The organism is Micromonospora sp. DT68 (assembly GCF_049847245.1).
Lineage (GTDB): Bacteria > Actinomycetota > Actinomycetes > Mycobacteriales > Micromonosporaceae > Micromonospora > Micromonospora profundi.
In genome coordinates, this window is record NZ_JBNCNZ010000007.1 from 369,827 (window position 1) to 420,569 (window position 50,743).

Annotated in this window: 44 protein-coding genes, 2 pseudogenes and 2 riboswitches (1 of these 48 only partly in view); of the genes and pseudogenes, 21 read left to right on the top strand and 25 right to left on the bottom strand. The window is 71.5% G+C overall.

Annotated elements, in window-relative coordinates:
• Window positions 1–835 carry the 3' portion of a Na+/H+ antiporter gene (locus ACPXB1_RS16285; RefSeq protein ID WP_355595466.1) on the top strand. It extends 743 nt beyond the left edge of the window, so the window shows 835 of its 1,578 coding nt (coding positions 744–1,578); its start codon lies off the left edge, out of view; it ends in the stop codon at window positions 833–835.
• 9 nt (window positions 836–844) lie between these two features.
• On the opposite strand, the gene ACPXB1_RS16290 is transcribed toward ACPXB1_RS16285, so the two are convergent.
• The 4 genes from ACPXB1_RS16290 to ACPXB1_RS16305 form a co-directional block, all read right to left on the bottom strand.
• Window positions 845–1,582: an amino acid ABC transporter ATP-binding protein gene (locus ACPXB1_RS16290; protein WP_355595528.1), complete on the bottom strand. Its 738-nt coding sequence runs from the start codon at window positions 1,580–1,582 to the stop codon at window positions 845–847.
• Between the two features lie 2 nt (window positions 1,583–1,584).
• Entirely contained in the window at window positions 1,585–2,361 is a 777-nt protein-coding gene (locus ACPXB1_RS16295; protein WP_355595464.1) for an amino acid ABC transporter permease, read from the bottom strand.
• A gap of 45 nt (window positions 2,362–2,406) precedes the next feature.
• Window positions 2,407–3,279 carry an ABC transporter substrate-binding protein gene (locus tag ACPXB1_RS16300; RefSeq protein ID WP_355595462.1) on the bottom strand — a complete coding sequence of 291 codons (873 nt, stop codon included), beginning with the start codon at window positions 3,277–3,279 and terminating at the stop codon, window positions 2,407–2,409.
• 281 nt (window positions 3,280–3,560) lie between these two features.
• Window positions 3,561–3,672: riboswitch (SAM riboswitch) on the bottom strand.
• Window positions 3,673–3,743: 71 nt separating this feature from the next.
• Window positions 3,744–5,693, bottom strand: coding sequence for an amino acid transporter (locus tag ACPXB1_RS16305; protein ID WP_355595460.1), 1,950 nt, complete (start codon window positions 5,691–5,693; stop codon window positions 3,744–3,746).
• Window positions 5,694–5,894: 201 nt separating this feature from the next.
• On the opposite strand from ACPXB1_RS16305, the gene corA reads away from it, so the two are divergent.
• On the top strand, window positions 5,895–7,016 hold the full coding sequence (corA, locus tag ACPXB1_RS16310) for a magnesium/cobalt transporter CorA (RefSeq protein ID WP_355595458.1): 1,122 nt from the start codon (window positions 5,895–5,897) through the stop codon (window positions 7,014–7,016).
• A gap of 15 nt (window positions 7,017–7,031) precedes the next feature.
• Here corA and ACPXB1_RS16315 read toward each other — a convergent pair whose 3' ends face one another.
• Window positions 7,032–7,223 carry a hypothetical protein gene (locus tag ACPXB1_RS16315; RefSeq protein ID WP_355595456.1) on the bottom strand — a complete coding sequence of 64 codons (192 nt, stop codon included), beginning with the start codon at window positions 7,221–7,223 and terminating at the stop codon, window positions 7,032–7,034.
• A gap of 297 nt (window positions 7,224–7,520) precedes the next feature.
• Here ACPXB1_RS16315 and ACPXB1_RS16320 point away from each other — a divergent pair, with 297 nt between their 5' ends.
• A complete protein-coding gene (locus ACPXB1_RS16320; RefSeq protein WP_355595454.1) occupies window positions 7,521–8,030 on the top strand; it encodes a mycothiol transferase in 510 nt (169 codons plus the stop codon).
• A 15-nt stretch (window positions 8,031–8,045) separates the two neighbouring features.
• Here ACPXB1_RS16320 and ACPXB1_RS16325 read toward each other — a convergent pair whose 3' ends face one another.
• Window positions 8,046–9,092 (bottom strand): NAD(P)-dependent alcohol dehydrogenase, encoded by a 1,047-nt coding sequence (locus ACPXB1_RS16325; RefSeq protein WP_355595452.1) that lies wholly within the window; start codon window positions 9,090–9,092, stop codon window positions 8,046–8,048.
• 317 nt (window positions 9,093–9,409) lie between these two features.
• On the opposite strand from ACPXB1_RS16325, the pseudogene ACPXB1_RS16330 reads away from it, so the two are divergent.
• Window positions 9,410–10,252, top strand: a pseudogene (locus tag ACPXB1_RS16330) (amylo-alpha-1,6-glucosidase); the annotation flags it as partial.
• A gap of 91 nt (window positions 10,253–10,343) precedes the next feature.
• On the opposite strand, the gene ACPXB1_RS16335 reads toward ACPXB1_RS16330, so the two are convergent.
• Both ACPXB1_RS16335 and ACPXB1_RS16340 read right to left on the bottom strand, forming a co-directional pair.
• A complete protein-coding gene (locus ACPXB1_RS16335; RefSeq protein WP_355627970.1) occupies window positions 10,344–10,565 on the bottom strand; it encodes a hypothetical protein in 222 nt (73 codons plus the stop codon).
• 57 nt (window positions 10,566–10,622) lie between these two features.
• Window positions 10,623–11,123 (bottom strand): DinB family protein, encoded by a 501-nt coding sequence (locus tag ACPXB1_RS16340; protein ID WP_355595449.1) that lies wholly within the window; start codon window positions 11,121–11,123, stop codon window positions 10,623–10,625.
• A 135-nt stretch (window positions 11,124–11,258) separates the two neighbouring features.
• On the opposite strand from ACPXB1_RS16340, the gene ACPXB1_RS16345 reads away from it, so the two are divergent.
• Window positions 11,259–12,182, top strand: coding sequence for a DUF72 domain-containing protein (locus ACPXB1_RS16345; protein ID WP_355595448.1), 924 nt, complete (start codon window positions 11,259–11,261; stop codon window positions 12,180–12,182).
• A 78-nt stretch (window positions 12,183–12,260) separates the two neighbouring features.
• On the opposite strand, the gene ACPXB1_RS16350 is transcribed toward ACPXB1_RS16345, so the two are convergent.
• Window positions 12,261–12,632 (bottom strand): hypothetical protein, encoded by a 372-nt coding sequence (locus tag ACPXB1_RS16350; protein ID WP_355595446.1) that lies wholly within the window; start codon window positions 12,630–12,632, stop codon window positions 12,261–12,263.
• Between the two features lie 97 nt (window positions 12,633–12,729).
• Window positions 12,730–13,356, bottom strand: a complete 627-nt coding sequence (locus ACPXB1_RS16355) for a hypothetical protein (RefSeq protein WP_355595445.1) — start codon at window positions 13,354–13,356, stop codon at window positions 12,730–12,732.
• Window positions 13,357–13,542: 186 nt separating this feature from the next.
• On the opposite strand from ACPXB1_RS16355, the gene ACPXB1_RS16360 reads away from it, so the two are divergent.
• Entirely contained in the window at window positions 13,543–13,713 is a 171-nt protein-coding gene (locus ACPXB1_RS16360; protein ID WP_355595443.1) for a hypothetical protein, read from the top strand.
• Between the two features lie 25 nt (window positions 13,714–13,738).
• Here the strand turns inward: ACPXB1_RS16360 and ACPXB1_RS16365 are convergent, their stop codons facing one another.
• Window positions 13,739–14,602, bottom strand: a complete 864-nt coding sequence (locus ACPXB1_RS16365; protein ID WP_355595441.1) for an alpha/beta hydrolase family protein — start codon at window positions 14,600–14,602, stop codon at window positions 13,739–13,741.
• Between the two features lie 79 nt (window positions 14,603–14,681).
• Window positions 14,682–15,965, bottom strand: a complete 1,284-nt coding sequence (locus tag ACPXB1_RS16370) for a hypothetical protein (protein ID WP_425735478.1) — start codon at window positions 15,963–15,965, stop codon at window positions 14,682–14,684.
• Window positions 15,966–16,284: 319 nt separating this feature from the next.
• Here ACPXB1_RS16370 and ACPXB1_RS16375 point away from each other — a divergent pair, with 319 nt between their 5' ends.
• Both ACPXB1_RS16375 and ACPXB1_RS16380 read left to right on the top strand, forming a co-directional pair.
• The gene (locus tag ACPXB1_RS16375; RefSeq protein ID WP_355627961.1) at window positions 16,285–18,342 is read left to right on the top strand and encodes a DNA gyrase/topoisomerase IV subunit B; all 2,058 of its coding nucleotides are present in this window, start codon (window positions 16,285–16,287) and stop codon (window positions 18,340–18,342) included.
• 32 nt (window positions 18,343–18,374) lie between these two features.
• Window positions 18,375–20,858, top strand: a complete 2,484-nt coding sequence (locus ACPXB1_RS16380; RefSeq protein WP_425735479.1) for a DNA gyrase/topoisomerase IV subunit A — start codon at window positions 18,375–18,377, stop codon at window positions 20,856–20,858.
• A gap of 71 nt (window positions 20,859–20,929) precedes the next feature.
• Here the strand turns inward: ACPXB1_RS16380 and ACPXB1_RS16385 are convergent, their stop codons facing one another.
• Together ACPXB1_RS16385 and ACPXB1_RS16390 are read right to left on the bottom strand one after the other, a co-directional pair.
• Window positions 20,930–21,565, bottom strand: a complete 636-nt coding sequence (locus tag ACPXB1_RS16385) for an alpha-ketoglutarate-dependent dioxygenase AlkB (protein WP_355595433.1) — start codon at window positions 21,563–21,565, stop codon at window positions 20,930–20,932.
• A gap of 113 nt (window positions 21,566–21,678) precedes the next feature.
• A pseudogene (locus ACPXB1_RS16390) lies at window positions 21,679–22,233 on the bottom strand (spore coat protein); the annotation flags it as partial.
• A gap of 183 nt (window positions 22,234–22,416) precedes the next feature.
• Between ACPXB1_RS16390 and ACPXB1_RS16395 the strand changes: the two are divergent.
• The 4 genes from ACPXB1_RS16395 (at window position 22,417) to ACPXB1_RS16410 (ending at window position 26,931) form a co-directional block, all read left to right on the top strand.
• Complete coding sequence (locus tag ACPXB1_RS16395) at window positions 22,417–23,601, top strand: acyltransferase family protein (protein ID WP_355595431.1); 1,185 nt, start codon at window positions 22,417–22,419, stop codon at window positions 23,599–23,601.
• Window positions 23,602–23,744: 143 nt separating this feature from the next.
• The gene (locus tag ACPXB1_RS16400; RefSeq protein WP_355595429.1) at window positions 23,745–24,524 is read left to right on the top strand and encodes a hypothetical protein; all 780 of its coding nucleotides are present in this window, start codon (window positions 23,745–23,747) and stop codon (window positions 24,522–24,524) included.
• 287 nt (window positions 24,525–24,811) lie between these two features.
• Window positions 24,812–24,953: riboswitch (cyclic di-AMP (ydaO/yuaA leader) on the top strand.
• Window positions 24,954–25,197: 244 nt separating this feature from the next.
• Complete coding sequence (locus ACPXB1_RS16405; protein WP_355595427.1) at window positions 25,198–26,049, top strand: C39 family peptidase; 852 nt, start codon at window positions 25,198–25,200, stop codon at window positions 26,047–26,049.
• Between the two features lie 135 nt (window positions 26,050–26,184).
• A complete protein-coding gene (locus tag ACPXB1_RS16410) occupies window positions 26,185–26,931 on the top strand; it encodes an alpha/beta fold hydrolase (RefSeq protein WP_355595425.1) in 747 nt (248 codons plus the stop codon).
• Between the two features lie 17 nt (window positions 26,932–26,948).
• Here the strand turns inward: ACPXB1_RS16410 and ACPXB1_RS16415 are convergent, their stop codons facing one another.
• From ACPXB1_RS16415 to ACPXB1_RS16430, 4 genes are all read right to left on the bottom strand, one after another.
• A complete protein-coding gene (locus ACPXB1_RS16415) occupies window positions 26,949–28,634 on the bottom strand; it encodes a CDP-glycerol glycerophosphotransferase family protein (protein WP_355595423.1) in 1,686 nt (561 codons plus the stop codon).
• A 39-nt stretch (window positions 28,635–28,673) separates the two neighbouring features.
• The gene (locus tag ACPXB1_RS16420; protein WP_355627959.1) at window positions 28,674–30,194 is read right to left on the bottom strand and encodes a bifunctional cytidylyltransferase/SDR family oxidoreductase; all 1,521 of its coding nucleotides are present in this window, start codon (window positions 30,192–30,194) and stop codon (window positions 28,674–28,676) included.
• A gap of 141 nt (window positions 30,195–30,335) precedes the next feature.
• On the bottom strand, window positions 30,336–31,145 hold the full coding sequence (locus ACPXB1_RS16425) for an ABC transporter ATP-binding protein (protein ID WP_157552259.1): 810 nt from the start codon (window positions 31,143–31,145) through the stop codon (window positions 30,336–30,338).
• 4 nt (window positions 31,146–31,149) lie between these two features.
• Window positions 31,150–32,046, bottom strand: coding sequence for an ABC transporter permease (locus ACPXB1_RS16430; RefSeq protein ID WP_355595419.1), 897 nt, complete (start codon window positions 32,044–32,046; stop codon window positions 31,150–31,152).
• 218 nt (window positions 32,047–32,264) lie between these two features.
• Here ACPXB1_RS16430 and ACPXB1_RS16435 point away from each other — a divergent pair, with 218 nt between their 5' ends.
• The 3 genes from ACPXB1_RS16435 (at window position 32,265) to ACPXB1_RS16445 (ending at window position 37,141) form a co-directional block, all read left to right on the top strand.
• Window positions 32,265–32,864: a TetR/AcrR family transcriptional regulator gene (locus ACPXB1_RS16435; RefSeq protein WP_425735494.1), complete on the top strand. Its 600-nt coding sequence runs from the start codon at window positions 32,265–32,267 to the stop codon at window positions 32,862–32,864.
• Window positions 32,865–32,992: 128 nt separating this feature from the next.
• Window positions 32,993–35,104 carry a DUF6077 domain-containing protein gene (locus tag ACPXB1_RS16440; protein ID WP_355627957.1) on the top strand — a complete coding sequence of 704 codons (2,112 nt, stop codon included), beginning with the start codon at window positions 32,993–32,995 and terminating at the stop codon, window positions 35,102–35,104.
• Window positions 35,105–35,377: 273 nt separating this feature from the next.
• Window positions 35,378–37,141 (top strand): CDP-glycerol glycerophosphotransferase family protein, encoded by a 1,764-nt coding sequence (locus ACPXB1_RS16445; protein WP_425735480.1) that lies wholly within the window; start codon window positions 35,378–35,380, stop codon window positions 37,139–37,141.
• A gap of 53 nt (window positions 37,142–37,194) precedes the next feature.
• Here the strand turns inward: ACPXB1_RS16445 and ACPXB1_RS16450 are convergent, their stop codons facing one another.
• Window positions 37,195–37,533, bottom strand: a complete 339-nt coding sequence (locus ACPXB1_RS16450; RefSeq protein WP_425735481.1) for a DUF952 domain-containing protein — start codon at window positions 37,531–37,533, stop codon at window positions 37,195–37,197.
• A 103-nt stretch (window positions 37,534–37,636) separates the two neighbouring features.
• Between ACPXB1_RS16450 and ACPXB1_RS16455 the strand changes: the two genes are divergently transcribed.
• The 3 genes from ACPXB1_RS16455 (at window position 37,637) to ACPXB1_RS16465 (ending at window position 40,139) form a co-directional block, all read left to right on the top strand.
• The gene (locus ACPXB1_RS16455; protein WP_167945101.1) at window positions 37,637–37,948 is read left to right on the top strand and encodes a hypothetical protein; all 312 of its coding nucleotides are present in this window, start codon (window positions 37,637–37,639) and stop codon (window positions 37,946–37,948) included.
• A gap of 88 nt (window positions 37,949–38,036) precedes the next feature.
• The gene (locus ACPXB1_RS16460) at window positions 38,037–38,693 is read left to right on the top strand and encodes a response regulator transcription factor (protein ID WP_053652713.1); all 657 of its coding nucleotides are present in this window, start codon (window positions 38,037–38,039) and stop codon (window positions 38,691–38,693) included.
• 9 nt (window positions 38,694–38,702) lie between these two features.
• Window positions 38,703–40,139, top strand: coding sequence for a sensor histidine kinase (locus ACPXB1_RS16465; protein ID WP_306272162.1), 1,437 nt, complete (start codon window positions 38,703–38,705; stop codon window positions 40,137–40,139).
• A gap of 4 nt (window positions 40,140–40,143) precedes the next feature.
• On the opposite strand, the gene ACPXB1_RS16470 is transcribed toward ACPXB1_RS16465, so the two are convergent.
• From ACPXB1_RS16470 to ACPXB1_RS16485, 4 genes are all read right to left on the bottom strand, one after another.
• A complete protein-coding gene (locus ACPXB1_RS16470) occupies window positions 40,144–41,100 on the bottom strand; it encodes a TAXI family TRAP transporter solute-binding subunit (protein WP_053652711.1) in 957 nt (318 codons plus the stop codon).
• An 82-nt stretch (window positions 41,101–41,182) separates the two neighbouring features.
• On the bottom strand, window positions 41,183–41,875 hold the full coding sequence (locus ACPXB1_RS16475) for a hypothetical protein (RefSeq protein ID WP_167945099.1): 693 nt from the start codon (window positions 41,873–41,875) through the stop codon (window positions 41,183–41,185).
• 103 nt (window positions 41,876–41,978) lie between these two features.
• Complete coding sequence (gene yaaA / locus ACPXB1_RS16480) at window positions 41,979–42,776, bottom strand: peroxide stress protein YaaA (RefSeq protein ID WP_053652709.1); 798 nt, start codon at window positions 42,774–42,776, stop codon at window positions 41,979–41,981.
• A gap of 64 nt (window positions 42,777–42,840) precedes the next feature.
• Window positions 42,841–44,466 (bottom strand): ArnT family glycosyltransferase, encoded by a 1,626-nt coding sequence (locus ACPXB1_RS16485; protein WP_425735482.1) that lies wholly within the window; start codon window positions 44,464–44,466, stop codon window positions 42,841–42,843.
• A gap of 115 nt (window positions 44,467–44,581) precedes the next feature.
• Between ACPXB1_RS16485 and ACPXB1_RS16490 the strand changes: the two genes are divergently transcribed.
• Window positions 44,582–45,622 carry an App1 family protein gene (locus tag ACPXB1_RS16490; protein ID WP_167945096.1) on the top strand — a complete coding sequence of 347 codons (1,041 nt, stop codon included), beginning with the start codon at window positions 44,582–44,584 and terminating at the stop codon, window positions 45,620–45,622.
• Window positions 45,623–45,629: 7 nt separating this feature from the next.
• On the opposite strand, the gene glgB is transcribed toward ACPXB1_RS16490, so the two are convergent.
• Complete coding sequence (gene glgB, locus ACPXB1_RS16495) at window positions 45,630–47,732, bottom strand: 1,4-alpha-glucan branching protein GlgB (protein ID WP_425735483.1); 2,103 nt, start codon at window positions 47,730–47,732, stop codon at window positions 45,630–45,632.
• A complete protein-coding gene (locus tag ACPXB1_RS16500) occupies window positions 47,720–49,819 on the bottom strand; it encodes a maltotransferase domain-containing protein (RefSeq protein WP_425735484.1) in 2,100 nt (699 codons plus the stop codon). Before ACPXB1_RS16500 ends, glgB begins: the two co-directional genes overlap by 13 nt.
• Window positions 49,820–50,051: 232 nt before the next feature.
• Between ACPXB1_RS16500 and ACPXB1_RS16505 the strand changes: the two genes are divergently transcribed.
• Window positions 50,052–50,204, top strand: coding sequence for a hypothetical protein (locus ACPXB1_RS16505; RefSeq protein WP_355595392.1), 153 nt, complete (start codon window positions 50,052–50,054; stop codon window positions 50,202–50,204).
• A 47-nt stretch (window positions 50,205–50,251) separates the two neighbouring features.
• A complete protein-coding gene (locus ACPXB1_RS16510) occupies window positions 50,252–50,587 on the top strand; it encodes a type II toxin-antitoxin system VapC family toxin (RefSeq protein WP_355595390.1) in 336 nt (111 codons plus the stop codon).
• Window positions 50,588–50,743: the final 156 nt, after the last annotated feature.

Below are 50,743 nucleotides of genomic sequence, written 5' to 3' on the forward strand. Positions count from 1 at the left end.
ACGGGTGATCCGCGCCCGTTCCCGCGTGCTTGCCTACGCGTTCTGGGACCTGTCCACGTTCCTCATCAACGGCGGCCTGTTCGTCCTGCTCGGCACCCAGATCCCCCGGGCCGTCCGGGGCATCACCAGCACCTCGCCGCAACGGGCCCTGATGATCGTGGTGGTGGTCACCTCGGTCGTGATCGCCACGCGGCTGCTGTTCGTCTACCTGACGAGCGAGTCGGCGATGCTGTTGCGCCGCCGGGCACCGACCGACAGCAACGGCGGGGCGTCCCGATGGCGGGTCGGCACCGTCGCCGGCTGGGCCGGGTTCCGGGGCGCCGTCTCGCTGGCCGCGGCGCTTGCCGTCCCGACGATGACGGTCGCCGGCCGTCCGGTGGTCGAACGCGACCTGATCATCTTCGTCACCGCGTTGGTCATCGTGTTGATCATGCTGGTGCAGGGCACCACACTGCCGCTTGTGGTGCGCTGGGCGGGGCTGGGCGGCGACCCCGGGCGCGACGAGGAGGTGCGGCAGGCGCGGCTACGCGCCACCGAGGCCGGCCTGGCCGCGTTACCCCAGGTCGCCGCGGACATCGGTGCCGGGGAGGACGCGGTTCGCCGGTTGCAGGCCGAGTACCAGCGGCACCTGGCGGACGTGAACGAGGGCGGCGGGGACACCGCCGAGGAACGTGACCTGGAACGTCAACTGCGCCTCGGAATTCTCGCCCACAAACGGCGCGAGGTCACCCGCCTGCGCGACAGGCGGGAGATCGACGACCTCGTGCTGCTGGAGTTGCAGGCCGCGCTCGACAACGAGGAGATCCGGTTGCTGGGGCGCGGCCCCGAGGACTGATGTCGCGGCTCAGAGCACCTGATCGAGGAAGCGGCGCAGCCGTGGGTGCTCGGCCCCCTCGAAGATCCTCTCCGGAGGGCCGGCCTCCAGCACCACGCCCCGGTCCATGAAGGCGACGGTGTCGGCTACCTGCCGGGCGAAGCCCATCTCATGGGTGACCACCACCATCGTCATCCCGCCGGAGGAGAGGTCGGCCATCACCCCGAGCACGCCCTTCACCAGTTCGGGGTCGAGCGCCGAGGTGGCCTCGTCGAAGAGCATCACCTCGGGTCGCAGGGCCAGCGCCCGGGCGATCGCGACGCGCTGCTGCTGGCCGCCGGAGAGTTGCGTCGGCCGGGCGTCGGCCTTGCCTGCCAACCCGACCAGCTCCAACTGGGCGCGGGCGACAGCTACCGCCTCGTCCTCGCTGAGCTTGCGCAGCCGGCGCAGCGCCAGGGTGATGTTGCGCAGCACGCTCATGTGCGGAAAGAGGTTGAACTGCTGGAAGACCATGCCCACCCGCTGCCGCAGCGCGTCCGGGTCGTCGCCCAACACGCTGCGCCCGTCCAGCAGCACGTCGCCGCGGTCGGGCTCGATGAGCCGGTTGAGGGTACGCAGCAGAGTGGACTTGCCCGACCCGGAAGGCCCGATCACGCAGGCCGTCGCACCGCGCGGCACTGTCAGGTCGACGCCGCGCAGCACCCGGTTGGGCCCGAAGGCGAGGTGTACGTCCCGCGCGTCGAGGCTGACCGAGGTGGTCGTCGCGATGCTCATCGGCGGTCTCCTTCCGGGATGCCGGCAAGCGCCGGCTCGTCCTCGTCGTCGTCCGGTGGCGCGGTGGCCGGCCGGCCGAGGCGCAGCCGCCGGTCGATCCAGTTGACGATGTGCGTCAGCGGGACTGTCAACGCCAGGTAGAAGAGCCCGGCCAGCAGCAGCGCGGACTGGTTGCCGGTGTTTGCCGCATAGTCCTGCCCGATCCGGAACAGCTCGCGCTGGCTGGCCACCAGCCCGAGGAAGTAGACCAGGCTGGAATCCTTGATCAGCGCGATGAGCTGGTTGACCCAGGCGGGCAGCACCCGCCGGATGCCCTGCGGAATGATCACCAGCCGCATCGAGTCGGCCCAGGAGAAGCCGAGCGCGCGGGCGCCCTCCAACTGGGCGGCCTCCACCGACTGGATGCCCGAGCGGAAGATCTCACCGATGTACGCCGACGCGATGAGCGACAGCGCCAGAATGCCCAGCGGGTACGGGTCGGGCCCCCAGACCTCCATGCCGAGCGGGGCGAGCCCGACGCCGATCAGCAGGATCGTGGCCGCCGCAGGCAACCCCCGGAAGATGTCGGTGTAGACGCGCGCCGGCCAGCGCAGCCATCGGCTGCGGGAGATGCCGGCGACGGCGAGCAGCAGGCCCAGCACCGAGCCGAGCAGGGCGGCGGAGACCGCCAGGATCAGGGTGTTGGGCAGCCCGACGGTAAGCATGTCGGGCAGTGCCTCGCGCATCGACCTCCAGTCGAAGAAGGTCTCCCAGAGGGTGCTCAACGGATCCATCGGTCGCCTCTCCTACCGCCCTGCTCGCTCGTCACTGGTACGCCGTCAGGACGCGGCGGACGCGGACGCAGCCGCCGACGGCACTGCCACCGTGCCGCTGCCCGGCTTGAAGTCCTCCGGAACCGGCCGGCCCGGGTAGTACTGCGCCTGCAACCGGCTCCACGTGCCGTCCGCGATGACCTCGTCGAGGCCCTTGTTCAGCGCCTCGCGCAGCTTGTCGTTGCCCTTTGCCACCGCGTACGCGGTCGGGGTGGGGCTGAGCTGCTTGGCCGCCACGGTGATCTTGCCGTTGCTGTCGGCGGCCAGCTTGTCGCCGATCTCGGCCGGGGCGATCCACGCGTCGGCGGTGCCCGCCTTGAGCTGGTTGATCGCGCTGTTGTAGTCCGGCACGCGGACCGGGTCGAGCTTCTGCCCGGTGGCGTAGTCGTCCTGGACGGTGCCCTGCACCACGACGACCCGCTTGCCGGCGAGCTGGTCGAAGCCGGTGATCGGCGAGCCGGCCGGAACGTCCAGGCCGAAGTAGCCGAAGTCGTAGCCGTTGCCGAAGTCGACTGTCTTCTTCCGCGCCTCGGTGATCGTGATCGAGGAACTGCCGACGTCGAACTTGCGGTTGTTGACCTGGGACAGCAGCGCGGAGAAGTCGGTGCCGACGAACTCGACCTTCAGGCCGAGCTTGTCGGCGACCGCCGTGAGCAGGTCGTTGTCGAAGCCAGTGAACTTGCCGTCCTTGAGGAACACGTTCGGCGGCGCGTCGGAGAGCGTGCCGGCCCGCAGCACGCCGGGCTGCGCCAGGTTGTACGGGTTGCCGGTGGCCTCGGACGAAGCGTCGTCGGAGCCGCAGGCGGTGAGCGCGGTCGCGGCGAGGATCGCGGCGGCACCGACAGCGGCGGCACGGGTCAGAGCAGGAAGGAATCGCACGAGTGTCTCCGAAAGGTCGCGTCTGGGGCGGGCGTGGACGTGCGCCGCCCACGGTGCGCCCGATGAGGGCGTACCGCTTGGGTGGTTCTTGGAAAGGGGAAGTGCGCTAGTGCGCTGCGCGGCCGCGACAGGCGGCGCTGCACACCCGCATCATGTCCACGTGCCGCCGCCGGATCAGTACCGGCGCGCCCTGACCTGCGCGGAAGTCCGCGCCGTCGGCTTGTGGATCGGTGTTGAGGATGCGCATAGAGGTCTCCCGGGTCTGTGCTGACCTGGGTGCCAGGCCACGCTTGCACCGGCGTCCTGCCGGTGCCTGGTCTTCACCCGGGGCACCCCACCGCGGAGGAGGGTTGCCGGCCAGCAAGCCGGGGCTTCGCGCTGGCACTCATGACCTGCGCCGAGGCTAGCAGCAGACCCCGGTCCATCGTCCAGCCGATATGACCACGCTCACCGTCCGTCCCTGGTCAGCCGGCATGCACGTGTGGCCGGCGCGTCGGGTCGGGTTCCTGGCGGCGCAGGATCTCCCGGGTGACCGAGGCGATCTCGCCCTGCCCGAACGCCAGGTAACGCAGCACGTTGCGGGCCGGGCCGCCCTCGGTCCACTCGAAGTAGATGTGGGGACGTCGCCCGCTGCGGTCGCGGATCTCCAGCAGCAGGGCGGCCAGCGCGTTGGGCACCGACGAACTGGCCAGGCTGAGCACCGGGAAGCGGTCGTGCGCCACGCTGCCGCGCACCAGCAGCCCGGTCTCGAAGTCCGACGGATCGGTGACGCGGACCTCGACGAAGACGACGTCGCTGTCGTCGGGGAAGTCGTTGTCGGCCATTGTCTGCGCGAGCTTGTCGCGGTACTCGGCCAGGTCGCGTCGCTCCGGCTCGTGGGCGATGAGGCGGATCCGACGCCCGGCACGCTCGGCGACGAACGCCGTCGCGAGCGGGTCCAACTCGACCCGGTCGACACGCAGTTCGAAGGCCCGCAGCACCCGCGACAGCGCCGACACCAGGATCATCGCGCCGATGAAGCAGGCGGCGATCTTGACGCCGTCGGGGCGTTGCACCACGTTCGCCGCCGTCGTGTAGACGAACACCACGGCGATGATCCCGAAGGCGATCATGCGCCCGCGCTGCCCGCGCCGCCGTGCCGCGAGGGTCACCGCCGTCGACGCCGAGGTGATCAATACCAGAACGCCTGTGGCGTACGCGCCGCCCTGCGCGTCGACGCTGGCCCTGAAGATGATCGTGATCAGGAAGGCCACCCCGGTGAACACCAGCACCAGCGGCCGGACCGCCCGCGCCCAGGCCGGCGCCATGCCGTACCGGGGCAGATAGCGGGGCACCAGGTTGAGCAGGCCGGCCATCGCCGAGGCGCCCGCGAACCAGAGGATCCCGATCGTCGACAGGTCGTACGCCGTGCCGAACACCTGGCCGAGATTCTCGTGCGCCAGATAGGACAGGGCCCGTCCGTTCGCCGGGCCACCCGGCTGGAACGCCTCGGGCGGAATCAGCACGGTGGTGGTCACGCTGCTGGTGATCAGGAAGACGCTCATTGTGGCGGCGGCGGTGGTGAGCAGGCGGCGCGCGCCGCGGATCCGGCCCAGTGGACGGTCCTCCGAGTCCTGCCGGTCCCCCCGGATGTGCGGCATCACCGCCACACCCGTCTCGAAGCCCGACAGGCCCAGCGCCAGCTTCGGAAACACCAACAGGGACAACGCGACGACCATCAGCGGGTCGCCGTGCCCGGTGGTCAGCGCGGTGGTCCAGTCCCCGACCGCGCTCGGATGGGTCACCACCTGCCACAGCGCGTCGACGATCACCACGGCGTTCAACGTCAGGTAGACAGCGACCAGGACGACGGCGATCCCGACGGCCTCACCGAAGCCCTTGAGGAACACCGCGCCGAGCAGCGCCACGAGCAGCAGCGTGAGCAGCACCTCGTGACCCTTGAGGCCACTGGGCCAGAACGGGTTCTCGTCGAGGTGGGCGGTGGCGTCGGCGGCGGACAGGGTGATGGTGATGATGAAGTCGGTGGCCGCGAAACCGAGCAGCACCAGCACGAACAGCTTGCCCGGCCAGTAGCTCAGCAGGCGTACCAGCATCGCGATGGAACCTTCACCGTGCGGGCTGTCCACCGCCACCCGCCGGTAGACCGGCAGCGCGCCCAACAACGTCACAAGCACCAGCACAAGGGTCGCCACCGGCGAGAGCGCCCCGGCGGCAAGCGCCGCGATGCCCGGCTGGTAGCCGAGCGTCGAGAAGTAGTCGACGCCGGTCAGGCACATCACCTTCCACCACGGGTGGTTCCGTTGCGCCGGTGGGCGGGCGTGCAGGCCCTGCGGCACGGGCCGCTCCGACGCGTCGGCGAGCAGCCAGCGTCGCACCCGGTCGGTCCGCCGGCCGGCGCGCCTGTCAACCTCCATCGGCGCTACCCCCGTCCCGCCCATGGTCACCGCGAGTATCCGTCGGCGCACCGGCGCCCGTCCGCCGGTGCGGGGAAACCGTCGATCGCGGGCGTCTGGCGGGCGGCGCGCCGACGGGTTTCGGGCTGCGGGCCCGGGGGAAAGCAGCGCGTCCCGGTGGGGAGGCCGCCGGACGGGCGGCACCGGAAAAGGGAGCGGGTCATGGTCGGCGGCCGTCGGTTCCGCCCGGGTGGTGGCTTCGGCCGTCAGCTCGACGAGTACGAGACCCGCGTCGGCGTGCCACCCACGGGGGAACCGCCCACCGCGCCCGCCGGGGGACTGATCGACAGCGCCGTCTACGTCCAGGGGCACCGGTTCGCCTCGCCGAACGGCCTCGCCGACACGTACCGCTGCCTCCAGGAGCAGGCCGACGCGATGGCCTGGATCGGGCTGTACCGGCCCGACATCGACCAGATCACCTCGCTGGCCCGGGAGTTCCGCCTGCACGACCTGGCGGTCGAGGACGCGATCAACGCCCACCAGCGGCCCAAGCTGGAGCAGTACGGCCACACCCTGTTCGTGGTGCTGCGCGCCGCCCGCTACGACGACATGCGGGAAGAGGTCGAGTTCTCCGAGCTGCACCTGTTCATCGGGCCGGACTTCGTGGTGACGGTCCGGCACGGTGAGGCCCCCGACCTGGCCGCGGTGCGACGACGGATGGAGGCCGACGCGCCGATGCTCGCCCAGGGTCCCGAGGCGGTCCTGTACGCGGTCCTCGACCAGGTCGTCGACGGGTACGCGCCGGTGGTGGCAGGGCTGGAGAACGACATCGACGAGATCGAGACGCAGGTCTTCGGCGGTGACCCGAACGCCAGCCGGCGCATCTACGGGCTCAGCCGGGAGGTAATCGAGTTCCAGCGGGCCGCCCGACCGCTACTGGCCATGCTCGGCGCGCTGGCCGGCGGCGACGGCGCCGACGAGGAACTGAGCCGCTACCTGCGGGACGTCACCGACCACCTCACCCAGGTGGTGGAGCGGGTGGACGGTTTCCGGCACCTGCTCCAGAGCATTCTCACCGTCAACGCCACCCTCGTCTCGCAGCAGCAGAACGAGGAGATGCGCAGCCTCACCGCCGCCAGCTACGCGCAGAACGAGGAGCTGAAGAAGGTGTCCTCGTGGGCGGCGATCCTGTTCGCGCCCACGCTTATCGGCACCGTGTACGGCATGAACTTCGTCCACATGCCCGAGCTGCACTGGCGCTTCGGGTACCTGTTCGCGTTGCTGCTCATGGTGCTGGTCTGCGGCACCCTCTACCTGATCTTCAAGCGGCGTGGCTGGCTGTGAGGGGCCGCCGAAAGGTCACTCGATGCCGCGCAGGATGTGCCGCTCGTCCTCGATGTCGTCGTCACCGGCGCTGATCCGGCCGAGCAGCACGGCGGCGGCCCAGATGGTAAGTGGCGTGGCCGCCCCGGTCATGCCGCCGCCGGTCCGGTCGTCCCGGGTCTGGCTCCGCTGGTTGCGCGGTGGCCTGCGCTGAGCCTGCATGGGCACTGCCTCTCCTCGTCGAAGCCGCCTTCGGCGAAGCGGTGTGCTCCCGCGCCACCGGCCGGGCCACCCGCATCCTGGCGGGTCGACACCGGTACGGCATCCACGTCGAACCATCCCACGGCCGGCCACATCCGCACCGCCTGTTTTCGGTTTCCCGACTGTCGCCTGCCAAACCGGACATTCGCCCCTACGCTCCTGGTCACCACGCCGCGGGCAAGAGCATGATCAACGTTGCGGCCGGGGTTTGACCGTGGAGTGCCGGCGGTACCTGATCCCCAATCGACAAGGGAGACGTGACCTGTGGACGTGAGTGACCTTCTGACCGAAACCTACGACCGGCTGCCCGACCTTGTCCGCTCGGCCGTCGACGGGCTCACCCCGGAGCAGCTGCGCTGGGCGCCCGGACCGGGCGCCAACTCGATCGGCTGGCTGGTCTGGCACCTGACCCGGGTCCAGGACCATCACGTCGCCCACCTGCTCGACGCCGAGCAGCTCTGGGCCAGCGGTGACTGGGCACAGCGGTTCGGCCTGCCCGCCGACCCGGACGACACCGGCTACGGCCACACGCCGGAGCAGGTCGCGGGCGTACGCCCGGAGAGCGCGCAGGCCCTCATCGACTACTACGCGGCCGTCTCGGCGCGTACCGGATCGTTCCTGGCCGGGTTGCGACCGGCGGACCTGGACCGCGTGGTCGACGAGTCATGGGACCCGCCGGTCACCCTCGGCGTGCGGCTGGTCAGCATCGCCGAGGACGACCAGCAGCACGCCGGCCAGGCCCACTACGTGCGCGGCCTGCTCGAAGCCGGCTGACCGGAGCCCGTCGGCTCACGGCACGATCACCGCCCGACCCTCGAGCGTGCCCTCGCGCATCTGGCGGTACGCGTCCATGGCGTCGTCGAGCGCGAACGTGGTGGTCTTCGGCCGGATCAACCCCTGCGCGCCCAGTTCGAGCACCTCGATCAGCTCGGGACGGCTGCCCCAGTAGGTGGTCGCGATGCTCACCTCGTAGGGCACCGAGAAGAACGACACCGGCAGGGTGCCGCCGCCGATGCCCACGATCGTCAGGTCGCCAACGGTACGGGCCACCGCCACGCCGAGCGCCAGCGTGGCGTCCGCGCCCACGAAGTCGAGCACCACGTCCGCGCCCCGGCCCCCGGTGGCCGCGCGGATCTCCTCGGCGGCGGTCGGGCCGGACGTGACGGTCTGGTCGGCGCCGCACTCCTGCGCCAACCGCAGCGCGTCCGCACGGGTGTCCACGGCGATCACCCGGGCGGCAGTTGTGGCCTTCAGGATCTGCACGCCGACGTGGCCCAGCCCGCCGACGCCGATGACGACAGCGGTGCTGCCCGGCGGCAGCTTCGGCCAGGAGCGCCGGATGGCGTGATACGGGGTGAGACCGGCGTCGGTGAGCGGCGCCGCCTCCACCGGATCGAGGCCGTCGGGCAGCGGCACGATGTGCCGCGCGTCCGGCACCAGCTCGTACTCGGCCATGCCGCCGTCCAGGCCGAGCCCGCCACCGCCACCGGGCACCGGCGCACCGGCCGGATTCTCGCAGTACGGGTCGACGCCGACGCGGCAGCGGGCGCAGGTGCCGCAGCCCCACGGCCCGTACACCGCGACGGGTTGACCGATCGTCAGTCCGGTCACGCCGTCGCCGACGGCATGCACCCACCCCGCGTTCTCGTGGCCCAGGGTGAACGGTGGGTTCCACGGCACCGAACCGGGCTCGAATTCGTCCATGAGGTGCAGGTCGGAGTGGCAGGCGCCAGCAGCGCCGATGCGCACCACAACCTCGCCCGTTCCGGGAGTCGGCTCGGGCACCTCCATCAGTTCCGGTTCCGACTTCCACTGCCGTAGCCGCAGCGCACGCATTCCGATACCTCCCATAGGTCTGGCTTGCCGGTGCCTGCCCGCTCCGGGAGGCGGCAAACAGCCCTCGGCCTGGTCACCGCGCGGACCTGCCCGCATCACCCTGATCGGGTGAGCCGGACTCATCCCGACGCGGGTGATCCTGTGGCAATGCCGGGAGAGGGGACGTGATGGGCGGCACGACGGCGGTGCAGTTCCTGCAACACCTGGACGCCGGCCGGCGCTATGAACTGCCGGAGACCACCTCCGGGACGGTGCGGCTGGACCTGCGCTGCGAAGGCTGCACCGACCACTGGTACCTGACGATCGCCGACCGGCACGGCACCGTCAACCAGTCCTGGAAGGACTCCGCCGACGCCATCGTGGACGCGTACGGGCGGGAACCCGCCTTTCCCCGGGCCACCTGCGAGGCGCAGGGCTACGCGTACGACGCCAAACGGCGGGGCGCGCGACTGGCACGCGAATGCTGGGGAGACCCCGAGTACGCCGACCGGCTGGAACGGGAGGCGGCGGCGCTGAAGGAGCGGTTCAACAGGGACTTCTGGTTGCCGCACCGGGAGTACTACGCGTTGGCCCTGGACCCGTACGGCGAGCCGGTCGACGCCCTGTCGTCGAACATCGGGCACCTGCTGTGGAGCGGGATCGTCCCGGACGACCGGGCCGAGGCAGTCGCCGAGCATCTCGTCGGGCCGCAGCTGTTCAGCGGCTGGGGGGTGCGTACGTTCGCCACCGGCCAGCGGCCGTACAACCCGGTGGGCTCGCACCTGGGATCGGTGTGGCCGTCGGACAACGCGCTGATCGCCGCCGGGTTGCGGCACTACCGCTTCGACGCGCACGCGGCCCGGATCGCGGCGGGCATCTTCGACGTGGCGCAGACGCTCGGCGGGGCGGTGCCGGAGGTGATCGCGGGCTACGAGCGCAGTCTCACGAAGTATCCGGTCCAGCTGCCCGTGGCCGGTCGGCCCCAGTCGTGGTCGTCGGGTGCGCTGCTGATGCTGCTGGGCACGCTGCTGGGTCTGCGACCCACCGGCGAGAACCTGCTGGTGAACCCGGCCCTGCCCACCGGCTTCGGACGCCTAGAGCTGCTGGGCATCCCCGGCCGGTGGGGCCTCCTGGACGCGTACGCCGGGGACCGCCGGCTGAGTCGGCCCCGCGTCGACTGACCGTCCACCGTCCGCGTGATGATCAACCGGAGAACCCGCGTCCGCTGAGCAGGGCGCCAGGAGACGGCTACGCGCCGGCCGTTGGTGCCGACTACGTGCCGGCCGCCGGCGGCGGCTGCGTGACGGGCGGTGCGGCCCGGGCGCGGCGGAAGGCGAGCACGGCACGACTCTCGCCGGTCAGTTCGCCGGGGCGCGGCGCGGCGCGCACCGCCGTCAGCAGCCGTGCCACAGGCAGTGGGTCGGCTGGCGAGTCGACGAGACGACCATCGAGCAGCCGCTCGCTGGTCACCCGGTCCAACTGTTCTGAGGTCATCTCGTGACCCTCAGCGCCGCGTCCCGGGCCGACGTCACATCAGGCCCGCCTCAGGGCTCAGCCCATCGTCTTGGCGCCGTCGATCGCCTCGCGCAGGATGTCGGCGTGCCCGGCGTGCTGGGAGGTCTCGGCGATCAGGTGCAGGAGCACCCGGCGAACCGTCCACGCCGCACCCGGCTCGAACCACGGCGCCTCGGGAAGCGGGTGGGCCGCGTCCAGGTCGAGGGTGCCGATCAGGTCGTCCGTCCGGCTGGACACCGCGTGGAACCGCTCGACCAACCCGGCGAGCGTCTCGTCGGGCGCCATCTCGAACTGACCGACCCAGTCGACGGGCTCACGCTGCATCTCCTCCGCGCCACCGACGGCGAAACGCATCCAGCGTTCCTCAGTGGTGGCCACGTGCTTGACGAGGCCGCCGAGGCACAGCTCGCTGACTGTGGTGCGCGTCGCCGCCTGCTCGTCGGTGAGCCCGTCGACGGTCTGCAACAGAAAACCCCGGTGTCGGCGCAGCGACTGGAGCAGGTCGGCCCGTTCGCGGGTGCGGTCAGTTGTGGTCATTTGCGGCAGCCCTCCGTCGATATGCGCTCCGCCGCAGCGTAGGACCGGGGCCCGACATTTCTCGGCCCCTCGCGGCCGCCGCGCGTGAGCCCTCACAGGTTGCCGATCCGCCCGGAGAGCGGTCCACTGAATGACATGGGTGTCATTAGGGTGGGTACGTCCTCCTGGGCCGACCAGTCGCTGCTGCGCTCCGGGTGGTACCCGCGCTCGGCGAACACACCGGCGCGCCGGTTGGGCTTCTACGCCGGCCGGTTCCCACTGGTCGAGGTGGACACGTCCTACTACGCGATCCCCGTGCCCGAGGTGACGCAGGGCTGGGTGGACGCGACACCTGACGACTTCACATTCGACGTCAAGGCGTTCAGCCTCTTCACCGGCCATCCCACACCGGTCGCCACACTGCCCCGCGACCTTCGCCCGGACGCCGGCCCGAGCCGGATCCGTTGGCGTGACCTGCCCGAGTCGACGTACGACGAGCTGTGGGCCCGGTTCCGGACGGCGCTGGACCCGATCGCGGGCGCCGGCAAGCTGGGTGCGGTGCTGTTGCAGTTCCCGCCATGGCTGGCGCGCGGCGCCGCAGCGGAGCGTCGCATCGTCGAGCTGGCGCAGCGCTGCCGGCCGTGGCGTGTCGGGGTGGAGCTGCGACACGGGTCCTGGTTCGACGGTCCGGCCGCAGCCGACACCCTGGATCTGCTGCGTGCGCATGACCTGTCGTTGGTCTGCGTCGACATGCCGCAGGGGCACCCGTCGTCGGTGCCGCCCATCCTGACCCGAACGGCGGAGCCGGCGATCGTCCGGTTCCACGGCCACAGCGACGCCTGGCGGGACGGCGACAAGCAGGAGAAGTTCCGCTACGCGTACGCCGAGGAGGAGTTACGGCGTTGGGCCGGGCGGTTGGCCGAGCTGGCCGACCCGGCCGACGAGCTGCACGTGCTGTTCAACAACTGCTGCGCCGGTCAGGCACAGCGCGACGCGACACGGATGGCGCAGCTGCTCACCGAGACTCTGCTCGGCGACGAGGCCGAGCGGAGGACCGTCCCCGCGGTCTCCGGCACCTGACGGGCGGGGCCACCGGGCTGACCCCGCCCCGGCGAACGGCCGCTCGACCACCGGGCCGGCCACGGCGAGTCCGGTCTTTCAGGAGCGCCGGCCGCGACTGCGCAGCGCGTCCTGGGTTCGGTCGTTGACGTCCGCGTCGTCGGGAAAGGACCGACCGCTGGGCGCCGGGTCGGGAGGCGCGGTCGGTCCGGCCGATGCCGTACGGGTCGGCTCCACCGAGCCGAAGCCGTGCCGTCCGGCCGGGTCACGCCGGCCCGCCGGCGCTCCGGCGCGACGTTCCCCGCGCCGTCCCTCGGGCACCGCCGCCTCCTCGCTGCCCTCGTCCAACGGCGAGTCCTCGCCCGTACCCCAGGGCGGTTCCGCGTCGAAGCCGCCGTCGGCCTTCCACGGCTGGGTCGCCTCCGGCTCCAGCCGGTCGCCCTCGCCACTGCGTCCCTCGTGTGCCGTCATGGCCACCTCGCTCGTCGGTCCACCGCAATTGGAGGGTGTGGGCCGGCCGGTGCCCCGCCGTCGAGGTGTCGGCGGGACGCCGGCCGGGCCGGGACGGTCAGCGCCCGGCCATCGCCATCTGTCGCTTGCCGACGCCCATACCCATCTTGGCCATCGATTTCGGGGCACTCATCAGCCCGCTGGACCGGCCGAGCAACCCGCGCAGGACCTGGCCGGGCTTCTGCTGCTCGCCCATGTACGCGGTCACCACCACAAGGGTTCCGGTAATCGCCGGAACGGCCCACTGGAGCAGCTTCATCTGCCGCTGTGAGGAGGCCACACTTGCCGGTGTCTGGTGATTGGGCTCGGTGATGCCGTTCACGGGCGGGTTGCCCGCCTTCTCCAGCCGCATGCCGACCAGGCGGCTGTAGCCGGTCACCGCGAGCGCGCCGATGGTAAGCGCCGTCTTGATGGCGCTGGCCCGGGCAACCCCGGACTGGGCGGCCACCCGTGGGCTCTCCGTCACCAGTTCGCCGACCGCGCCGGCCAGGTGGGCGCCGATAGCTGCCGCGTTGACCGGGGTCCACCTGGACCATCCCGCCGATGCGATCGGGAGCCGCTGGGTCGAATCGTTGATTTTCGCCGCTGCGCTGTTGACGCCAAGCGCTCCCATCAGGGAGCCGCCGAACCAGGCCGCCAAGCCCAGATCGTGCATGGAGCGCAGTGCGGTGTGCCGTTCGGACATCTGATCCCCTTCCGCCGTGTCGGGCGCTGCGGCTTACCCGCCGCCCGGGTGGCTAACCCCGCCCCGGGCCGGCCGATCCGTGCCGCAGCGGGCACGTCGCGGACACCCGGGTCCGCGGGGCGACAGCAGGAGTCGTCCGGGCGGTGGCGGGTAGATCCCACCGACCCGACGAAAGAGGGGAACGTCATGTCGCAGCCGGAGGAGAGCAGGGAGAAGACCGCCACCACCGACCCGGTGCTCATGCACCCGGACAACGACCCGCACAAGAACATCGCCGAGGTGGCCCCGCGCAAGGACCATGGCGAGATCCAGGTGGAACGCGACGACGAGCTGGTCCCGCTCGACCAGGACGAGTGAGTCGGCCCGGCCGTGCGGCTCGGGCTCAGCGGGCTGGCAGGTCCTCGGCGAAGCGGGCCACCTGCTGAGCCAGCGGTGTGCTCGCGCGGACCCAGGTGAAGTGGTCCAGCTTCGCGCCGGCCTGCTCCACCGTGTACCGCTGCCGGCTCACCGGGGCGGCGGCCAGCTTCCCGCAGAGGTGGTCAACCGTCTCGTGCGGGGTGTACTGGTCGTCGTCGACGCTGACCGCGAGCACAGGGGTCCGCACGGCGCGTACCGCCGCTTCGGTGTCCGTACCGTCGAGGTGGGGGAAACGGCCGGTTCGCGCGGTGTGTGCCCAGTCGCGGATGACGCCGCGTGCCTGCCGGCCGCCGAAACCCCAACCCGGCCAGACGCCGAGCAGCGCCGCGGTGGCGGCGATCCCCTGGGTGTACGGCAGCACGCCGTACCCTCGTCGGCCCGGGTAGGTGCGCCAGTAGGGGATGCCGACCGCGACAAGCGCCAACCCGTCGACCGCGTCGCCGCCGTCGAGGGCCAGGTGCAGGAGCGCGGCCTGCCCGCCGAGGGAGTGACCGAGCAGCACCCGGGTACGCCCGTCCAGGCGGGGCTTCAGCGCGGCCAGGACGGCGCCGACGTCGCTTGCCAGCTCGGCATAGCCGTACCGGTCGGCGCGGCTGGGCGCGGGAGTGCTCGTGCCGGTGCCGCGGAGGTCGGCGACCACCACGGCGAGGCCGGCGGCGCGTAACTCCGCGGCGAACGGCCGGTAGTAGCGGGCACGGACCCCCATCGCGGGCCAGATCACCACGACCGGGGCGCCGGGCGGGCCGTCCGGCTCCGGATAGATCTGTACGCCGATCCGGGCGCCGTCGACGTCGACGAACTCCTGCGTGTACTCCGGGTCCCCGTTCACCGGCTCAGCCTAGCCGTGCGAGGTTACCGGCTGGTAGCCGCCGGGGCCCGCCGGTCGTCGGCGGGCCCCGGGCGACGCCTCAGGAGACGGAGATCGCGCCGCTGCTGGCCCGGACGCAGCTCACCACGCGGGCACTGGTGGCCGCCGCCCCGGCGAGGCACTGGCCGAGCACCTGGTGCCCTGTGGCGTTCGGGTGCCACGACTCCTGGCAGGTCTGGAAGTAGCTGACGCAGGTGTTGGCGATCCGCTGAATGGCGATCTTGTCCTTGCCGGAGAGGCTGGTGACGAAGGTGCCGTTCGGGTTGCTGTCCTGCAACCGGATCGGGGTGGCCAACGCGCCGGTGGGGCTTGTCGTCGTCTCGCAGAGCCGCGCGCCGTCGAAGGCCCGCTGCACGTTGAGGTAGACCAGGTCGTCGGCCGGGAACTCGGCGGCCAGCGTGTCCCGGGTGGTCTTCACGATGGTGCCCAGGCCCTGCGAGAAGCGGTGCCCGGGAGCGAGGCTGGCCCGGTGGATCGGGCAGCCGGCCGCGTACCGCTCGGCCCCGAGGTCACGGAACTTGTCCCGGGTGTCGTCCCGGCCGTCCTCGGTGTGGAACGTCGCGTTCAGGTCCAACGGCAGCGGGTTTGTGTAGTCCTGGAACACCACCCGGTGCTGCCCGTCCGCGTCCACCTGGTCGAGGGTGGTCAGCAGTTGGCGTACGGCGGCGGTGGTCTCCGCGGTGGCGGCGCTGAGCTGCGCGGCGGTGGCCAGGTCGGCGTCGGTGCACGGCTTCTGCTCCACCGGGCCACCCAGGTACGCCCAGAACTCCCACCAGCCGGTCCAGGCGTCGGCGATGAAGCGGTTGGCGCACTTCTCGGCGACGCTGCCGAACGTGAACGAGCTGTTGTTGGATCCGAGGCCGATCAGCACCAGGTCGATGTCGTTGGTCTGCGCCACAGCGCGCAGCTGGTCGAGCTGCGCGGCCACCGTACGGCCGTTGGCGCGTGCGCCCGAGGCGTTGGCGATGTCGTGTGGCTGGCCGCCGGAGCAGGCCAGGTTGAACCGGTTCTGGATGCCCGGAAGGTTGGCCTTGTGCAGCGAGGCGTTCGCCGACCGGTGGCAGAAGTACGCGTTGTTGTTGGGAGCCGTCCAGCCGGGGAAGCCCTGGGCGACGCCGTTGGCGTCGACAACCGGCGCGTACGCCCCGGCGCCCTCGCCACTGATGAAGCTGTCGCCGAGCGCCACCGCGGCGGTGGGCAGCGCGGCTGCGGCAGCGGTCGACGGCGCGGCGGCCACGGGTGCGGGCAGCGCGACGGCCGTCGACAGGGCGGCCGTGACGATCGTGAGGGCCGCGGCGAGCGCGGTACGCCGGATTGTGGGCATGTGGCTCCCATCCATCGAAAGATGAAAGATTCTCTGAGGGCGCGATCACATCACCCGCGTGCGACGGACGTCAATGGCCCGTAACAGATTCGTTCGATGAAGGACACACGAGAACCCCACCGCCGACCCCTGCGGAGCACCCGTACCGGGAAGGTGGCGGGCTGTCAGGTTGCTCACGTCCGTCGGGTCCGGGCCCGGCGGGTCGCGCGGGGCCTACAGCTGATGTCTCAGCCTCCGGCTAGGCTCGCTGCGGCGCGCCACGCCGGCTGATGTCGCCGGTGACCGGCTGCACACCGCCGAGACCGGGGAGTACGACCAGTTGACCGCAGAGCCTGACACCCTGTACGGGGCCGATGACCTCACCCACCTTGAGGGGCTGGACGCTGTCCGCAAGCGGCCCGGCATGTACATCGGCTCCACCGACAGCCGTGGCGTGGGTCACCTCGTCAACGAGATCCTCGACAACTCGACAGACGAGGGCGTCGCCGGCCACGCCAGCCGCGTCGAGGTGATCCTGCACGCCGACGGCTCGGTGCAGGTCGACGACGACGGCCGGGGCATCCCCACCGACGTGCACGCCAAGTCCGGCATCTCCGGCGTCGAGCTGGTGCTGACCCGACTGCACGCGGGCGGCAAGTTCGGCGGCTCCGGCTACAAGACCTCCGGCGGCCTGCACGGCGTCGGCGCCTCGGCGGTCAACGCGTTGTCCCGCCGCTTCGACGTGACCGTCCGCCGGGCTGGCAAGATCCACGCGATGTCGTTCCGACACGGCGTCCCGGGGGTCTTCGACGGCGACGGTCCGGACGCCCCGTTCACCCCGGGCCCCGGCCTCCAGGTGACCGGCGCGATGAAGCGCGGCCATCGCACCGGCACCTCGATCCGCTGGTGGCACGACGCCCGCTACTTCGAGACCGGCGCGGCACTCGACGTCGACGCGGTCCGGATGAAGCTGCGCAACACCGCCTTCCTGGTCCCCGGCGTGACGTACCTGCTGCGCGACCTGACCGGCGAGACGCCCGCCGAGGAGCAGTTCCACTACCCCAACGGGCTCAGCGACATGGTGGAGTTCCTCGCCCCTGCCGGCGACCGGCCCGTGTCCGGCATCCTGCTCGTCAACGGCGAGGGGACGTACCGGGAGAACGCCGCCGACGCCAACGGGGTCATGCAGTCCAACGTGCAGCGTCGCGCCGAGGTCGAGGTCGCGTTCCGCTGGGGCACCGGCTACGAGCGCACCGTCGAGTGCTTCACGAACACCATCCGCAACGCGCACGGCGGCACCCACCGCAAGGGCTTCGAGCGCGCACTGGTCCGCGCCCTCGGTGACGCCGTCCGCAACACCCGTGGGCTGCTCAAGGCCAAGGAGGAGCCGCCCACCCTGGACGACGTCCTGGAAGGCATGACCGCCGTGGTGCACGTGCGGATCCCCGAGCCGCAGTTCACCTCGCAGACCAAGGACGAGCTGTCCACCACAGGCATCACAAAGGTCCTCCAGACCCTCGTCGACGCGCACGTCAAGGCGTGGCTTGAGGACCGGCGCACAAAGGCCGAGGCGCGCGTCGTCCTTCAGAAGATCGTCGACGCGGCGCGGGTGCGACTGACTCAGAAGCAACAGAAGGACGCGGCCCGGCGCAAGACCGCCCTGGAGGGCGCGTCGATGCCGCCGAAACTTGTCGACTGTCGGGCCACCGGCGTCGAACGCAGCGAACTGTTCATCGTGGAGGGTGACAGCGCCCTCGGCACCAGCCGGATGGCCCGCTCGTCGGAATACCAGGCGCTGCTGCCGATCCGGGGCAAGATCCTCAACGTGCAGAAGGCCAACCTCCAGCAGGTTCTGGACAATGCCGAGTGCGCGGCAATCGTCCAGGTGCTCGGGGCCGGCTCGGGGCGTACCTTCGACCTGTCCTCGCTGCGCTACGGCCGCGTGCTGATCATGGCCGACGCCGACGTGGACGGCGCGCACATCCGTACCCTGCTGATCACCCTCTTCGCCCGCTACATGCGGCCGTTGATCGAGGCGGGTCGGCTCTACGCCGCGATGCCGCCCCTGCACAAGATCACCACCAAGGGGCGCAACCCGCAGACGGTCTACACCTACACGCAGGCCGAGATGGAGACGACGGTCCGCAAGCTGGAGAAGGCCGGCAAGCAGATCGTCACCCCCATCCCGCGCTTCAAGGGTCTCGGTGAGATGGACGCCGACGAACTGTGGGACACCACGATGAACCCGGCCACCCGGGCCGTACGCCGGATCACCATCGAGGACGTGGACGCCGCCGAGCGGATCCTCGAACTGCTGATGGGGGAGAAGGTCGAGCCGCGCCGCAACTGGCTCATCGACTCCGCCGACCGCGTCGACCGGGAAGCGATCGACGCATGAGCACCCGTACCGTTCGAGTGGAGATCTGAGTCATGGCACGCCGTAAGGAAAACAAGGTCGATCTCTCCTCGTTCGACCAGGCCGGCGCGCGGGTCTTCGACAATCCGCTGGTCACCGAGGTGTCCGACTCCTATCTGGAGTACGCGTTCTCGGTCATCCACTCCCGCGCCCTGCCCGACGCCCGCGACGGCCTCAAGCCCGTACACCGGCGCATCCTCTGGTCGATGTACGAGCAGGGCTACCGCCCTGATCGCGGGCACGTGAAGTCTGCCCGAATTGTCGGGGATACAATGGGTAAGTACCATCCGCACGGCGATACGGCCATCTATGACGCGATGGTCCGCCTCGCGCAGGACTTCTCGCTCAACGTGCCACTCATCGACGGGCATGGAAATTTTGGATCTCCAGACGATGGCCCGGCAGCGAGCAGATATACCGAAGCGCGGATGTCCCGCGAGGCGATGCTGCTCGTCGGTGAGCTGGGCGAGGACACCGTCGATGTCGAGCCCAACTACGACGGCTCGCTGACCCAGCCGACAGTGCTGCCGGCGGCCTTCCCGAACCTGCTCGTCAACGGCGCGTCCGGGATCGCGGTCGGGATGGCCACCAACATGATCCCGCACAACCTGGCCGAGGTGGTCTCCGCCGCCCGCTGGCTCATCAACCATCCGGACGCCACTCTGGACAAGCTCATGGAGTTCGTCCCCGGCCCCGACCTGCCCACCGGTGGCGTGCTGCTCGGCCTGGACGAGGTGCGCCGCGCGTACGAGACCGGGCGTGGCGTGGTGCGGATGCGCGGCAAGGTGGAGATCGGTCCGCTGGAGGGCAGCCGGGGCCGCCAGGCGATCACAGTTGTGGAACTGCCCTACGGTGTCGGCGCGGAGAAGGTCATCGCGGCGATCACCAACGAGGTCACAAAGACCAAGCGGCTGACCGGGATCGCCGACGTCAAGGACCTCACCGACCGGGAGAGCGGCACCCGGCTCGTCGTCGAGTGCAAGGTGGGGGTCAACCCGCAGGCGCTGCTCGCCGACCTCTACCGGCTGACCCCGTTGGAGCAGTCGTTCGGCGTCAACAACCTGGTCCTTGTCGACGGTCAGCCCCGTACCCTCGGGTTGAAGGCGCTGTTGGAGGTCTTCCTGGCCCACCGGTACGAGGTGGTCACCCGGCGCACCTCGTTCCGCCGTCGCAAGCGTCAGGAGCGGCTGCACCTGGTCGACGGTCTGCTGATCGCGTTGCTGGACATCGACCGGGTGGTCCGGCTGATCCGGGCCAGCGACGACGCCCAGGCCGCAAGGGACGGGCTGATGAGCCAGTTCGGCCTCTCCGAGATCCAGGCCACTTACATCCTCGACACTCCGCTGCGCCGGTTGACGAAGTTCGACAGGCTCGAGTTGGAGGCCGAGCAGGAGCGGCTGCGCGCCGAGATCGCCGAGCTGTCCGCGATCCTGGACGACGAGCGGGTGCTCAAGAAGGTCGTCTCCGACGAGCTGGCGGCCGTGGTCAAGCAGTTTGGCGCGGAGCGTCGCACGACGCTCGTCGACGGTGACCTCAAGGAGGTGCTTGCCGCGTCCGCGCCGGCCGGCCCGCTGGAGGTCGCCGACGACCCGTGCCAGGTGATTCTCTCCGCGACCGGGCTTGTCGCCCGGACCGCTGCCGAGTCGGAGGAGAGCGCCGAGGGGCGCCGGCGCAACGGCCGGGTCAAGCACGACACGGTACGCGCGATAGTGCACTCCACGGCCCGTGGCCGCGTGCTCCTGGTGACCAGCGCCGGCCGCGCCTTCAAGATCGACGTGTTGCCGCTGCCGGTGCTGCCCGAGCAGGCCGGGACGGTGTCGCTGCGGGGCGGCATGTCCGCCGCTGAGCTGGTGCCGCTGGAGGCGGGGGAGACGGTTGTCGGCCTGGCCCCGCTCGGCGGCCCGGCGGAGGGCTCACCCGGGCTGGCGCTCGGCACCCGGCAGGGCGTGGTGAAGATCTGCTCGCCCGAGTGGCCGGTGCGGTCCGACGAGTTCGAGGTGATCGGCCTGCGTGACGGCGACGAGGTGGTCGGTGCGACCTGGCTGACCGACGGAGCCGAGACGCTTACCTTCGTCACCTCGGAGGCGTCGCTGTTGCGCTTCGCCGCCGGGCTGGTCCGTCCGCAGGGACTCAAGGGCGGCGGGATGGCCGGCATCAACCTGCCGGCCGGGGCGCGGGTGGTCTTCTTCGGGGCGGTCCGCACCGACGATCCGGGGCACGGCGAGCCGATGGTCGTGACGTCCACCGGGGCGACGGTCAAGGTGACGCCGTTCAAGGCGTACCCGGCCAAGGGTCGTGCGACAGGCGGCGTGCGGGCGCACCGCTTCCTCAAGGACGAGACGGACGTCGCTGTCGCCTGGGTGGGTCCGCGCCCGGTCGGCGCGACGGGCACCGGCGAGCCGGTGGAGCTTCCCGCAGCCGATCCTCGCCGAGACGGCAGTGGCTTCGCCGTGATGCTCGGCCCGACGGTCCTGGGTCACCTGGTGGAACGCGACTGACCCGGCCCTGGCGGGCCTGTGTCGGCGTCACCGCGCGGCGCTGCGCCCTTTGGGCACGCCTGGGTGGTGGGTCAGGCCACGTTGACGGGGCGGAACTGGACGCTCACCCGCGGGCCTACCGGACGGGTGGTCTTGGGGATGGCGTGTTCCCAGGTGCGTTGGCAGGAGCCGCCCATCACGATCAGGTCGCCGTGGCCCACCGGGAAACGCATGCTGTCGCCGCCACCGCGCGGACGCAGCAGCAGCGGTCGGGGCGAGCCGAACGACACGATCGCGACGATGGTGTCACTGTGCGCGGAGCGGCCGATGGTGTCGCCGTGCCAGGCGACGCTGTCCCGCCCGGAGCGGTAGAGGCACATCCCGGCGGTCACGAACGGCTCACCCAACTCGGGGGCGTAGTACCGGGTCAGGGCCGCCCGTGCGGCGGTGAGCACAGGATGCGGCAATGGCCGGTCGGCGGCGTACCAGCTGAGCAGGCGGGGCACGTCGACCTCGCTGTCGTACATGGTGCGTCGCTCGGCACGCCAGGGCACCTCGGTGAGCAGGGTGTCCAGCACCGCGTCGGAGCCCCGCACCCACCCGGGCAGGTGGTCGACCCACGCGCCCCGGCTGAGCTGGCGCCGGCGGATCTGGCCGGGCAGCGGCCCCACTGTCGGCCCGGCGTCGGTCAGGTCGAGCATCGACGGCTGGTAGGCGGCCTGCGTCATGCGGCCACCCTAACAGCACATTCGTACACACGTGCTAGGCGCGCGCCCTTCGCGTCGCCCCCATGGTCGTGCTCGATCCTGGATCCAGTGGTCTCGCGTTCGGATCGAGGGGACTACAGCCAGGATCGAGCGTGATCATGGCGTAGCGCCTCGAACACCGCGTCGACGACCCGTGCTCTGCCCAGCCCGTCCACGGCGGCCCAGGCCCGGGCGGCAAGCGCCGCTCGGCGTTGCGGCGAGCTGAGCAGCCCGTGCAGGGTCCGCGCCGCCGCCGCCCGCGCGGTACGCCCGCGGCGGCCACCCTCAGCCAACTCCGGCAGCTCACCGAGGCCGGCCGTCAGACCGTGCTGGACCACCCGGGCGTACGACTCGCGTTGGTTGTCGACCACGCAGACCAGCGCGGCGGGCGCGCCGAGGCAGCACAACTCCCACGTCGACGTGCCGGCGGCGCTCACCACAAGGTCCGCCCCGGTGATCAGCGACGGTAGCGAGCCGGTGGGCGGGACGGTACGGATGATCTGCCTTCGTCCGGGCGCGATGTCCTCCAGGTCGGCCTCGATCTCCTGTCGCCCGACGACGACGGTGAGGTCCATGGGGTGGCCGGTGGCCAGCAGCACCCGGGTCAGCACCGGTGCGGCGCCGAGGGCGTCGGTGCCGCCGAAGAAGGCGCGCCAAGAACTCCTCAGTCCTGAACTCCGACGGAGCAGGAGGTAAACAACGGCCGCCCGGTTCACCCGGGAGTGACCCGGTAAGGTGCCCCGGTGCGGCCTTCCGGGGCCGCCACGTCGTTTGACCCGCGCCGAGGAGGAGACGTACGTGCTGGTGACCCTGCGAAGCGTCGGGACCCCGGCATGACGAGCACCGTTGACGCCTCGGCGGCCCCGCCCGCGCCCGTGTTCGCCAGGCTTCCCTCGCTGACCGGGCTTCGGTGGATCGCCGCGCTGCTGGTGTTCGGCTTCCACGCCGGCACCATGCGGATCATCGCCGAGCCGGACTTCAAGGCCGTTGTCGACGCGGTGTTCTCCCTCGGCCTGTCCGGGGTGCAGTTCTTCTTCATCCTGAGTGGCTTCGTGCTCGTCTGGTCGGCCCGCCCGGGCGACTCACGGCTCGCCTTCTGGCGACGGCGGGTCGCCAAGATCTATCCGAATCACCTGGTGTTGTGGGCGGCGGCGCTGCTTGTCGCCTGGTGGTTCGCCGACCCGGTGCTGCCGGCGGTGGCACTGGAGAACCTGCTGCTGTTGCAGGCGTGGGATCCCCGGCCGGGCTGGTTCTACAGCATCAACACGGTGAGCTGGTCGCTCTCCTGCGAGTTCTTCTTCTACCTCTGCCTGCCGCTGGCGCTGCCTCTGCTGCGCCGGGCCCGTCCGGCGGTGCTGTGGACGCTGATCGTCGCGCTGCCCCTGCTGATCCTCGCGCTCTGGCCGGCCCAGCAGTTGGTGCCGGAGGTCAGCCGGTGGTGGTTCACGCAGATCTTCCCGCCCGTACGGTCGCTGGAGTTCTGGCTGGGCGCGGTGGCGGCCGAGCTGATGCGTCGGGGTCTCTGGCGTGGCCCCGGGCTGACGACGGCCACCGTGATCTTCGTGGCGACCTGGGTGGCCGCCTCACAGTGGATCCGCGCCGAACTGTGGACCACCCTGCTCGCCGTCGTGTACCTGCTGGTGATCACGGCCGCCGCGGACGCGGACGTGCGGGACCGGCGCTCGCCGTGGCGGTCCCGTCCGCTGGTGTGGCTCGGCGAGGTCTCCTTCGCCTTCTATCTGGTGCACGTGCTGGTGATGACGAGTGTGCTGCGGTGGAGCGGGGACTGGGGGACGGGCTTCCAAGGCTGGCGCGGCCCGGCTGTGGTGCTCGGGTTCCTTGTGGTCAGCCTGGTCCTGGCCGGGTTGCTGCACCGCTACGTCGAGACTCCGCTGATGCGCCGACTGGCACCGCGCCGCCCGGCCCGTCCGCCGGCCGTTCCCCGGCAACGGACCACGGCCACCGAAGCCGGGGGCGAAAAGCCCGACGACCGATCGACGTACGCCGACTCGCGCTGACGGGTCCAACCTGGTCAGACGCGGTCCGGCGCGGCGTGCGTCGACACGCCCGGCGCCCGATGCGCCCGGTTCGTGCCGGCGGTAGCGTCGGACCGAACGCGTGCGGCTTCCCATCGCAATGCTCTCCCGCCGAGGTGCCGACCATGGAGACCGTCGTCTTCTACGAGTTCCTGACCGAGGTGCCGCAGGCCGCCGCCATCTGGTCGGCCTTGCTCCTGCTGACACTGACAGTGCTCGCCGTCCTGGTGGCCCGTCCGGAGCGGGACTCGACGGCCGCCGAACGGGACAGGGCGGCCGTCGAGCCGCCGCCCACCGCCCGTGAGGCCGCCGCCGCCGAGGCCGCCGACCTGCGCCGGTACGCCGAGGAGGTGGCCGTCGCCGCGGCCCGCGCGGCGCAGACCGCCCGACGACGGCGTGCGGACTGGCTGACCGCTCAGGAGCAGGTGGAGCAGATCTGGGTGCGGTACGACGAGGCGGACGCCGCGGCCCGACGCTTCGCCGGTGCCGGAGCGCTGCCCACCCCGCGAACCCCGCGCACCCCCGCCGAGTACGCCACCCGGGAGCGTTACCTGCACCGGGCTGCGATGGCCGCGTACTGGCGGGGGGATCTGACCATGCGGCAGCTCGGCGACGTGTTCGGCCAGCGGCACGGCTGGGATCCGCGTCGGCACCCGGTGGAGCAGGAGGTGCTGCTCAGCCGGGCGGTCCGGGAGACGCGGCGGGCCGACTACGAGGCTGCCGCCGGGCGGGAACGGGCGGCCTGGCGCGACGCCGAGCTGGCGACGTCCGCTGCGCGTGCCCTGGCCGAGGAGGCCTACGCGGCGGCGGCCCGGTTGCGGCCGACCCGGGTGGCGGCCCGCCGCACCGTCCGTGTCGCGGTTCTTCCGGCGGCGGCGCGGTGGCGCCCGGCGCGGGTGGGCTGAAACGCCCCGATTATTCGGTGAGCCCGGTCACACGCGCGGGAAATCGGGCGGCTGACGCGTTCGGCCGGATTGTTCCCGCAGATCCGGCGGCATTGTCGACGGCCTGTCCGCTTGTCGACCTACGGTGCCTCCGTAACCGCTCGTCCCATCGAGTCACGTCAGCGGCAATACGCCCAGAAATTGTCGCCGCGTTCAAGGTTTACGCAGGTGAGCGAGGCTTGGCAGGGCTCAGGAGGGCCAGTAGGGTCATCCCGTCCGGTGCGGTAACCGATCGCGAATGGCGACGCCGCGCTGACCCGCTCAATCGTGATCAACGAACCGGGGACCCACAAGTACGTCCGGGGTGAATCCGCGAGCCACGGCCCGCGGTAGGGCGATCTTCCCGCCCGAATCCGTCAGCTAACCCGGTAGGCGGTGTCGGAAGGAGTTCCATCCCCATGCAGCACCCGCATACCCCTCGGCTATTCCTCCGCCTTCACGGCGTCGCGGTACCCACGCTTGTCCGCCTCGTGGCGGTGAGCTGACCCCCAGGGTCACCGCACTTTCCGCCCGGCCACGCCGGGCGTTCCCCTGAGCGGCTCCACCATCCGCGGACCACGGTCCGCGCGCTGGCGCGTGCCCGGATACCGGCTGCCCCCGGTGTGCCGCTCTCCCCCTGAACCGTGGAGGACCCGTGAAGCACACCCTGCAGCGTCAGCTGCGTCGCCTCGCCACCGAACGCCCGTACCAGATCGCCGTCGCCTCCGCCGCGGCCCTCGCCATCGCGACCACCACCGGCGCCCTGGTGGCCGGCGCCGATGAGGCCCCCGTCGGCCAGCACACCGCCTCGACCGTCGCCGAGATGCGCAGCGACACCGCCGCCTCCCGCGGCGACGCCCGGGTCGCGGACCCCTCGGCCAGCGCCGCCCCGACCAGCGCCAGCCCGAGCGCCGCCGCCCCCTCCGCAAGCGCCGCGTCGCCGGCCGCCAAGGCCAGCAGCGACCCGGACCTGACCGCCAGGAAGGCGGCGCCGAAGCCGCCCGCGACAAAGGTGCTCGACTTCCGCTACCAGGCGCAGAACACGTACTACAACTGCGGCCCGGCGGCCGTCCGCAACGCTCTCAGCGCCGCCGGCATCAACCGCACCCAGGACCAGTTGGGCGCCGAGCTGGGCACCACCGAGATGGGCACCAACTCGGCCCTGGACACCACCCGGGTGCTCAACGCCGAGGTGAAGGGCTCCCCGTACCGGACCCGGATGTTCGCCGGCTCGCCAAGCCCGGCCCAGATGGACCGTCTCCAGGCTGACGTCGTCGCCGCGATCACCGACGGCCGTGGCGTGGTGGCCAACGTGGCCGGGGACGCCGTCGACACGAACGGCGGCTGGCACTCCTTCGGCGGCGGGCACTACGTCGCAGTGGTGGGCTACAAGGACAACGGCCGTACCGTGCGGATCGCCGACTCGGCGAACGCGGCCTACGGCGAGTACTGGATGACCACGATCAACCTGGCCAACTGGATCGCTACCCGGGGCTACTCCGCCTGACCAGGCGTGAGACCCCACCAGACGCCGCGGGCGCCGTCTCCCACGAGGGCCGGCGCCCGCGGCGTCTTCGTCGACGCCGGGTCAGGACCGCGACGGATCTCGCTGCGAGCCGGTACGCCGTGGGAGACTGCGGCCGTGGTGGATGAATCGGGTGGTCACGCCGACCGTAGGCCGGTCCTGCTTCTGCTGCACGGCATGGGGGCGACAGGTGACGTCTGGCTGCCCTGGGCGCCGCTGCTGGAGCAGCACTGGCCCGGCAGGTGGCTGGCGCCCGACCTCGCCGGCCACGGCTGGTCGGAGCCACTTCCGACGTACTCCTTCGAGGGTTTCGCCAAGCGGATCGCCCAGGCCCTGGCGCCCGGCGACCGCATCGTGGTGCTCGGGCACTCGCTGGGTGGTGTGGTCGGCCTGGCGCTGGCCGCCCGCGCCGCCGGAACGCCAGTGGACGCCGTGGTGGGGCTCGGCATCAAGGCCGTCTGGACGCCGGACGAGCTGACCCGCGCCGCCGACGTCGCCGCCCGCCCGGTCAGCTGGTTCGCCAGCCGGGCCGAGGCGGCCCGTCGCTACCTGCGGGTCGCCGGGCTGACCGGCCTGATCCCGCCGGACCACCCGATGGTGGACGCCGGTCTGCGCCAGGTCGACGGCCGGTGGCGCCTGGCGATGGACACCGGCGCGTTCGCCGTCGGGGAGCCCGATCTCGCCGCGCTCCTGGCCGCGACCGACGTGCCTGTTGTGCTGGCGCGCGGCGAGCACGACACGATGGTCACCGACGCGCAGCTCAAGGAGTACGGGGTGCCGGTCGCCACGCTGCCCGGGCTCGGGCACAACGCGCACGTGGAGGACCCGGCTGCCGTGCTGGCGCTGCTGGACGCGTACCGCTGACGCTCGGCACGCCCTTGTCAGGCCAGCGGGGTGAGCTGCGCCGGCCGCTCGGTCGTGTGGTCCGTCGACGTCAACTCCCGGCGGGCGGCGGTCAGGAACGCCTCCGCGTACGACTCGGCGGGGAAGTCACCCAGGTAACGCCGGCGGGTCGCCCAGCGCGCCTCGGCCAGCGGGTCGGTGTCGAGCAGGGCGGTCAGCACCTCGTCGGCGTTGGACATGTCCCGGCGCAGCACGTAGCCCGACGCGGCCAGCGGGAAGTTCTCGGTGAACCGTTCGCCCTCGTTGCCCATGTCGGTGACGGCGTACGGCTTGCCGGAGTAGAGGTAGTCCGAGATGACCCCGGACACGTCGGAGATCAGCGCGTCGGAGCGGTTGACGCACTCGGTCAGGCTCAGCTCCCGGGCCGCCGCCCCGACCACGTGTGGCCGCCCGGTGCGGCTCCGGTCGGCGACCAGCAGCTCGGTGAGCCGGCCCAGCTGACGGGCTGACGCCGGGTTCTGCGTCGTGTACGGGTGGGCCCGCAGGATCACCGTCGCGCCGCGCGCCAGCAGCCGCCGCAGCAGTGCCTCGGCCACCGGCAGCGAGCAGTAGTCGGCGTCGGCGTGGTGCCCGGTCCAGGTCGGCGTGTAGAGCACGGTGGGCTGGGCCAGCCCGACGGTCGGCTCCGGGCGTACGTCGATCGACTCGACCTGCGGGCGGCCCACCACGACGAACTTCTCCGCCGGGATCTGCACGCCGGCGCGGGCGTACCTGTCGATCGCCGCCGGACCGGCCACGAAGATCCGGTCGAAGATTCCCGAGACCGGGTTGGCGCTGGGCGCCTTGTCGCTGTCGCCGTGGTGCAGCTGCACGTGGGTGAGCTGGGTGAACCGGATGCAGTGGCTGTTCTTCGCGCCGTGGTTGACGTAGAAGGCGGCGCGCAGGCTCGGCACCAGCGCCTCGTCCATGGTCCGCAGGGTGGGGCAGTAGACCACCGGCGCGCTTGTGGCCGCGGCGATCGGCGCGAGGAACTCCGGCTCGCGCACCATCACCAGGAACGGGCGGCCGATCCGCTCCAGGTACGGCAGCCACATGGTGACCTGGTATTCCGAGCCGGGCGGCGCGGAGAAGTGCAGCAGGAACTCCGGCTGGTGCCGGCGCAACGCGCGGGCCACCGGGTTGCCGCCGCTGGCCGGCCGGAACCGCCGCCGGGCCAGGTCCAGCGCGACAGCCCCGGCGCCGGCGCCCACCAGGAGGCTGGCGGCCAGCGCGACGACGGCGGGCAGGGCGAGCGCGGCGGCCAGGGCCACGACGGCGAGCAGCCCGAGCAGTGCGGTGCCGAGCTGACCGGCGATCAGCGGGGTCCAGGTCCGTACCGGCAGGTTTGCCGCCCGGATCTCCAGGTTGCCGGCGCTCCGCAGCGGCCCCACCAGCAGCACCAGCCCCAGCAGGACCAGCGCGGTGGCGGCGAGCGCCAGGTCGAACCCGTCGTCCAGCCGCCGGGCGTAGCCGACAAGCACGGCGGCGGCGATCAGAGTGGTCTCCGCGACCAGGTCGGCGCCGGCTCGGATCCGCTGTTCGGCGGCGGCTGCCGCCAGCGCGGCGACAGCCAGCGCCAGCCCCCAACCGGTGGCGCCGGTCAGCGCCACCACGACGAACGCCAGCACGGCCAGGCCGACGCTCAGGCACCGGGCGGCCAACTTTCGGACCAGGTCACCGCGCATGTCGCTCCGTTCGCCGCCGTCGCGCTTCCGCTGCCCGCGTCAGCTTGCGGCGGTCGTGCCGGCAGACACCTCGACCCGCCCCGCGCCGGGCTGGGCCGGCACGGCGGCCGGCGCGGGCCCGTCGCCGGGCGCCCGGCGTACGTCGATGACCTGGCCGGTGAGGTCGGAGACCAGCACGTCGAGCGAGGACTGGGCGACGGCCTCCGCGGCGAGCAGGGTGTGCTCCGGCTCCTCGCCGAAGGCCCGCGTACGCATCGGGGTGGCGGTCCGCTCCGGGTTGATGCAGTTGACGCGGACGCCGACGTCGGCCCACTCGTCGGCGAGCGCCTGGGTCAGGTTGACCAGGGCGGCCTTGGTGGCCGAGTAGAGCGCGTAGCGGGCCCGACCCCGGGTGTACGAGCTGGACGTGTAGAGCAGCAGCTGACCCTTGGTCTGCTGGAGATAGGGCAGGGCCTGGCGGGCGATGGTCACCGGGCCGACGAAGTTGACCTGCAACAGCCGGTCCATCGTCTCCTCGTCCATCTCGGCCAGCGCGCCCCGCTCCAGGATCCCGGCGGTGACCACCACGTGGTCGATCCGTCCGGTGGCCTCGAAGGCGGTCTTGAGGGCGGCCTCGACGTCCTCGGCGCGCTCCACGTGGGTGCCGGTGGTGGAGCGGCTGAACGGGAAGACCTGGGCGCCGTAGCCCCGGGCCAGCTCGGTCAGCTCGTGGCCGATGCCGTAGCTGCCGCCGAACACCACGATGGTGCGCCCGGTCAGCTCCTCGGTGTAGCTGCGGTGGTTGGTCAGCCGGGGCGCCTGCGCCGCGGCGAGCTGGAAGAGCTTGTCCGCCAGGTGTACGTCGACCGGGTGGGTGACCTTGATGTTCTCGTCCGAGCCGTCGATCACCTTGATCGGGGTGCCCGGCAGGTAGCGCAGCACCACGCCGCAGTCGTCGGTTGCGGCGAAGTTGGGGTCATCCTCGGCGATCCGGTACGCCTCGCGGATGGTGGGGGAGCGGAACGCCTGCGGGGTCTGGCCGCGGCGCAGCCGGGAGCGCACCGGGATGTCGGTGATGCAGTCGTTGTCGTCCACCTGGATGATCGTGTCCGCGGACGGGATGGCCACGTCCACGGCGTCGTAGGTCCACAGCGCGTTGACGCACTCGCGGACGATCCGGCCGCTGAGCAGCGGGCGGACGGCGTCGTGGAAGAGGATGTTGCAGTCGGCCGGGCCGACAGCCTCCAGCGCGATCCGGGTGGTGGCGTTGCGGGTGTCGCCGCCCTCGATCACCTTGGTGACCTTGCGCAGGCCGGCCTTCTCGACGATCTGCTGGGCGTCCTCGACGTGACCGGCAGCCATCAGCACGATGATCTCGTCGATCTCCGGTGCGGCCTCGAAGACGGCAAGGGTGTGCTCGATGATCGGCTTGCCGGCGATCTTCAGCAGCTGCTTGGGAATGCCGAGGCCCAGCCGGGTCCCGGTGCCGCCGGCCAGCACCACGGCCACTGTCCGCGACGGCCGCCAGGGTACGGGGGTCTCCGTTGCGGCGTCCGGGCCAGTGGTCTGGTCCTGCGTCATTGCCGGATCCTCACTCTCGTCGAATGCGTTAACGGAAGGTTCCGCCCGAGCGGCGACGGAATGAACCTTAACGCGCGGACCGCGCCGCCCCAACGCGGGCGACGCGGCCACATGGTGCCGGGTCGATGCGTGACCTCGGCGCTACTTCTTGTTCGCGTACGCCTCGTACGCCCGGATGACCTCGTCGGTCGGGCCGTCCATCCGCAGGACGCCCGATTCCAGCCAGAGGGTCCGTTCACAGGTGTCGCGCACCGAGGAGAGCTGGTGGCTGACCAGGAACACGGTGCCGGCGCCCTCGCGCAGCTCCCGTACCCGCTGCTCGCTGCGCTTGCGGAAGCCCTTGTCACCGGTGGCGAGGGCCTCGTCGATGAGCAGCACGTCGTGCTTCTTGGCGGCGGCGATGGAGAACCGCAGCCGGGCCGCCATGCCGGACGAGTACGTGCGCATCGGCAGGCTGGCGAAGTCACCCCGCTCGTTGATCCCGGAGAAGTCGATGATCCCCTGGGCCTGCTTGGCGACCTCGTCGGGATGCATGCCCATGGCCAGGCAGCCCAGCACGACGTTGCGCTCACCCGACAGGTCGTTGAGCAGGGCGGCGTTCACGCCCAGCAGCGACGGTTGCCCCTGGGTGTGGATGGCGCCCCTGTTGACCGGCAGCAGGCCGGCGATGGCCCGCAGGATCGTGGACTTGCCGGAGCCGTTGCTGCCGATCAGCCCGATCGCCTCGCCCCGGTACGCGGTGAACGAGACGCCCTTGACCGCGTGCACCTCCCGGATGTTCGGCGCGTTCGTGCGCTTCACCAGCCGGCGCAGCGCGGCCACCGGTGTGGTGCCACCACCGGCGCCCTGGTGCACCCGGTAGATGATGTGCGCGTCGTCCACCACCACCGTGGGGATCCGTTCCGGCGTCAGCACGGGCAGGGCGACGGTCGCCTCGTTGGCGGCGTGCAGGGAATCAACCACGGCCGTACTCCTGTTCGCCGCGCCAGAAGTAGATGAAGCCACCGATACCGGCCACGAGTGCCCAGCCGGCGCCGACCAGCCAGAGCTGGGTCAGCGACTCGTTGAGCAACGGCGGCTCGTCCAGCAGCGCGTAGCGGGCCAGCTCGATGTAGACGAGCAGCGGGTTGTACTGGACGAGTGTCGCCGCCCAGCCGGGCAGCCGGGAGAAGAGGCTGACGCTGTAGAGCACGCCGGAGCCGTACATCCAGGTGCGCATGAGGAACGGCATTACCTGCTTGAGGTCGCTCGCCTTGGAGCCCATCCGGGCGACGAACAGCACCACGCCGGCGTTGAACACCGCCTGTAGCAGCAGGGCGGGCACGAGGATCAGCCACTTCCACGTGATCGGCTCGCCGGTGACGAGCACGATCCCGATGAGCACCACCATCGAGGCCAGCAGTTGCTGGAACTGGGTCACAGTGGTGGACAGCGGCAGGCTGGCGCGGGGGAAGTGCAGTGCCCGGATCAGCCCGAGGTTGCCGCTGATCGACTGGGTGCCCGCCAGCACCGCGCTCTGGGTGAAGTTGAAGATGAACAGCCCGGTCGTCAGGTAACCGATGAAGTTCGGGATCCGGTCGTTCTGCGCCAGCACCACCCCGAAGATCAGGTAGTAGACGGCGGCGTTCGTCAGCGGCGTGAGCACCTGCCAGAGCTGGCCCAGCTTGGCATTGCTGTACGAGGCGACCAGCTTGGCGTTGGCGTACGCGGCGATGAAATGCCGGTAGGCCCACAGTCGGCGGCTGTACTCGACCAGGGAGGGGCGCTCACCGGCGACCCGCAGTCCGTGTCGAGCGGCCAGCTGCGCCTGGGTCAGGCCCGTGTCGGGGTCGACCAGCGCGGTGGTGGCCATGGAAATGGCGCTCCGATCTTTCGTGCAGACGGGGTGGCTCGCGACGATGGAATCCTAGTGGGAAGTGTGCGCGGGGCGCCGCCTCGTCGCTGCCAGGACAGTAGTCCGAAACACGTCGGGACGCAACCGTACCGTCGTTGCGCTACGCTGGCCGGCGTGACCTGCGAGAAGAGTCTCTGGTGACGACCGAAAAGAGGCGTGCCCCGGCCGGTGCGGCGGTGCTGCGTGACGAGATCACCACCGCCATCCGCCGCGCCTTGATGCAGGAGCTCGCCGCTGTCGGCTACGGCCGGCTCTCCATCGAGGCGGTGGCCCGCCGGGCCGGCGTCAGCAAGACCGCCATCTACCGACGGTGGAACTCCAAGCTCGACCTGGTGGTGGAGCTCGTCGCCGCCGCGGCGCACGGCAAGCTGCCGGTGCTGGACACCGGCACCCTGCGCGGCGACCTCGCGCTGCTGTTCCAGGCGGTGGCGCACGCGCTGCGCCACCCCCTCGCGTCGCAGATCATCCCGGACCTGCTGGCCGAGGCCGCCCGCAACCCGGCCATCGACCAGACCCTGCGGCAGGTGCTGCACGCCCGGCAGCAGGAGATCGGCGGTCGCCTGATCACCCGGGCCGTGCAGCGCGGCGAACTGCCCGCCGACACCGACCCGGACGCCGCCGTCGACCTCATCGTCGGCCCGCTCTACTGGCGGCTCGCCATCGCCCGGCTGCCGCTCACCGACAGCTACCTGGACAACCTTGTCGAATCAGTTGCCGTCGCGCTCGGCGCGAGCGTTTCCCTGCCGCAGCCGAGGGTGGCGCCAGCCTCCGGCTGAGCGGCCGCGCGACACCCGCCGCGCAAGGACCGACCATCCCGTTCACCTCGGCTAGGCTGCCCCCTTGACACTCGGCCGTCACCAGGCCGACACCTCCCTTGATCCCCGCCCTGACGAGAAGGACGCCCGTGGCCAACGTCGACAGCATCGCCGTCGCGCCCACCGATTCGGACCCACCGTCGCGGTCCGCACAGGCACCCGGGCCGGCCGTCGGCCCCGACCGAAGCCCGGCAGCGCGGGTACGCGCGCTGGTGGCCGCCGCCCCGGCGCTGCTCACCGATGGCGCCGTTGTCGCGTTCGCGCTCTTCACCGTGATCTATCACGCGGCCTTCATCTTCGCCCTGCGTCCGTCGGTGACCTTCCGGATCTGGCTGCTCGCCTGCGTGGTGCTCGCTGTGGTGGCGCTGGTACGTGCCCGCCGCCGCTCGGCCGCCACCGGCGCGGAGAGTGAACAGCCCGAAGCTGTCGCGTCGACCGACACGCGACCCGTCGTCGACCGCCGTCTGCTGATCGGCGTGCTCGTCGCCGCCGCGGTGGCCGCGCTCACCGCCGGTGTGATCGGCACTGGCGCTGGTGTCTCCTGGTGGATTCCGGCGGTGTCCGGCCTGCTCGCGGCCATCGGGGGGATCCTGCTGCTGCGCCGGGTCTGGCTGGCCGGCCCGACGTCCACGTCGATAGGGCCGGCGCCGACCGCGGCGCAGTCGGCGTACGCGCTGGTCGTGTCGGTGCTTGTGGCGATCTCCTCGTTCTTCCTGGCCCGGAACACGCCCGACGACGTCTACTACGTCGGGAAGTCGGTCTGGATCGCCGAGCGGGATCTCATCCCGTTCAACGACTTCCTGTTCTCCGAGAACGTCCTGCCGGCGATGGGTTCGCAGCCGCCCATCCCGTCGATCGAGGTGTTCAACGGCGCGCTGGGAAACGTGCTGGGCATCCACGCCGCGTCGGCCACCTGGTATCTGATGCTGCCGATCCTCGCGGTACTCGCGGTGCTGGCGCTGTGGCGGCTGACCCACCGGTGGGCCCCGCGCCGTCCGGTGCTGGCCTTCACAGTGGCCATCGCGTACCTCTACCTGGTCGTCGGCGGGGACGCCGCGCTTGGCACGTTCCACCTGCCCCGCCTCTACGAGGGCAAGGGCATGTTCGTCTCGGCCGTCATCCCGCTGATGTGGCTCTACCTGACCGAGTGGTTCGACACCCGGTCCCGGCGCAGCCTGGTGCTCATCGTGGCGCTCTCGATCACCGCGATCGGTCTCACCACCACTGCCGCGATCATCCTGCCGATGCTTGTCGGCGCCGCAGGCTTCGCCATGCTGCTTGTCGGGCGGTGGAAGGCCGCAGTCGTGGCGGGCGTGGCGGCGCTCGCGTACCCGATCGGCTCGCTCGTGGTGTCCCGCCTGGTCCTCGGCGGGCTGAGCGCAGACGGCGCGGACGACGCCTTCTTCGACGCTGCCTACACCTACAAGCGGACGCTGATGGTCGGCGTGGTCGGGGTGATCAGCGGCCTGGCGCTCTGGTGCGGCCCGCTGCTGGCGCGTCGACGCACGCCCGCGCTGCTCACCGCCGGTGCGACGCTCGCGTTGAGCGTCATGTTCGTGCCCGGTGTGCTGGAGGCGCTGAGCGCGCTGAGCGGCATCTCGGTGGTGCTGTGGCGCGTGCCGTGGTTGCTCGCCCTGCCCACGCTGATCGGGCTGCTCTGCACGGTGCGGGTGCCGGCGCCCACGCCGTTGCTGCGACGCGCGGCGGCGGGCGGGCTCGCGGCAGCGCTGGTCGCCTCGTTCGCCATCTTCGCCACCCCGATGTGGTCGGCGACGAGCTGGGTCGAGGTGCACGACCGGCCCACCTGGAAGCTGCCCCAGCAGCGCCAGTCCATCGCCTTCTGGATCAAGGGACTGGAACGGCCGCCGGGACTGCTGCTCGCCCCGAAGACGATCATGCGGACGTCCCTGATCGTCACCAGCGAGGTCCGGGTCGTCCTGCCCCGCGACTTCTACCTCGTCGAGTACGACCTCGAATCCCAGTTCGCCAAGGACCGGCTGCTGCTCTCCGATTTCGCCGACGGCACCGAGAAGCCGACGTCGACCGAGCTGGCACCGGCGCTCGACCGGCTCGACGTGGGCACCATCTGCGTCTACAACGGCAACGGGTACGCCCGTGAGATGGCACCGCAGCTCGGTTACCAGGAGTTCGCGAAGCGGCGGGCGCCCGGCGCGACAACCTGTTTCCGGCGGGCCGGCTGAGCGCATCGTCGATCGGTTCGGCCGGGCCCGCAGCGGGGCCCGGCCGGCCGAGGTACGAGCTTTGACCGAAATGGTGGTGGATACCCGAGCGACGCCTCCTTGTCCCCTCGCGTTAAGGTCGCAGTCACGCGCTGCCGGCCGTCGCACGGGAATCCGGACCACAGCCGCCGTGGCCTGCCGCACCCCTGGGCATGGCCGTCCGTGCGCGATGGGGAGTGCCGTCGACCCACCGAGGGCTCCGGCCCGTCCTGGAAATCGTAGGGAGCGAACTCTTTGTTCGGCACGTTGACAGGTCGCCTTGGAGTGGCCGCCCACAGCGCGTTGCTGGTGCTGGCCTATCTGCTCATGCTCGTCGGCGGCGTATTCGGCTGGGTCAGCCTGTTCGCCGTCGCCGGGCTGGCAGCCATCATCGGCGAGTTCGCCGTCGCCCGCTGGTCACCGTCCTCGCAGCTGCTCCTGGAAAAGGTCGGCCTGCACTGGTCGTACCGGCAGTTGACGCGTGACCTCGCGGCCGTGTTGCTGGTCGCCGCCGAGGTGCGGTTCAGCGGCGGAGAGCTGACCCTGCTGCTGGCGCTGCCGGCCGCGGTGTGGGTCGTGTCGGTCTTCGCCGGGGCGTTCTCCACAATGATCGAGCGTCGTAACCCGCTTTCGGCAATGGTGCGCAACATCGAGCTGGGCCCGCTGCGCGCCGCCCCCCAGCCGCCGGCCTGGGCGGCAGCGGTCGCCGGGGACCGGATGCCCCTGCTCAACCTGCTGCTGGTGCCGGCCGCCGTGGCCGCCGCGGTGCAGCACGATCCGACGCCGTTCTTCGTCGCTGGCGCGGTGGCGGTCGCGGCGACCGGTGTGGTGGGTGCGATCGTGGCGCTGACCTGGCTGCGCGGTCGGGGCCAGAAAGCCGGCCAGGGCACGCTGATGGCCGCCGTGCAGCGCTGGCTGGACACCAACCAGCCCGAGGTGGCGCTCTACTTCGCGGGGCCCGCCAAGGACGTCTACCAGGCCAACATGTGGCTCGCGCCGACCGAGGCGCTCAACCAGCGCGCTGTGGTCCTGCTCCGCAGCAAGGAGGCGTTCGCCGAGCTCGCCGACACCCGGCTTCCGGTGATCTGCGTACCGGCCGGGGTGGACTTCATGAATCTCGAACTCGGCAGCGTCCGTGTGGCGCTCTACGCCGCGAACGTCGGCGCGAACATCCACATGCTCCGCGAGCCGGGCACGAAGCACATCTTCGTCGGGCACGGCGACAGCGACAAGCAGGCGAGCGTCAACCCCTACAGCAAGGTGTACGACGAGGTCTGGGTCGCCGGTCTGGCGGGCCGGGAGCGGTACGCCCGGGCCGGGGTGGGGGTGCTCGACTCGGACATCGTCGAGATCGGCCGGCCGCAGCTCGCCGGTGTGCACACCTTCGGTGCCGAGTCGGTGGACCGGCCGTTCACAGTGCTCTACGCCCCCACCTGGGAGGGTTGGCTCGACGACGACCCGTACCACACCTCGCTGGTGTTGATGGGTGAGCGGATCGTCAAGGGGCTGCTGGCCACGACTCCCCGGCTGCGCCTGATCTACAAGCCGCACCCGCTCACCGGGTCGCGCTCCAAGGCGGCCCGGGCCGTGCACGAGCGCGTGGTGGCGGCCATCCGCGCCGCCGGCGGCAACCCGGATGCGGGCTCCCTGGACGGCACCGCGCACCTGGTCGTGACCGGCCGGACGCCGGCGCTGTTCGACTGCTTCAACCAGACCGACCTGCTGATCAGCGACGTGTCCAGTGTGGTCTCCGACTTCGTGCAGAGCCAGCGGCCGTACGTGGTGGCCAACCCCGCCGGCCTGCCGGAGGACGAATTCCGCAGGCAGTACCCGACGGCTCGGGCCGCGTACCTGCTCTCCAGGGACTGCGGTGAGCTGGAGAAGATCGTGACGGTGACCCGGGCCGGCGACGACCCGATGACCGAGGCGCGCCGGGAGCTGAAGACCTACCTGCTCGGGCCCGCCGAGGCCAACCCGATGGACCGGTTCCAGGAGGAGATCGCCCGCCTCTGCCGCTGACCGTACGACGATCCGCGCCCGGCCCGACACCTGTCGGACCGGGCGCTGTCGTGTCAGCCGAGCAGCGCGGCCACCGCGTCGGCGACCGGAGTGTCCGCCGGCAACGCCTGCGCCGCCACCACCGCCGTCACCGGCAGCGGGCCGTACACGTGCGGAAACAACTGCCCGCCCCGCGACGGCTCCCAGCGCAGCGCGTCGCCCAGCGGCTGCTCGTCGACGCTGAGCAGTGTGAGCCCGGTGGTGCCGGTGAAGTGCCGTCGGGCTGTCTCCACCACCTGGTCGGCGGCGGACAGGTGGATGAAACCGTCCTGCCGGTCCACGGCCGAGCCGGTGAAGCTGCCGGAGGCCCGGGCATCGTCCCACTCGACTGTCGGCAACAGCTTGTAGATCATTTCCGCAGCCTACGTTGGCCGGTACGCGCGTTTCGGCCGTACCGCCGCCGACGCCGGTCGCGGCCCGGCATGCTCAGGTGGAGCGGCCGTGGAGGGATGGACGATGGCGAGCTACGACGACGACTGGACCGACACCCAGCGTGCGCTGTACGACGAGTGCTACCGGGCCGGCGGTGAGTGGGCCGAGGACCCGGACACCCCGTCCGACGACGTGCAGCATGTGATCAACCTGGCCGAGGCGGACGACGACGCCTTCAACGACGCCGAGATCGACTACCCACCTCTTGTCGACGCGGTCACCCAGGCCAGCGGAGTCGAGGTCACGAGCGTGCCGGCCCGCCACGACGATCCGGGGTTCCGGGGCTTCGCCGACGGCGTCCGGGACGCTGTCGCCGACGACGTCTTCGGTCTCTGATCGCGGGCGGCCGGGAGGCGGCCCTCCCGCTCGCAATGCCCTTCTGCGACCATTCGCAGGACGGCGCTGCGAGGGATGGAGGGCACGGGTGCGGATCCTGCTGGTGGAGGACGACCGTCGGGTGGCCGCAGCGCTCTCCTCCGCCCTCACCCGCCGCGGCTACGAGGTCGAGCACGCCGCCACCGTCGCCGCAGCGCTCTCCGCCGCCCCGTGCGACCTGGTGCTGCTCGACCTGACCCTGCCCGACGGAGATGGCACCGACCTGTGCCGGGAGTTGCGGCGGCGCAGCAACCAGCTCGGCATCATCGCGGTGACAGCGCGGGGCGAGGAACGCGACCGGGTGCTCGGCCTGCGCCTGGGCGCCGACGACTACGTGGTCAAGCCGTTCTCGATGGTCGAGTTGCAGGCGCGGATCGAGGCGGTGCTGCGACGGGCCGCGAACGCCGCCCCCGAGCGGCACCTCATCGAGGCGGGGACGGTACGCATCGACGTGGCTGCCCGCGCGGTGACCGTGGAGGGGCGTGCTGTCACGTTGACCCGCAAGGAGTTCGACGTGCTGCTGTCGCTGGCCCGCCAGCCGGGGGTGGCGGTGCCCCGCGACCGGATCCTGCTCGACGCCTGGGGCACCACCTGGGCCGACCGGCACACCGTCGAGGTGCACGTCGGGTCGTTGCGCGGCAAGCTGGGCGACCCGCGCCTGGTCGAGACGGTACGCGGAGTCGGCTACCGGTTGCGCGATGCGTGAGGGGCTGCCGTGCGCCGTCGACTGGTGATCAGCTACCTCCTGTTGATGGTGCTCGTCCTCGTCGCGTTGGAGAGCCCGCTGGCCATCACCCTGGCCAGTCGGGAGACCGAGCGGGTCCGCGCCGACCGGCTCGCCGACGCCACCCGGTTCGCCTCGCTGGCCGGGCCGGCGCTGCGCGGCGGCGTGCCCGGCCCGATCGCTGCGGAGCTGCGCAGCTACGACGAGTTGTACGGGATCGGCGCGGCCGTCGTCGACCGGGACCGGGACATCGTGGTCGGCTCGGCGCTCTGGCAGGCCGCCGATACCTCAACGGTCCTGGACACCGCTCTGTCCGGCCAGCAGGTCAGCGACCCCGATCTGGTGTGGCCCTGGTCGACCGGCCCGGTGGTGGTGGCGGTGCCGATCAACGACGGCGGCGAGGTGCTCGGCGCGGTGGTGATCGTGACGCCGGCCGACGAGATCCGACGGGCCGTCGTCACCTGGTGGCTGCTGCTCGCCGTGGCAGGCCTGCTCGTGGTGTTGGCGTGTGTCCTCACGGCGTTCGGGCTGGCCGGGTGGGTGCTGCGCCCGGTCACCGAGCTGGACGCGGTCACCCACGAGATCGCCGAGGGTGACCGGCGTGCCCGGGTGCAGCACCGGCTCGGCCCTCCGGAGCTGCGCCGGCTCGCGACGAGCTTCAACCACATGGCCGACGTGGTGTCCGACGTGATGGACCGGCAGCGCGCGTTCGTCGCGCACGCCAGCCACCAGCTGCGTAATCCTCTCACCGCGCTGCGGCTGCGGGTGGAGGAGCTCGGGCCCAGCCTCACCGACCCCGACGGGCGCTCCGAGCACCGGTTGGCGTTGGAGGAGACCGACCGGCTGGCGCTGGTGCTCGACGCCCTGCTCACTCTGGCCCGGGCCGAACGCGAGGAGAACGAGCGGGTCACGGTGGACGCCGCCGCGGTGGCCGCGTCCCGGGTGGCCGCGTGGACGCCGCTGGCCCGGCGTGAGTCGGTCACGCTGCGGCTCGCCGTGACGGACGCTCCGGCGTACGCCCTGACCGTGCCGACCGCCGTCGACCAGGCGTTGGACGCCCTGATCGACAACGCGGTGAAGTTCAGCGGGGCCGGCGGGGTGGTGACGGTGGCGGTGGCCTACCAGGACGAGGGGGTGGCCCTGGAGGTGCGCGACACCGGCCCGGGGATGACCGAGAGTCAGCTCGGTCAGGCCACCGAGCGGTTCTGGCGGGCGCCGGACGCGCAGAACGTCGACGGCGCCGGGCTCGGCCTGACCATCGTCGCCGTGCTTGTGGACGCGTCCGACGGTCGGCTCACCATGCGGTCGGGAAAGCCGCAGGGGCTCGTTGCCGGCCTGTGGTTTCCAGCGCCCGCACCCGTACCGCCTGCGGACGCTGTGGACGAGGAGGACCTGGCGGTCGACCTGCGGCCCACCTCGGCGCGGTAGCGAATCAGGGTTTCGCCGCCCGGTACCAGGCGGCGGCGCCGGGGTGCAGCGACAGCGGGGCGGTGGCGATCGCCGAGCGGGGGCTCATCCGCCCCGCCGCCGGATGCGCGGCGGCCAGCTCGGTCCGGCGTTCCATAAGCAGCCGGGTCACCTCCCGCACCAGGCGTTCCGGCAGGTCGGCCCGGACGATCAGATAGTTCGGGTTGGCCACCGTGGTCACGGACATCACGCCGTACACGGAGCGGGGGATGTCCCGGGAGACGTAGACCTGCCCGTAGCGGACGCGCAGCAGCTCGGTCCACTCACCGAGGTCCACGATCCGGGTGGCTCTCTGCCCAGCCAGGTCATCGATGCCCCGCACCGGCAGACCGCCGGAGAAGAAGAACGCGTCGATGCGTCCGGAGCGCAGCGCGGCCACCGAGTCGTCCAGCCCGAGACGCTCCCTGTGGACTCCGTCGGGGCCGCCGAGCGCGGCCACCTCCAGCAGTCGCATGGCGGTGATCTCGGTACCGGAGCCGGGTGCGCCCACGGAGACCCGCCGGCCGCGCAGGTCCTGGAGCGTGCGGACCGGCCCGCCGTCGGTAGTGACCAGGTGCAACTGGTCGTCGTACACCCGGGCGACCGCGTCCACCAACGGGACGTCCGCCGGGTTGGTGGGCAGCACGTCCGCCTGCGTGAAGCCCAGTTCGGCCGCACCGGAGCCGACCAGGCGGACGTTCTCCGCCGAGGCGGCGGTGACCACCACGGTGGCCCGTACCCCGGGCAGTTCCCGGTTGAGGATGGTCGCCAGGGACTGTCCGAACGCGTGGTAGACGGCGGTGGGGCTGCCGGTGGCGATGCGGATGGCCACGGGTTCGGCGCGGGCCTCCCGGCAGCCTGCGGGAAGGAAGGCCGCGATCAGCAACAGCGCGGCCGTTCCCGCGCGGCGGTGACCGACCCGGCCCGACGAGGTACGACTCACGCGGTGCACTGTGCGCCGTCGAGCGGCGGTGCGCAAGCTCGTCCCGGCGGCCGGTCAGCACGGCGACGCGGCGTTGCCCGGTTCAGCCGGCGCGGAGTGTCACCTCCGACACCGTGCCGCGAGCCGCCTCCATCGACGCACTCCGCAGGATGCGCTCCCGGTCCGGGCCGTCGGCCACGCTCACCAGGCAGCAACCGGTACCCGCGCGGAGCACTGCCGGCACGTCCAACACGGCCGCGCCTCGGACCAGCACGGCGGCCAACTCCCGGTCGGTGATCCGTACGCCGAGGATGTGCCGCCGCACGTGGCGCCCGCCGGCCAGCAGCGCCGACCGCCACGCCGCCGCCGCGAGCCGGGACACCCACAGCCGACGGGCCGGCGAGGCGCCCGGCAGGGGACCGCCCAGCAGCTCCCGTCGGCCCTGCCACCAGCCGGCGTTCATGAGCCGGGTGTACGAGCCCCGGTGCGCCGGGGACACCTCGAGGCGGTGCAGTTCGTAGCGGCGGCGCAGACCGCCGACGGCCACCTCCTGGGTGACGGGGATGTCGAGGCGGCCGAGCAGTTGCCGCATCCGCTGGGCGGCGTCCTCCCTGTTGAATTCCACATACGGTGAGTGCGAGGGGAGCGCGGCAGCCGGCCGGGTGGTGGTGGGCGGTGCCGCGCAGCGCAGCAGGCAGGCGGCCTCGAACGCGTCGCCCAGGGTCAGCCAGTCCAGCGGAGGTGGTGTTGTCACCGGTGGGCGGGGCCGTTCGAGCAGAGCGGGATCGCGGGCCAACGGGGCTCCCTCGTCGGAGTCTGGGTTCCCCTACCGTGGCGTCTGCAGGGCCGTTGCGGAACCGTTGCCGCCCAGCCTTGAGGAAAATTTGCGGCAGCCGCCCCTACAGGTCGGTGACAACGAGGTCCACCTGCCGCATTCGGCCCGCGGTGGGTGCTTCCTCCTCGACTGTGTACTTCAGCTCGCGCAGCACCTCGACAAGCCCTGCGGCGGTTCGTGGCCGTGCCCCGGCAAGCAGCAGATCACGGACCAGCCGACCCTTTGTGGCCTTGTTGAAGTGGCTCACCACCGAGCGCACCGGAACACCGTCGACGTCGCGCTCGTGCAACACCCGCACGGTGACCGTCCGCTCGGCCAGGTCGCCGCGGGGCGTCCAGGTCGCCGCGTACGCGCCGGAGCGCAGGTCCAGCACCGGGCCTCTGCCTGCCGCGCCGGCCAGGACCGGCGCCAGCTCCCCACGCCAGTACGCCGACAGCGCCCCGATGCCGGGCAGGCGTGCTCCGATGGGGCAGCGGTACGGCGGGATCCGGTCGGCGAGACGTACCGCGCCCCACAGCCCGGAGCTGACGAGGATCGACCGGCGTGCCGCCCGCTGCGCCTCCGCCGGCAGCGACGCCAGGTCCAGCGCCTCGTAGAGCACACCTGTGTAGATCTGCGCGGCCGGCGCGGTGGCGGCCACCCGCAGTCGGGCGTTGCGGCGCAGCTCGCCGCGCTGGCCCTCGCTGAGGCCGAGCGCGGCCCGGGCCGCCTCCTCGTCCGGCCCGTCGCTGAGCGTCACCAGCGCGTCGAGAACGCGCTCGCGGGCCGGGTTCAGCTCGGGCAGCGAGAGCTTGTCCGGGTTCCACCGTCGTCCGGTGCCGGCGTCGGCCTTCCCCTCCGAGGGCGGCAGCAGGATGAGCATCGGGGTCTCCTCGACGGGCGGTACGGCGCCCCACGCGCCGGCCCGGCCAGCGTACGACCCGTCGTTACCGCCAGGGCCGTACCGGGGTGTCGGGGTGGTACACGCGATAGCCACCGACCTCCCGCACCAGCGCGGTGTCGGCCCGGTCGGCGAGCAACCCGCGTAACCGCCGGTCCATCGGCGAGTCGGCCTCCACCACATAGCCCGGCCGCTCGGACCGCCCGACCTGCCGCCAGTACGGCCGGTAGCGGTTCTGCCCGGGGGACAGGTCGCCGTCGAGCACAGCGCACACCACCGTCTCGTCGGTGTTGAACACCAGCCGGTTGCAGGTCCAGTAGTCCCCGTACACCTCGTGGGGGCCGTGGGCGCGCAACGCGGCGGCCAACTCCCGGGCCTGGCGCTCCTCGGTCCTGGGCGCGGCGACGCCGGTGGTCGCGAAGAGCACTGTGACCACGAGCGTGGTCACCGTCAGCGCGACCAGTGCGGCGGTGGCCAGCGCGCCGGTGAGCCGGCCGAGCGCGCCCACAGTGCCCCGCCAGGCGGCGACCGCCGCCAGCCAGAGGGGCCAGAGCACCGCCGGCAGCGACAGTTGCAGCACCGACAGGTAGCGGGCGTTGTCCAACGGGCTTGTCGCCGCGAGGGGGCTGCGTACGTACGACAGCAGTGTCAACGCCGCGCCGGCGACCAGCGCGAGGTGCACCACCGGCCCGACCCGCGCGCCGCGTGGCGTGTTCGTGGCCCGGCGGTACGCGAGCACCGCGAGCACGGCGGCGGCCACCAGCAGCACCGGGTAGAGCAGCCCGAACCACTGCTGCCAGCGGCCGCAGCCGTCCACCGGGCAGAGCCCGTGCGCCAGCGGCACCCCCTCCAACAGGCCACCCCGGATCCGTTCCGACCACTGCGGCATCGGGCCGGCCTTGGTGCTGACCTGCCGGAACACCGACAGGGAGTCCTCGCCCGGACCGGCCCGCAGGTTGTCCCAGAGCATCGGTGCCACGCCGACGGCGAAGCCCGCCACCAGCAGCAGACCGGACCAGCCGAGCAGGTCCCGCCGCAGCGCCCAGACCAGCGCCAGCCCGGCCACCGCCAGGTACGGCAGGATCAGCCAGTCCGACCAGGCGGACAGCCCGACGAGCAGGCCGAACAGGGCGACGGCCAGCCGGCGGTGGCGTACCGTCCCGGCGGCCAGCCCGACGGTGATCAGCAGCATCAGCAGCACCGCCGGCTTCACCTCCGGCCGCCCGCCGACGACTGTGAGCTGGTCGCGCACCACCCGTTCCGCCCCGAGCGCCAGCAGGCCCACGACGAGGACGGCGAACCACGGTGAGCAGATGCGTCGGGTGAGCCGGTAGATCAGGTAGAGGAACACCGCGTACAGGGCGAGCATCGGCAGCCGCAGCACCGGCCAGCTCGGCCCGGTCACCGCGAGCAGCGGCGCGGCGAGATACGACTCCAGCATGCCCATGTAGTGCTGGCCGTAGAGGAAGACCGGGCGCTCCCGACCCTGCCCGATGTGCAGGGCGGCCAGCCCGAAGGTCGCCTCGTCACTGTTCGACGACGGCACTGTGTACAGCGTGAGGACCAGCCGGTACCCGACGCCGATCAGCCCGAACAGCAGCGCGACGAGCGCCGGCCGGTCGAGTCGCGGACGCCACCGCCCACGGTGCAGCTCTGGATGTGACACGACCACGCCCCCGTCGTCGCTCCGACGGAGTGTTTCACGTTCGCCGGGGTCGCCGAGGTGGATCGCCGCAGCCGGGCCCGCTCGCGTGGCCGCTGCTGCCGACGTGTGGCAGGGTTGGCGGGTGCCACCCACTCCCGCCGGCCAGTTGGCCGTGCCGAACCTGCACCGGGCCGCGCGGATCGAGGACGCCGTGCACCAGCTCGTGGAGCGCCGGTTGCGGCGCACCGGCTGGCGCATGAACATCGTCGCGTACGCCGGCTACGGCCGCCCCGGTTGGGTACGCGTGATGTGCCGGGTGCTGCTGGGCCGTCCGGACACCCGTCAGCGGGGTCGCCTGGACAAGGTCCGCGGCTGGCGCAGCTTCACGACCCTGCCCGCCAAGCACGTCACGGTGCAGATCGAGGCCGGCGGGGTGCGGTGTGAGGCGCAGGCCGACCGCAGCGGCTTCGTCGACACGCTCGTCGAGGCCGATCTGCCGCCCGGCTGGGGTTCGGTGCGGCTCAGCGTGCCCGACGCCGAGCCTGTCGACGCGCCGGTGCGGATCCTCGACCCGGACGTCACGTTCGGCATCCTGTCCGACATCGACGACACGGTGATGGTGACCGCGCTGCCCCGGCCGCTGCTCGCCGCGTGGAACACCTTCGTCCTCGACGAGCACGCCCGCAACGCCGTGCCCGGCATGGCGGTCCTCTACGAGCGGCTTGTCACCGCCCACCCCGGCGCCCCGGTGTTCTACCTGTCCACCGGCGCGTGGAACGTCGCGCCGACGCTGACCCGGTTCCTCTCCCGGCACCTCTACCCGGCCGGGCCGCTGCTGCTCACCGACTGGGGTCCGACCGCCGACCGCTGGTTCCGCAGCGGCATGGAACACAAGCGCAGCACCCTGGCCCGGCTGGCCAAGGAGTTCCCCGACGTGAAGTGGCTGCTTGTCGGCGACGACGGCCAACACGACCAGGAGATCTACCGCGAGTTCGCCGCCGCCCACCCGGAAAACGTCGCCGGGGTGGCGATCCGCAGGCTCTCCCCGACCCAGGCGGTGCTTGCCGGTAGCCTGCCGGCCCCGGCCGGCGCCTCGTCGGCGGGGCCGGTGGGGCAGAAGTGGCTGTCCGCGCCGGACGGCGCGGGGCTGTGGCAGTTGCTCCGCGACGCCGGCCTGGTCTGACGTCGGGTCAGTTCCTGCGGAGCCACACGGCACCCAGCGGGGGCACCTGGAGGGCCGCCGACGCCACCATTCCGTGCCACGGCACGTCTTCGGCGTGCACCGCGCCCAGGTTGCCCACGCCCGACCCGCCGTAGTGGTGGGCGTCGGTGTTGAGCACCTCGATCCACGTCCCGCCGGCCGGCAGGCCGATCCGGTAGTCGTGCAGCGGCTGGGCGGAGAAGTTCGCCACGCACACCAGCGTCGAGCCGTCCGGGGCGATCCGGATGAACGACACGGTGTTGTTGGCGACGTCGTCACCGGCGATCCAGCGGAACCCGGCCGGTTCGGTGTCCTGTGCCCAGAGCGCCGGCGTGTCCCGGTAGACCCGGTTCAGGTCGCCGACGAGCCGCTGCACGCCCGCGCGGGCGGGGTCGTGCAGCAGATACCAGTCGAGGCCGCGTTCCTCGCTCCACTCCCTGTCGTCGGCCAGCTCGGAGCCCATGAAGAGCAACTGCTTGCCGGGGTGCGCCCACATGTACGCCAGCAGCGCCCGGACGTTCGCCAGCCGCTGCCAGGTGTCGCCGGGCATCTTGCCGGCGAGCGAGCCCTTGCCGTGTACGACCTCGTCGTGGCTGATCGGCAGCACGTAGTTCTCGCTCCAGGCGTACGCCAGGGAGAACGTGAGCTGATGGTGGTGGTGCTGGCGGTAGATCGGGTCCTTCGAGGTGTAGAGCAGGGTGTCGTGCATCCAGCCCATGTTCCACTTGAACCCGAAGCCCAGCCCGCCCTCGGCCGTGGGCTGGGTGACCCCCGGCCAGGCCGTGGACTCCTCGGCGATCATGACGACGCCGGCGTGGTGCTTGTAGACCGTCGCGTTCACCTCCTGCAGGAACGCGATGGCCTCCAGATTTTCCCGACCGCCGTACTTGTTGGGCTCCCACTCGCCGTGGTTGCGGGAGTAGTCCAGGTAGAGCATCGAGGCGACCGCGTCCACCCGCAGCCCGTCGATGTGGAACTGGTCGCACCAGTAGAGCGCGTTGGCGACCAGGAAGTTGCGCACCTCGCGGCGGCCGAAGTCGAAGACGTACGTGCCCCAGTCGGGGTGCTCTCCGCGCCGCGGGTCGGGGTGCTCGTAGAGCGGGGTGCCGTCGAAGCGGGCCAGCGCCCACTCGTCCTTGGGGAAGTGGGCGGGAACCCAGTCCAAAAGTACGCCGATGCCTGCGGCGTGCAGCTCGTCGACGAGGTGGCGGAACTCGTCCGGGTCGCCGAAGCGGGACGTGGGCGCGTAGTAGCCGGTCACCTGGTAGCCCCAGGAACCGCCGAACGGGTGCTCCATGACGGGCAGGAACTCCACGTGCGTGAAGCCCAGTTCGGTCACGTACGCGGTGAGCTGCTCGGCCAACTCGCGGTAGCCCAGGCCGGGCCGCCACGAGCCGAGGTGCACCTCGTAGACGCTCATCGGCTCCTGGTGCGGCTGCCGCCCGGCGCGTCGGGCCAGCCAGTCCGCGTCGTTCCACCGGTACGTCGAGTGGTACACCACCGACGCGGTGGCCGGCGGCACCTCCGCGTACGCCGCCATGGGGTCGGCCTTGTCGCGCCACTGCCCGTCGGCGCCGAGGACCCGGAACTTGTAGCGGGCGCCGACGCGGGCATTGGGCACGAACAGCTCCCACACGCCGCTGGACCCGAGCGAGCGCATCGGCCACCCGTCGTCGGGCGCCCAGCCGGTGAAGTCGCCCACCACCCGCACGCCCCGGGCGTTGGGTGCCCACACGCTGAACGCCACGCCCTCGTCGAAGACCCGCGCGCCGAGCGCGTCCCACAGCCGCTCGTGCCGTCCCTCGCCGATGAGGTGCAGGTCCAGTTCGCCGAGGGTCGGCGGGTAGCGGTACGGGTCGTCGTGGACGGCCCCGTCGACCTCCACCCGGTAGTCGAGCACTGTGCCGTCGACCTGCGCCTCGAAGACGCCGACGTCGTGCACCCGCTTCATCGGGTAGCGCTCGTCGCCGACGAGCAGCACCACGTCGCCGGCACCCCGGCGCATCGTCCGGACCGTCGTCGAGGAGTCGGTCGGGTGCGCGCCGAGCAGTGCGTGCGGGTCGTGCGTCGCGCCGGTGATCAGCTGGTCCATCGGGCGTCCTTCGGGGCGGCGTCGGTCGGGGCGGCTGGTGCCGGGGTCGTCGGTGCGGTGCCGCCGGAGAGCTCGTCGGGCACCTCGGCGACGGTGAGGTCCGCCGGCTCGGCGCCCGCCGGTTCCGGCGTGGTCGGCGGGGTGGGGCGACGCACTGTCAGCACGTGCGCCGGTTGCAGATACGGGTCGAGTCGCACGGCGTTGCGCTGACCCCAGTCGTAGCTGGTGCCGGTCAACTCGTCGTGCACTGTGAACCGCTCGTGCCAGTCGAAGCCGAGCGCCGGCATGTCCAGTGTCGTGTTGCCCCACTGCACCTCGCGCGAGTCGAACGAGCAGACCACGATCACCGTGTTGCCGGTCGCCGGGTCGTGCTTGGACCAGCAGAGCAGCGCCGGGTTGTCGATCTCGTGGAACCGCAGGTTGCGCAGCTGGTGCAGGGCCGGGTTGTTCCGGCGTACCCGATTGAGGGTGGTCAGGAACGGTGCCAGCGAGCGGCCCTGCGCCTCTGCGGCGGCCCAGTCGCGGGGCCGCAGCTCGTACTTCTCGTTGTCCAGGTACTCCTCGGCGCCCGGTCGGGCCACGTGCTCGAAAAGCTCGTAGCCCGCGTACAGACCCCAGGAGGGGGACAGCAGCGCGGCAAGCACCGCCCGGATCTTGAACATCGGCGGGCCGCCGTGCTGCAACGACTCGTGCAGGATGTCCGGGGTGTTCGGCCAGAAGTTCGGCCGCATGTAGTCGGCCGACGCGACCAGTTCCTCGCAGTACTCCCGCATCTGCGCGGCCGTCGTGCGCCAGGTGAAATAGGTGTACGACTGCGTAAAGCCGATCTTGCCCAGCCCGTGCATGATCGCGGGCCGGGTGAACGCCTCGGCCAGGAAGAGCACGTCCGGGTCGACGGTCTTGACCTCGGCGATCAGCCAGTGCCAGAAGTCGAACGGCTTGGTGTGCGGGTTGTCCACCCGGAAGATCCGGATGCCCTCGCCCACCCAGTGCAGCACCACCCGCAGCACCTCGGCCCGGATGCCCTCGGGGTCGTTGTCGAAGTTGACCGGGTAGATGTCCTGGTACTTCTTGGGCGGATTCTCCGCGTACGCGATGCTGCCGTCGGCCCGGGTGGTGAACCACTCCGGGTGCTCGGTGACCCACGGGTGGTCCGGCGCGCACTGCAACGCCAGGTCCATGGCGACTTCCAGGCCCTGCGCCGCCGCCGCCTCGATGAAGGCGCGGAAGTCCGCGGGCGTACCCAGGTCGGGGTGGATGGCGTCGTGGCCGCCCTCGGCGGCGCCGATGGCCCACGGCGAGCCCACGTCGTCGGGCCCGGCGGTGAGCGCGTTGTTGCGGCCCTTGCGGTTGATGCGGCCGATCGGGTGGATCGGCGGCAGGTAGAGCACGTCGAAACCCATGGCGGCCACACCCGGCAACCGGTCGGTCGCGGTGGCGAAGGTCCCCGACCGGCCGCCCGCCGCCCCTTCGGAGCGGGGAAAGAACTCGTACCAGGCCGAGTAGAGCGCCCGCTTGCGGTCAACCCAGATGGTGTACGCCTCACCGGCCGTCACCAGCTCCCGCACCGGGTGCTCCCAGAGCAGGTCGGCCAGGCTCAGCGCCGGGCCGACCCGCTGCGGCAGCGGCAGGTCGGTGTCGGCGAGCGCGGCGAGCGCGTCGGCGAGCCGAGGCCGGTCGCCCGCCGGCACGAGGTCCCGGGCGGCGGCGAGCACCCGCGTGCCCTCGGCCAGGTCGTTTGCCAGCTCGGCCGGCCCCTGCCCGGCGGCGATCTTCTTGGTCACCGCGTTCTGCCAGGTCAGGTACGGGTCCTGGAACGCCTCGACGGAAAAGGTCCACTCGCCGACGGCGTCCGGTGTGATGGTGGCGTGCCAGCGGTCCTGGCCGGGCTCACCGGGACGCATCCGGGTGAACGGGCGGGTTTCGCCGTCCGGGCCGGCCCACACCACGTTGCAGCCCAGCGCGTCGTGCCCCTCCCGGTAGGCGCGGGCCGACACCGGTACGGGCTCGTCGACCACCGCCTTGGCCGGGTACCGCCCGCACGAGACGACGGGGGAGACGTCTTCGATCGGGAACCGTCCAGTCACCCCGCCAACCTACTGTGCGAGATCGGCTCGCGCGCGGCCAAGCATCGGACGTTGGCAACCTGACGCGGCCGATAGAAGGCGTGAAGCATGATGCATGCTCCGACATGTCGCGCATGGTGTGTGACACGTGATAGGGGGATGGGTATGCGGTTGAACAGCAAGGGTCAGGTCATCATCCCTGCCGGCGCTGCGAGCTCAGTACAACCTTCATGAGGGCGACGAGGTCGATGTGGTGGACGAGGGCGGTGCTCTGCGCATCGTCCGCGTTCACGGTGCGGATACCCGGGGGCAGCGGCTCGTCCGTCACATGCGGGGCAGGGGGAGCGCCAAGGACACCGAGCACATGTCCACCGAGGAGTTGATGGCGTTGTTGCGTGGCGAGTGACCGGTTCCGTGCCCTGCCGTCCCGCTCGCCGGATGCGACGACGACGCTTGACGACACCAACGTGCTGCTGGACATCCGACGACCCCAAGTGGGCGGAGTGGTCCGGCAACGCTCTCGCCGAGGCCCGGGATGCCGGCAACCTGGTGATCAACCCGATCGTGTACGCCGAGGTGTCGGTCCGTTTCGACCGCATCGAGGATTTGGACGAGGCGCTGCCCGCCGCGGACTTCCTTCGCGAAGAGCTTCCGTACCCCGCGGGCTTCCTCGCCGGCAAGGCGTACGCGCGATATCGGAGGCTGGACGGCGCGAAGCGGTCGCCGTTGGCCGACTTCTACATCGGCGCGCATGCGGCCGTCTGCCCGATACAACCTGCTGACCCGTGACGGGTCGCGATACCGCACGTACTTCCCGACCCTGACGTTGATCACGCCGGGCGACTGATCGCCTCCCGGGTCCTTCTCTATGAGCCATTTTCATCGTGATCAAGGGCTCCTGAGCAGGCGCTCAGCGGCGTGTCGCTGCTCCAGATAGGACGAAGC

Coding starts and splice junctions, on each gene's coding strand:
- ACPXB1_RS16295 (WP_355595464.1), bottom strand. CDS start 2,361: ATGGATCCGTTGAGCACCCTCTGGGAGACCTTCTTCGACTGGAGGTCG.
- ACPXB1_RS16305 (WP_355595460.1), bottom strand. CDS start 5,693: ATGGAGGTTGACAGGCGCGCCGGCCGGCGGACCGACCGGGTGCGACGC.
- corA (WP_355595458.1), top strand. CDS start 5,895: ATGGTCGGCGGCCGTCGGTTCCGCCCGGGTGGTGGCTTCGGCCGTCAG.
- ACPXB1_RS16325 (WP_355595452.1), bottom strand. CDS start 9,092: ATGCGTGCGCTGCGGCTACGGCAGTGGAAGTCGGAACCGGAACTGATG.
- ACPXB1_RS16335 (WP_355627970.1), bottom strand. CDS start 10,565: ATGACCTCAGAACAGTTGGACCGGGTGACCAGCGAGCGGCTGCTCGAT.
- ACPXB1_RS16340 (WP_355595449.1), bottom strand. CDS start 11,123: ATGACCACAACTGACCGCACCCGCGAACGGGCCGACCTGCTCCAGTCG.
- ACPXB1_RS16345 (WP_355595448.1), top strand. CDS start 11,259: ATGGGTGTCATTAGGGTGGGTACGTCCTCCTGGGCCGACCAGTCGCTG.
- ACPXB1_RS16350 (WP_355595446.1), bottom strand. CDS start 12,632: ATGACGGCACACGAGGGACGCAGTGGCGAGGGCGACCGGCTGGAGCCG.
- ACPXB1_RS16355 (WP_355595445.1), bottom strand. CDS start 13,356: ATGTCCGAACGGCACACCGCACTGCGCTCCATGCACGATCTGGGCTTG.
- ACPXB1_RS16360 (WP_355595443.1), top strand. CDS start 13,543: ATGTCGCAGCCGGAGGAGAGCAGGGAGAAGACCGCCACCACCGACCCG.
- ACPXB1_RS16370 (WP_425735478.1), bottom strand. CDS start 15,965: ATGCCCACAATCCGGCGTACCGCGCTCGCCGCGGCCCTCACGATCGTC.
- ACPXB1_RS16380 (WP_425735479.1), top strand. CDS start 18,375: ATGGCACGCCGTAAGGAAAACAAGGTCGATCTCTCCTCGTTCGACCAG.
- ACPXB1_RS16385 (WP_355595433.1), bottom strand. CDS start 21,565: ATGACGCAGGCCGCCTACCAGCCGTCGATGCTCGACCTGACCGACGCC.
- ACPXB1_RS16395 (WP_355595431.1), top strand. CDS start 22,417: ATGACGAGCACCGTTGACGCCTCGGCGGCCCCGCCCGCGCCCGTGTTC.
- ACPXB1_RS16400 (WP_355595429.1), top strand. CDS start 23,745: ATGGAGACCGTCGTCTTCTACGAGTTCCTGACCGAGGTGCCGCAGGCC.
- ACPXB1_RS16415 (WP_355595423.1), bottom strand. CDS start 28,634: ATGCGCGGTGACCTGGTCCGAAAGTTGGCCGCCCGGTGCCTGAGCGTC.
- ACPXB1_RS16420 (WP_355627959.1), bottom strand. CDS start 30,194: ATGACGCAGGACCAGACCACTGGCCCGGACGCCGCAACGGAGACCCCC.
- ACPXB1_RS16430 (WP_355595419.1), bottom strand. CDS start 32,046: ATGGCCACCACCGCGCTGGTCGACCCCGACACGGGCCTGACCCAGGCG.
- ACPXB1_RS16450 (WP_425735481.1), bottom strand. CDS start 37,533: ATGATCTACAAGCTGTTGCCGACAGTCGAGTGGGACGATGCCCGGGCC.
- ACPXB1_RS16455 (WP_167945101.1), top strand. CDS start 37,637: ATGGCGAGCTACGACGACGACTGGACCGACACCCAGCGTGCGCTGTAC.
- yaaA (WP_053652709.1), bottom strand. CDS start 42,776: ATGCTCATCCTGCTGCCGCCCTCGGAGGGGAAGGCCGACGCCGGCACC.
- glgB (WP_425735483.1), bottom strand. CDS start 47,732: ATGGACCAGCTGATCACCGGCGCGACGCACGACCCGCACGCACTGCTC.